Source organism: Paraburkholderia sediminicola (genome assembly GCF_046027355.1).
Lineage (GTDB): Bacteria > Pseudomonadota > Gammaproteobacteria > Burkholderiales > Burkholderiaceae > Paraburkholderia > Paraburkholderia sediminicola_B.
Window position 1 is genome coordinate 57,672 of sequence record NZ_JAQQEK010000007.1, and the last position, 57,303, is coordinate 114,974.

At 63.1% G+C, this 57,303-nt stretch carries 49 protein-coding genes, 1 other RNA gene, 1 pseudogene and 1 riboswitch (1 of these 52 cut by a window edge); of the genes and pseudogenes, 25 read left to right on the forward strand and 26 right to left on the reverse strand.

From position 1 onward, the window contains the following. Positions 1-793, reverse strand: the 5' portion of a protein-coding gene (locus PQR42_RS14070) for an ABC transporter substrate-binding protein (protein WP_408209960.1). It extends 455 nt beyond the left edge of the window; only the first 793 of its 1,248 coding nucleotides appear in the window; its start codon is at positions 791-793; its stop codon lies beyond the left edge, outside the window. Between the two features lie 541 nt (positions 794-1,334). Between PQR42_RS14070 and zwf the strand changes: the two genes are divergently transcribed. From zwf to PQR42_RS14085, 3 genes are all read left to right on the forward strand, one after another. Beyond that, the gene (zwf, locus tag PQR42_RS14075) at positions 1,335-2,798 is read left to right on the forward strand and encodes a glucose-6-phosphate dehydrogenase (RefSeq protein WP_408209957.1); all 1,464 of its coding nucleotides are present in this window, start codon (positions 1,335-1,337) and stop codon (positions 2,796-2,798) included. Between the two features lie 180 nt (positions 2,799-2,978). Continuing rightward, positions 2,979-3,686: a 6-phosphogluconolactonase gene (gene pgl, locus PQR42_RS14080; protein WP_408209954.1), complete on the forward strand. Its 708-nt coding sequence runs from the start codon at positions 2,979-2,981 to the stop codon at positions 3,684-3,686. Then, the gene (locus tag PQR42_RS14085) at positions 3,664-5,580 is read left to right on the forward strand and encodes a bifunctional transcriptional regulator/glucokinase (protein WP_408209951.1); all 1,917 of its coding nucleotides are present in this window, start codon (positions 3,664-3,666) and stop codon (positions 5,578-5,580) included. The genes pgl and PQR42_RS14085 overlap by 23 nt, the downstream gene beginning before the upstream one ends. Before the next feature lie 625 nt (positions 5,581-6,205). On the opposite strand, the gene PQR42_RS14090 is transcribed toward PQR42_RS14085, so the two are convergent. Beyond that, positions 6,206-6,658, reverse strand: coding sequence for a hypothetical protein (locus PQR42_RS14090; RefSeq protein WP_408209949.1), 453 nt, complete (start codon positions 6,656-6,658; stop codon positions 6,206-6,208). Between the two features lie 721 nt (positions 6,659-7,379). Between PQR42_RS14090 and PQR42_RS14095 the strand changes: the two genes are divergently transcribed. Beyond that, positions 7,380-8,306: a bestrophin family protein gene (locus PQR42_RS14095; RefSeq protein WP_408385473.1), complete on the forward strand. Its 927-nt coding sequence runs from the start codon at positions 7,380-7,382 to the stop codon at positions 8,304-8,306. Positions 8,307-8,342: 36 nt separating this feature from the next. Here the strand turns inward: PQR42_RS14095 and PQR42_RS14100 are convergent, their stop codons facing one another. From PQR42_RS14100 to apbC, 5 genes are all read right to left on the reverse strand, one after another. Then, the gene (locus PQR42_RS14100; RefSeq protein WP_408385472.1) at positions 8,343-9,086 is read right to left on the reverse strand and encodes a lysozyme inhibitor LprI family protein; all 744 of its coding nucleotides are present in this window, start codon (positions 9,084-9,086) and stop codon (positions 8,343-8,345) included. A 2-nt stretch (positions 9,087-9,088) separates the two neighbouring features. Further along, on the reverse strand, positions 9,089-11,374 hold the full coding sequence (locus tag PQR42_RS14105; RefSeq protein WP_408209940.1) for an Orn/Lys/Arg family decarboxylase: 2,286 nt from the start codon (positions 11,372-11,374) through the stop codon (positions 9,089-9,091). Positions 11,375-11,461: 87 nt separating this feature from the next. After that, positions 11,462-12,031, reverse strand: a complete 570-nt coding sequence (gene dcd, locus PQR42_RS14110; protein WP_012432068.1) for a dCTP deaminase — start codon at positions 12,029-12,031, stop codon at positions 11,462-11,464. 341 nt (positions 12,032-12,372) lie between these two features. Next, positions 12,373-12,906, reverse strand: coding sequence for a superoxide dismutase family protein (locus PQR42_RS14115; RefSeq protein ID WP_012432067.1), 534 nt, complete (start codon positions 12,904-12,906; stop codon positions 12,373-12,375). 227 nt (positions 12,907-13,133) lie between these two features. Next, positions 13,134-14,222 (reverse strand): iron-sulfur cluster carrier protein ApbC, encoded by a 1,089-nt coding sequence (apbC, locus tag PQR42_RS14120; RefSeq protein ID WP_408209935.1) that lies wholly within the window; start codon positions 14,220-14,222, stop codon positions 13,134-13,136. A 347-nt stretch (positions 14,223-14,569) separates the two neighbouring features. On the opposite strand from apbC, the gene PQR42_RS14125 reads away from it, so the two are divergent. After that, the gene (locus tag PQR42_RS14125) at positions 14,570-15,223 is read left to right on the forward strand and encodes a YiaD family glycine zipper/OmpA-like lipoprotein (protein ID WP_408209932.1); all 654 of its coding nucleotides are present in this window, start codon (positions 14,570-14,572) and stop codon (positions 15,221-15,223) included. Between the two features lie 364 nt (positions 15,224-15,587). Next, the gene (metG, locus tag PQR42_RS14130) at positions 15,588-17,723 is read left to right on the forward strand and encodes a methionine--tRNA ligase (RefSeq protein ID WP_408209929.1); all 2,136 of its coding nucleotides are present in this window, start codon (positions 15,588-15,590) and stop codon (positions 17,721-17,723) included. Between the two features lie 111 nt (positions 17,724-17,834). Here the strand turns inward: metG and PQR42_RS14135 are convergent, their stop codons facing one another. Next, on the reverse strand, positions 17,835-22,331 hold the full coding sequence (locus PQR42_RS14135; protein WP_408385470.1) for a translocation/assembly module TamB domain-containing protein: 4,497 nt from the start codon (positions 22,329-22,331) through the stop codon (positions 17,835-17,837). 28 nt (positions 22,332-22,359) lie between these two features. Further along, a complete protein-coding gene (locus PQR42_RS14140) occupies positions 22,360-24,195 on the reverse strand; it encodes an autotransporter assembly complex protein TamA (protein WP_408385468.1) in 1,836 nt (611 codons plus the stop codon). Between the two features lie 336 nt (positions 24,196-24,531). Between PQR42_RS14140 and PQR42_RS14145 the strand changes: the two genes are divergently transcribed. From PQR42_RS14145 to panD, 4 genes are all read left to right on the forward strand, one after another. Beyond that, positions 24,532-24,717, forward strand: a complete 186-nt coding sequence (locus PQR42_RS14145) for a DUF3460 family protein (RefSeq protein WP_175150426.1) — start codon at positions 24,532-24,534, stop codon at positions 24,715-24,717. A gap of 4 nt (positions 24,718-24,721) precedes the next feature. Then, the gene (locus tag PQR42_RS14150; protein ID WP_408356000.1) at positions 24,722-25,597 is read left to right on the forward strand and encodes a segregation and condensation protein A; all 876 of its coding nucleotides are present in this window, start codon (positions 24,722-24,724) and stop codon (positions 25,595-25,597) included. Positions 25,598-25,798: 201 nt separating this feature from the next. Continuing rightward, complete coding sequence (panC, locus tag PQR42_RS14155) at positions 25,799-26,632, forward strand: pantoate--beta-alanine ligase (RefSeq protein WP_408385465.1); 834 nt, start codon at positions 25,799-25,801, stop codon at positions 26,630-26,632. 50 nt (positions 26,633-26,682) lie between these two features. Continuing rightward, positions 26,683-27,069 (forward strand): aspartate 1-decarboxylase, encoded by a 387-nt coding sequence (panD, locus tag PQR42_RS14160; protein WP_012432059.1) that lies wholly within the window; start codon positions 26,683-26,685, stop codon positions 27,067-27,069. A gap of 205 nt (positions 27,070-27,274) precedes the next feature. Here the strand turns inward: panD and PQR42_RS14165 are convergent, their stop codons facing one another. Next, complete coding sequence (locus tag PQR42_RS14165) at positions 27,275-27,913, reverse strand: nucleotide-binding protein (protein WP_408209912.1); 639 nt, start codon at positions 27,911-27,913, stop codon at positions 27,275-27,277. Positions 27,914-28,123: 210 nt separating this feature from the next. On the opposite strand from PQR42_RS14165, the gene PQR42_RS14170 reads away from it, so the two are divergent. Next, complete coding sequence (locus tag PQR42_RS14170) at positions 28,124-28,543, forward strand: PaaI family thioesterase (RefSeq protein ID WP_408385463.1); 420 nt, start codon at positions 28,124-28,126, stop codon at positions 28,541-28,543. 77 nt (positions 28,544-28,620) lie between these two features. Here the strand turns inward: PQR42_RS14170 and PQR42_RS14175 are convergent, their stop codons facing one another. The 4 genes from PQR42_RS14175 to PQR42_RS14190 form a co-directional block, all read right to left on the reverse strand. Beyond that, entirely contained in the window at positions 28,621-30,123 is a 1,503-nt protein-coding gene (locus PQR42_RS14175; protein WP_408385461.1) for a Fic family protein, read from the reverse strand. Between the two features lie 25 nt (positions 30,124-30,148). Continuing rightward, entirely contained in the window at positions 30,149-30,373 is a 225-nt protein-coding gene (locus PQR42_RS14180) for a hypothetical protein (protein WP_408385459.1), read from the reverse strand. 225 nt (positions 30,374-30,598) lie between these two features. Continuing rightward, entirely contained in the window at positions 30,599-31,015 is a 417-nt protein-coding gene (locus PQR42_RS14185; RefSeq protein WP_408385457.1) for a DoxX family protein, read from the reverse strand. A gap of 144 nt (positions 31,016-31,159) precedes the next feature. Next, the gene (locus PQR42_RS14190; RefSeq protein WP_408385600.1) at positions 31,160-32,620 is read right to left on the reverse strand and encodes a cobyric acid synthase; all 1,461 of its coding nucleotides are present in this window, start codon (positions 32,618-32,620) and stop codon (positions 31,160-31,162) included. Positions 32,621-32,877: 257 nt separating this feature from the next. Between PQR42_RS14190 and cobU the strand changes: the two genes are divergently transcribed. From cobU to PQR42_RS14210, 4 genes are read left to right on the forward strand one after another with little or no spacing between them, the layout of a single operon-like run. Beyond that, complete coding sequence (gene cobU, locus PQR42_RS14195) at positions 32,878-33,432, forward strand: bifunctional adenosylcobinamide kinase/adenosylcobinamide-phosphate guanylyltransferase (protein ID WP_408209898.1); 555 nt, start codon at positions 32,878-32,880, stop codon at positions 33,430-33,432. Further along, positions 33,432-34,367, forward strand: a complete 936-nt coding sequence (gene cbiB, locus PQR42_RS14200) for an adenosylcobinamide-phosphate synthase CbiB (RefSeq protein WP_408385598.1) — start codon at positions 33,432-33,434, stop codon at positions 34,365-34,367. Before cobU ends, cbiB begins: the two co-directional genes overlap by 1 nt. Next, entirely contained in the window at positions 34,360-35,421 is a 1,062-nt protein-coding gene (gene cobD, locus PQR42_RS14205) for a threonine-phosphate decarboxylase CobD (RefSeq protein WP_408385455.1), read from the forward strand. Before cbiB ends, cobD begins: the two co-directional genes overlap by 8 nt. Before the next feature lie 58 nt (positions 35,422-35,479). Next, complete coding sequence (locus PQR42_RS14210; protein ID WP_408385454.1) at positions 35,480-36,391, forward strand: cobalamin-binding protein; 912 nt, start codon at positions 35,480-35,482, stop codon at positions 36,389-36,391. 27 nt (positions 36,392-36,418) lie between these two features. Here PQR42_RS14210 and cobC read toward each other — a convergent pair whose 3' ends face one another. Genes cobC through PQR42_RS14240 form a run of 6 tightly spaced genes read right to left on the reverse strand, consistent with a single transcriptional unit; the run spans position 36,419 to position 42,727 of the window. Next, positions 36,419-37,009 (reverse strand): alpha-ribazole phosphatase, encoded by a 591-nt coding sequence (gene cobC, locus PQR42_RS14215; RefSeq protein WP_408385453.1) that lies wholly within the window; start codon positions 37,007-37,009, stop codon positions 36,419-36,421. Further along, a complete protein-coding gene (locus PQR42_RS14220; RefSeq protein WP_408209887.1) occupies positions 36,994-37,770 on the reverse strand; it encodes an adenosylcobinamide-GDP ribazoletransferase in 777 nt (258 codons plus the stop codon). The genes cobC and PQR42_RS14220 overlap by 16 nt, the downstream gene beginning before the upstream one ends. 42 nt (positions 37,771-37,812) lie before the next feature. Then, positions 37,813-38,874: a nicotinate-nucleotide--dimethylbenzimidazole phosphoribosyltransferase gene (gene cobT, locus PQR42_RS14225; protein ID WP_408385452.1), complete on the reverse strand. Its 1,062-nt coding sequence runs from the start codon at positions 38,872-38,874 to the stop codon at positions 37,813-37,815. Positions 38,875-38,909: 35 nt separating this feature from the next. Beyond that, positions 38,910-39,749, reverse strand: a complete 840-nt coding sequence (locus tag PQR42_RS14230; protein WP_408385451.1) for an ABC transporter ATP-binding protein — start codon at positions 39,747-39,749, stop codon at positions 38,910-38,912. Further along, a complete protein-coding gene (locus tag PQR42_RS14235) occupies positions 39,746-40,798 on the reverse strand; it encodes a FecCD family ABC transporter permease (protein ID WP_408385450.1) in 1,053 nt (350 codons plus the stop codon). The genes PQR42_RS14230 and PQR42_RS14235 overlap by 4 nt, the downstream gene beginning before the upstream one ends. Positions 40,799-40,837: 39 nt before the next feature. After that, positions 40,838-42,727 (reverse strand): TonB-dependent receptor domain-containing protein, encoded by a 1,890-nt coding sequence (locus PQR42_RS14240; protein ID WP_408385448.1) that lies wholly within the window; start codon positions 42,725-42,727, stop codon positions 40,838-40,840. 91 nt (positions 42,728-42,818) lie between these two features. Next, positions 42,819-43,075, reverse strand: a riboswitch (cobalamin riboswitch). Positions 43,076-43,282: 207 nt separating this feature from the next. On the opposite strand from PQR42_RS14240, the gene PQR42_RS14245 reads away from it, so the two are divergent. The 5 genes from PQR42_RS14245 (at position 43,283) to PQR42_RS14265 (ending at position 45,736) form a co-directional block, all read left to right on the forward strand. Further along, positions 43,283-43,639, forward strand: a complete 357-nt coding sequence (locus tag PQR42_RS14245) for an ATPase (protein ID WP_408209874.1) — start codon at positions 43,283-43,285, stop codon at positions 43,637-43,639. Further along, positions 43,636-43,950 (forward strand): cell division protein ZapA, encoded by a 315-nt coding sequence (locus PQR42_RS14250; protein WP_012432043.1) that lies wholly within the window; start codon positions 43,636-43,638, stop codon positions 43,948-43,950. The genes PQR42_RS14245 and PQR42_RS14250 overlap by 4 nt, the downstream gene beginning before the upstream one ends. 133 nt (positions 43,951-44,083) lie before the next feature. Further along, positions 44,084-44,265: non-coding RNA, 6S RNA (ssrS, locus tag PQR42_RS14255), on the forward strand. Positions 44,266-44,372: 107 nt separating this feature from the next. After that, complete coding sequence (locus PQR42_RS14260; RefSeq protein WP_408385447.1) at positions 44,373-44,831, forward strand: EVE domain-containing protein; 459 nt, start codon at positions 44,373-44,375, stop codon at positions 44,829-44,831. 173 nt (positions 44,832-45,004) lie between these two features. After that, positions 45,005-45,736 (forward strand): SIMPL domain-containing protein, encoded by a 732-nt coding sequence (locus PQR42_RS14265; protein WP_408385445.1) that lies wholly within the window; start codon positions 45,005-45,007, stop codon positions 45,734-45,736. Positions 45,737-45,839: 103 nt separating this feature from the next. On the opposite strand, the gene lgt is transcribed toward PQR42_RS14265, so the two are convergent. After that, a complete protein-coding gene (gene lgt, locus PQR42_RS14270) occupies positions 45,840-46,745 on the reverse strand; it encodes a prolipoprotein diacylglyceryl transferase (RefSeq protein ID WP_408385443.1) in 906 nt (301 codons plus the stop codon). Between the two features lie 119 nt (positions 46,746-46,864). Beyond that, positions 46,865-47,851 carry a LysR family transcriptional regulator gene (locus PQR42_RS14275; RefSeq protein ID WP_408385441.1) on the reverse strand — a complete coding sequence of 329 codons (987 nt, stop codon included), beginning with the start codon at positions 47,849-47,851 and terminating at the stop codon, positions 46,865-46,867. A gap of 174 nt (positions 47,852-48,025) precedes the next feature. On the opposite strand from PQR42_RS14275, the gene ilvD reads away from it, so the two are divergent. Both ilvD and PQR42_RS14285 read left to right on the forward strand, forming a co-directional pair. Continuing rightward, positions 48,026-49,699, forward strand: a complete 1,674-nt coding sequence (gene ilvD, locus PQR42_RS14280) for a dihydroxy-acid dehydratase (RefSeq protein ID WP_408209860.1) — start codon at positions 48,026-48,028, stop codon at positions 49,697-49,699. Positions 49,700-49,876: 177 nt separating this feature from the next. Then, entirely contained in the window at positions 49,877-50,215 is a 339-nt protein-coding gene (locus PQR42_RS14285) for a c-type cytochrome (protein ID WP_408385439.1), read from the forward strand. A gap of 78 nt (positions 50,216-50,293) precedes the next feature. Here the strand turns inward: PQR42_RS14285 and PQR42_RS14290 are convergent, their stop codons facing one another. From PQR42_RS14290 to PQR42_RS14300, 3 genes are all read right to left on the reverse strand, one after another. Beyond that, entirely contained in the window at positions 50,294-51,004 is a 711-nt protein-coding gene (locus tag PQR42_RS14290; protein ID WP_408385438.1) for a DUF2486 family protein, read from the reverse strand. A gap of 92 nt (positions 51,005-51,096) precedes the next feature. Then, complete coding sequence (locus PQR42_RS14295; protein WP_408180711.1) at positions 51,097-51,513, reverse strand: DNA polymerase III subunit chi; 417 nt, start codon at positions 51,511-51,513, stop codon at positions 51,097-51,099. 52 nt (positions 51,514-51,565) lie between these two features. Next, positions 51,566-53,107, reverse strand: a complete 1,542-nt coding sequence (locus PQR42_RS14300) for a leucyl aminopeptidase (RefSeq protein WP_408209851.1) — start codon at positions 53,105-53,107, stop codon at positions 51,566-51,568. A gap of 137 nt (positions 53,108-53,244) precedes the next feature. Between PQR42_RS14300 and lptF the strand changes: the two genes are divergently transcribed. The 3 genes from lptF to PQR42_RS14315 are packed head-to-tail and all read left to right on the forward strand — an operon-like array spanning position 53,245 to position 55,877. After that, positions 53,245-54,342 (forward strand): LPS export ABC transporter permease LptF, encoded by a 1,098-nt coding sequence (gene lptF, locus PQR42_RS14305; RefSeq protein WP_408236390.1) that lies wholly within the window; start codon positions 53,245-53,247, stop codon positions 54,340-54,342. Between the two features lie 3 nt (positions 54,343-54,345). Further along, positions 54,346-55,494, forward strand: a complete 1,149-nt coding sequence (lptG, locus tag PQR42_RS14310; protein WP_408385436.1) for an LPS export ABC transporter permease LptG — start codon at positions 54,346-54,348, stop codon at positions 55,492-55,494. An 11-nt stretch (positions 55,495-55,505) separates the two neighbouring features. Then, positions 55,506-55,877, forward strand: a complete 372-nt coding sequence (locus PQR42_RS14315) for a sirohydrochlorin chelatase (RefSeq protein WP_408385434.1) — start codon at positions 55,506-55,508, stop codon at positions 55,875-55,877. Positions 55,878-56,244: 367 nt separating this feature from the next. Here the strand turns inward: PQR42_RS14315 and PQR42_RS14320 are convergent. After that, a pseudogene (locus PQR42_RS14320) lies at positions 56,245-56,695 on the reverse strand (hypothetical protein). Positions 56,696-57,303 lie beyond the last annotated feature (608 nt).

Genomic DNA, 57,303 nt, shown 5'->3' on the forward strand with positions numbered 1-57,303 from the left:
AGTCGCCCATGAACTGCATGCCGGCCTTGCCGTTGATGACCATGGCCGTTGCCAGGTTCCAGTCACGGCCCGTGCGGCCCGCGTCGAAGTAACCCTGGATCTTGCGGACCGTATCGAACACGCCGACCATCTGATCCGACGTCAGCGTCTTCTCGTCGAGATCCACCAGCGCCTTCTTGTAGAAGCCCGCGCCTTGCGACAGCACGACGTCTTCCCACAGCGTCAGGTCTTGCCACGGCTGGCCGCCCATCGCGATCGGCTGGATGCCCGCGGCCTTCATCTTGTCGGCCACCGCGAAGAACTCAGGCCACGTGGTCGGCGCCTTGCCGCCCGCCTTGTCCAGCGCTGCCTTGTTGATGTACAGCCAGTTCACGCGGTGCACCGAGAACGGCGCGGCCACGTAGTGACCGTCTGCGTGCATGATCTTGTCGATTTCCGGCGGCAGGTTCTTCTTCCAGTCGCCAGCGGCCGCGTCGATCGGCACGAGCACGCCTTGCTGCGCCCAGTCCTGGATCAGCGGACCCTTGATCTGCGCGGCGCTCGGCGCGTTGCCCGAGATCACCTGCGTCTTGAGTGCCGTCATGGCAGCCGCGCCGGCGCCACCCGCAACCGCGAAGTCCTTCCACGTGTAACCCTGCTTCGTCATGTCGTCCTTGAGGACGCCGACGGCTTTCGATTCGCCACCCGAAGTCCACCAGTGCAACACTTCGATCGACTCGGCGGCTTGCACAGCCGAGACGCCACACATCAGACCTGCGGCGCACAAAGCGCCCATGATCGCGCGAAATTTCATTGCTTATCTCCTCCAGACACCTGAACAAAAAACAAATGGCCCCTGATGTCGCCAGGGTGCTGTGGTTGGTTCAAACAGGCAAAACACTGGGCGATCGAGCACGGTCGGGCGCATGCGCGAGGCATGTGCCGGCGGACCAATGTCCGGCCGCTGGAAGCTCAAGAGATGAGTGGTTCGGGATGCAACTGACTGTCTCCTCTTTTGATTTTTGCCTGCCCGCGTCGCGCGCGGCAGACTCGAGGTGCCTTGCACGTCAACTTGGGGCAGACCCTGCCGGCCGCTCAACTCCCCGGCTTTCCGTAAAGGCCGCCGGGGCATGCTGGCACGTGCCGACACGCAATGTCCGTTAACATGCAGGGGACGCCTGCCGATTCGGGAAAACGCGCATCTTGACTCACAGCGCACGCTTTTTTCATCGAATTAGCGCTACCTCTTGATTTGGATTGTAGTTAAACTACAATTCAGTGTCAAAAAATATTTTATCGGACTACGGTCGCGCTTTCGCTCACCTCCCGCGGCCCCAGGACATCGACGGAGACTCATGCAAACCGATTCAAGCTTCACCTTCGTTCTCTTCGGCGGAACCGGCGATCTGTCGATGCGCAAGATCCTCCCCGCACTGTTTGAAGCACACCGTGCAGGCGGCATGCTGGCCGACAGCGGCAAGATCGTCGCGGTGGCGCGGCATGCCACGGATCGCGGCGAGTACATTCAGTGGGTGAATGAGCATGTCAAGCCGCACGTGTCGAAGAATGGTGTGGACGAAGCGGCATGGGCGAGCTTTCTGGAGCGCATCGAGTTCGTGAACATCGACCTCGGCAAAGCGGAAGACTTCGTGCACTTGCGCGACGCGATCAAGGACCTGCCCGGCATTCGCGTGTTCTATCTGGCTACGGGCCCGTCGCTGTTCGTGCCGATCTGCCATGCGCTGGCATCGGTCGGGCTGAACGAGAATTCGCGCATCGTGCTGGAAAAGCCGCTCGGCTACGACCTCAAGTCGTCGAACGCAATTAATGATGCAGTCGGCGAAATCTTCGCTGAAGAACAGATCTACCGGATCGACCACTACCTCGGTAAAGAACCGGTGCAGAACCTGCTGGCGCTGCGCTTCGGCAATGCGCTGTTCGAGCCGTTGTGGCGTCGCGAGTGGGTCGAGAGCATTCAGATCACGATCGCCGAAGAACTCGGCGTGGAAGCGCGCGGCGACTTCTACGACAACACCGGCGCGTTGCGCGACATGGTGCAGAACCATTTGCTGCAACTGCTTTCCATCGTCGCAATGGAACCGCCGCACTCCATGGATTCGGATTCGGTGCGTGATGAAAAGCTGCGCGTGCTGCGCGCTTTGAAACCCATCGATCCGCGCGATATCGGCAAGGTCGCCGTACGCGGCCAGTATCATTCGGGCGTGATCCGCGGCACCGCGGTGCCCGCGTACGCAACCGAGTCAGGCGTGAGGCCGGACAGCACGACCGAGACTTTCGTTGCGCTGAAGGTCGAGATCGAAAACTGGCGTTGGGCCGGCGTGCCGTTTTTCCTGCGTACCGGTAAGCGCCTGGCGGATCGCGTCGCCGAGATCGTCGTGAACTTTCGTGCGGTGCCGCATTCGGCGCTCGGCGCTTCCGCATTGCGTGCCGGCGCGAACCGCCTGGTCATCCGTCTGCAGCCGAACGAGACCATTCGCCTTTACTGTCTCGCGAAGCAGCCCGGCGAAGGCATGAACCTCGCCAGCGTCCACCTCGACCTCGCGTTCGACCAGTTCTTCCGCGAAGGACAGATGGAGGCGTATCAGCGTCTCCTGCTCGACGTGATCAACGGCCGCCTTGCGCTGTTTGTGCGGCGCGATGAGCAGGAAGCCGCGTGGCGTTGGGTCGAACCGATCCTGAACGAATGGAAGGCGTCGAACAAGCCGCCCAAGCCGTACGCATCGGGCACGTGGGGACCGGCTGCCTCGAGCGCGATGCTGGCGCAGCACGGCACCTGCTGGCTCGAAGAAGAGAATTGAATCACGGCGGCACGTCGTATTGAATGGAATATGGCGCGTCGCCCGTAAGACCCACCGACGAACTGAACGGAATGGCGCCGGTATCACGAGGGCGCCTGCAAGTCATCCACTTTGCAGGCATCGCGTGAGAGCAGTACGGCACATTCCGCAGATCACACAAAAAAGCAGCACGGAGGAGAAGTGATCGAGCTTCACACTTTCGACGATCAACGCGCCCAATCCGACGCGTTGGCGAAAGCGGTCGGGGACGCGTTACACGCGTCGCTCGCCGCACAGGCCGCCGGTTCCACCACCGACGCGCGCCCCGCAATGCTTGCAGTGTCCGGCGGCAGCAGTCCGCGCCCGTTCCTGCAGACCTTGTCCACGCAAACGTTCGACTGGGCACGCATTGCCGTGACGCTGGTCGACGATCGCTGGGTGCCGGAGACGGACAGCGCGAGCAACTCGCAGCTGGTGCACGCCACGCTGCTGCAGAACGCCGCGAAGGACACCGCCTTCTGGCCGCTCGTGGACACCACGCAAGATCTCAACGCGCATGTCGCCGCGCTGAACGCCGACGCGCGTTTCAGCAACGTGCCCGACGTCGCGATTCTCGGCATGGGTGAAGACGGCCACACCGCGTCGATCTTCGCCGACTCGCCGGAATGGGATCATGCGATCACCACCACCGAGCGCTTCGTTGCCGTGCATCCCGGCAGCGCGCCGCATGCGCGCGTGAGCTGGTCGATGTCCGCGTTGAAGGAAGTGAAGCATCTGTTTTTGCTGATTGCAGGACCGCGCAAGATGGACGTGCTGAATGCCGCGTCCGCTTCGCTACAAAAAAATGCCATCTCGCAGTTGGCAAACGACAAGGGAGTGAGACTCGATGTCTACTGGTGTGCAAACTAAGGCTGTTCCGGGCGCGGGCCAGCACGCCGATGGACCGAGGCTGCTGGCCGACATCGGCGGCACGAATGCGCGCTTCGCGCTGGAGACTAGCCCGGGCGAAATCGGCTCGGTGAAGGTCTATCCGTGCGCGGACTATCCGGGCGTTGCCGAAGTCATCAAGAAGTATCTGAAGGACACCAAGATCGGCCGCGTGAATCACGCGGCGATTGCGATTGCGAACCCGGTCGATGGCGATCAGGTGAGCATGACGAATCACGACTGGAGCTTTTCGATCGAGGCCACGCGGCGCGCGCTTGGTTTCGACACGCTGCTGGTGGTGAACGACTTTACCGCGCTGGCGATGGCGCTGCCTGGCCTGACTGACGCGCAGCGCGTGCAGGTGGGGGGTGGCGCGCGTCGGCCGAATAGCGTGATTGGTTTGCTTGGGCCTGGGACCGGCATGGGTGTGTCCGGCCTGATTCCCGCTGATGATCGCTGGATCGCGCTTGGTAGCGAAGGTGGCCACGCGACTTTTGCGCCGGCAGATGAACGCGAAGATATCGTGCTGCAGTACGCGCGTAAGAAGTGGTCGCATGTGTCGTTTGAGCGCGTGGCGGCGGGGCCTGGTATCGAAGTGATTTATCGCGCGCTTGCGGGTCGCGACAAGAAGCGTGTGGCGGCTAATGTCGATACGGTCGAGATCGTCAAGCGTGCGCTGGAAGGCGAGCCGCTCGCGGCCGAATCCGTCGATGTGTTCTGCGGCATTCTTGGCACCTTCGCCGGCAATATTGCGGTGACGCTTGGGGCGTTGGGCGGGATTTATATCGGCGGTGGTGTCGTGCCGCGGCTTGGCGAGTTCTTCTCGCGGTCGTCGTTTCGTAAGCGCTTCGAGGCTAAAGGCCGGTTCGAGGCTTATCTGCAGAACGTGCCGACGTATGTGATTACCGCTGAATATCCGGCGTTTCTCGGTGTGTCGGCGATTCTTGCCGAGCAGTTGTCGAATCGTGCGGGTGGCAGTTCATCGGCGGTGTTCGAGCGGATTCGCCAGATGCGCGATGCGTTGACGCCAGCCGAACGACGTGTGGCTGATCTCGCGCTGAATCATCCGCGTTCCATTATCAATGATCCGATTGTGGATATCGCGCGCAAGGCGGATGTGAGTCAGCCGACGGTGATCCGGTTTTGTCGATCGTTGGGTTGCCAAGGGTTGTCGGATTTCAAGCTGAAGCTGGCGACGGGGTTGACGGGCACTATTCCTGTTAGCCATAGCCAGGTGCATCTCGGCGATACGGCGACGGACTTCGGCGCGAAAGTGCTGGATAACACCGTGTCGGCGATTTTGCAGTTGCGCGAGCATTTGAACTTCGATCAGGTCGAGCGGGCTATTGATCTGCTGAACGGCGCGCGGCGGATTGAGTTCTATGGGCTCGGGAATTCGAATATCGTCGCGCAGGATGCACATTACAAGTTCTTCCGGTTTGGGATTCCTACTATTGCCTACGGCGATTTGTATATGCAGGCGGCGTCTGCTGCTTTGCTTGGGAAGGGGGATGTGATTGTTGCTGTGTCTAAGTCAGGGCGCGCGCCTGAGTTGCTTCGGGTTCTTGATGTGGCTATGCAGGCTGGTGCTAAGGTGATTGCTATTACTTCGAGTAATACGCCTTTGGCTAAGCGGGCTACTGTCGCTTTGGAAACCGATCACATTGAAATTCGTGAGTCGCAGTTGTCCATGATTTCGCGGATTTTGCATCTGGTTATGATCGATATTCTTGCTGTTGGAGTGGCTATTCGGCGTGCTGTGCCTAGCGCTGATGTCGCGGAGACGGTTGCCAAGGCCAGGCAAGGGGCCGATGATGATGCTAGTGCTGTGCTCGATTGGTTGAGTCATGGGGCGGCTTCTTCGGCGCGGGATTGAGGTTTGAGGTTTTGGTTCGCGCCGCGGGTTGGGTGTTGGATTGTGGTGTTGGCCTTTCCTTGAATTCTTTGTGGTCTATTAGCGTTGCCCCTGTGCGGGGCGGCACCTACTTCTCTTTGCCGCCGCAAAGAGAAGTAGGCAAGAGAAAGCGGCTCACACCGCTAACTCTTAAGCGGATCCCCCGCGCAGCCACGGTAGTGGTGCATCTGGAATCTGTGTTCTTGCTCATTCCGCCTCAGTGACAAAGCACTCATCCTTCCCGCCTCGCGCAACGCGCTCGTCGGAACGGTCTGCTTAAAATCCGTGGGTTTCGCTGTGCGCGGTGGGGGCCGTCGGCTTCGCCTCGGCGAAGTGCCGCTAAAGGCTTCCGGTTCTTTAAGCGTGGTTGCGTCGGGAAAACGTTAGAGCTGACTCGGTACATTCGCGGTCGCCGCGGCACGCGCTTCGCGTCGTGCCGCAGTACGCTCGGGATGTGAAAGGCGCATGCGCCTTTCTTCATGGCCGCGGTGCGATGCCGCGGGTCGCGACTCGCGCCTGACGGCTGACGGCTCACTGCTCACTGCTCACTGCTCACTGCTCACTGCTCACTGCTCACTGCTCACTGCTCACTGCTCACTGCTCACTGTCAGTGTGCAGTCGCTGTGCGACGCGAGATCGTTTTGATTTGCATCTGCTTGTTCAGCGTCCCCCTCGTTGCTCCGATACGTTCACGGCTATTCGCCGCTGTCCGCGTGGCCTTTGCCAGGAGGTCCGCTGCGTGGCGCGCCGTGATGCGGCTCTGTGGAATTCCCTTCGCGTCGAGTGCGATGACCTGGTATAACTCGCGGTCAATCTCGACTTCGCGTTGGTAGTCCTCGACGGTGTCCAACAGCAGTTCCAGCAGTTTCCGCTGGCAGTGCCTTTCTTCTCGTGTCACCGCCGGATTCCTAACTATCGAAGCCACAAACGTGACCAGCTTGTCCAGTTGACTTAGCTGCCGTTCAACCAGTCCGAAAGCGGATAAGGCCAGTTTTTCGTATTGAAGCGCGTCTACGGGTGGGCGCGACGTAGTGTGTGAATTCTTGACGGATTTACTCATGGCGGGATCTCCCTGAAACTTACTTGGATCGCCCGACACGCGCTTGCAAGGTGGTGAGCGGGCACAGTGACAAGGTTGGCGGCCGTTACCAAACCGGCAGGCCCGAAGGCCTCCCCATCAAGGCCCGCCCATAAGACGTGCTGAGATAGACACATGCCCGCCAAAGCAGGCGCGTGTTTGGTAGCAGGCCGCCAAGCCTGGCCGTCGCTGTTTTGACGGCAAATTGAGTTTAAACGTCTTGCTTCGCGAGTGATCACCCGCACGAGCTAAAAGCCGCGCACCAGCCCGATTTCTGAAATTTCCCAAGCACGCCCACGAACGAAGTACTACGACGCCAAAGAAACGCCGAAAAAAAACGAAGCGATTGGTCGAAGAACGACCGCGACGGCGCGCGCAGCGCCGCCGGAAGAATGAGCGCTTTGTCACTGAGGCGGAATGAGCAAGAACACAGATTCCAGATGCACCACTACCGCGACTGTGCGGGGGACCCGCTTAAGAATTAGCGGTGTGAGCCGCTTTCTCTTGCCTACTTCTCTTTGCGGCGGCAAAGAGAAGTAGGTGCCGCCCCGCACAGGGGCAACGCTAATAGACCACAAAGAATTCAAGGAAAGGCCAAAGCCCAAAGCCCACACCCAAACCATCCCCCAAAAACCCAAAAACCCAAAAACCCAAAAAAGCGATAATAGAAACCCCGAAGCGCCGCAGGCAAAAGCAAACCCCGATGATCATCCGCCCCCACGTCCATTGGTTCCGCATGCTGCTAGCCTGGCGAGGCTCCGTCCTCCCGCAGTTGCTACCGCGCCTTGCGCTGATCTTCTGCATTTCGATAGTCGCCGTGGCGGCCCACGACCACCTACTCCCGATCTCGCTAAACCTGAACACGACAGCGCCCTTCTCGCTAATAGGCATCGCGTTAGCGGTATTTCTAGGCTTCAGAAACAACGCCAGCTACGACCGCTGGTGGGAAGCCCGTAAACTCTGGGGTCAACTGCTGAACGAATCGCGCTCACTCATCCGCCAGGCGCTCACCCTACCGACAAAACAGCTGCAAAAAGAAGACCTCAAAGAATTCACAGCAGCACTCAGCGCCCTCCCGCACGCGCTGCGTCATCAGCTCCGTAAGAGCGACCCAAGCGAAGACCTCGCCGAACGCCTGCCGCCAGCCCTCTTCGCCCGCGTCATAGCGTCGCGGTACAAACCGGCCACCTTGATGCTCTACCTCGGCGAATGGGTACAACGACATGCCAAAACAGGCGCGATCGATCCAATGGCAGTCATCGCCTTCGATCGAAATCTGAACGGAATCTCGGATGTAATTGGCGGATGCGAGCGCATCGCTTCAACGCCGCTGCCGTTTGCCTATTCGGTGATGATTCACCGCACGGTGTATTTCTTCTGCGCGTCCCTGCCGTTCGGACTGGTGGACAGCATCGGCATTTTCACGCCCGTTTTCGCGGTCTTCGTGGCGTACACGTTCATGGCGCACGAAGCCATCGCATCGCAAATCGAAGAGCCTTTCGGCATCGACGACAACGACCTCGCGCTCAACATGATGTCAGTATTGATAGAGGACGCCATGCGTGATCTACTCGGCGAACCGGCCGTTCAATTGCCGAGCCCGGAAGCAGAAGGCTACATGCTCGATTGAGCACGCTTCGACTAAAGCGCGTCGGTCACTCAACGCTCAGCTATTGCCAACCGTCTCCGACAAACGCTTGAGCGTCGCCACCCGCGCGCCAATGATATCGATACGGCCACGCTCATCGACCACCGGCGTCGTAGCGTTCAGATACGCAGTCCACGCCTTCTGCGCGCGCGTCAGCGTGGGACGCGTACGCACCGGCATCTTCGACTGCAAACGTCGGTAATAGCGGTTCAGATCGAACATCGCATGTTCGCATTGCGCGTCCGCGCTGCAGGCACGCACCCGGCGCGGCGGATCGCCGCCGGCACTCGCCTTCGCCACCGCGCTGCGCAGAGCGAGCGCACGGTCACGCACCGGCTGCAATTGCATATCGGCTTCGGCGAGCACGTACATCGTGCCGCGCGTCGTGGCGAACACGGCCGCAAGCAACTGCTTCTCGGCATCGCGTGAAGCCTGCCAGCTCGCCTGACTCTTTTCCCACTGCTTGCGCTGCGCGGGCGGCAACTTCTGCTGAAGCTGCTGCCACGCGTTATCGAGCGCGGTCTTCCAGCCGATCCGCGCGTTGTCCATGCACTGCACTTGCCCCGTCGTCGACGACATGTCGCTGCGCGCAAGGCACGTACGCATCGACGCGTCGATCGGATCGGCGGCGGCGACTTCGGCGTGCGCCGGCAACGACGCCGCACCGAGCACCGCACCCGAAGCCAGCGCCAACGCGCCGAACACGCGCCGCGCGCCGCGAACACCGACGCCGGCCGCCAACAGGGACTTCACCATCCGCATCGTCAGCCGCGAACGCAATCGACGAAATATTCGATGCGCCCGTTGATCGTTTCGCCGACAAGTCCATGGATATCCGTATGGAACCCCGGGAAGCGCTCGTTGAACTCGCGCGCGAAACGCAGATAGTTGACGATGGTCTTGTTGAAACGCTCGCCCGGAATCAGCAGCGGAATGCCCGGCGGATACGGCGTCAACAGGATCGACGTGACACGGCCTTCGAGCTCGTCGATAGGCACGCGGTCGATCTCGCGGTGCGCGAGCTTGGCGAACGCGTCCGACGGCTTCATCGCCGGCTCCATGCTCGACAGGTACATCTCGGTCGTCAAACGCGCGATGTCGTTCGCACGGTAAACGCTGTGAATCTGCTCGCACAGATCGCGCAGGCCGACGCGCTCGTACATCGGATGATGCGACACGAACTCGGGCAGCACGCGCCACAGCGGCTGGTTGTTGTCGTAGTCGTCCTTGAACTGCTGGAGTTCGGTGACCATCGAGTTCCAGCGGCCCTTGGTAATGCCGATCGTGAACATGATGAAGAACGAATACAGCCCGGTCTTCTCGACGATGATGCCGTGCTCGGCCAGATACTTCGTGACGATCGCGGCCGGAATGCCCGACTCGCCGAAGCCGCCGTCCATGTCCAGACCCGGCGTGACGATGGTCGCCTTGATCGGGTCGAGCATGTTGAAGCCTTCGGCAAGCGGACCGAAGCCATGCCACGCGTCGTTCGGGCGCAGCATCCAATCTTCGCGCGAACCGATGCCCTCTTCCGCGAACGTCTCCGGCCCCCAGACCTTGAAGAACCAGTCGTCGCCGTATTCGGCGTCGACCTTGCTCATCGCGCGGCGGAAGTCCAGCGCTTCAGCAATCGACTCTTCAACCAGAGCCGTGCCGCCCGGTGCTTCCATCATCGCCGCGGCCACGTCACACGAAGCGATGATCGCGTACTGCGGGCTGGTCGACGTGTGCATCAGATACGCTTCATTGAAGCGATGCTTGTCGAAGCGGCTGTTCTTCGAATCCTGCACGACGATCTGCGAAGCCTGCGAAATACCGGCCAGCAGCTTGTGCGTGGAGTGCGTGGCAAACACCAGCGCGCCGATCCGCGGACGACCCGCGCCGATCGCGTGCATGTCCTGATAGAACTCGTGAAACTCGGCGTGCGGGAGCCACGCTTCGTCGAAGTGCAGCGTGTCGAGCCATTCGCCGAGCATCTCCTTGATCATCTCGACGTTATAGATCACGCCGTCATACGTGCTTTGCGTGATGGTCAGAATGCGCGGCTTGAGATCCGGATTCTTCGCGAGCGCTTCGCGGGCAAACGGATTCGCCAGGATCTTCTTCTTGATGTTTTCCGGTTCGAACTCGCTGCGCGGAATCGGCCCGATGATGCCGAAGTTGTTACGCGTCGGCGTGAGGAACACCGGAATCGCGCCGGTCATGGTGATCGCGTGCAGGATCGACTTGTGGCAGTTGCGGTCCACCAGCACGATATCGCCCGGCGCGACCGTGCCGTGCCAGACGATCTTGTTCGACGTCGACGTGCCGTTGGTCACGAAGAACACGTGGTCCGCGCTAAAGATGCGCGCCGCGTTGCGTTCGGAGGCCGCCACAGGACCTGTGTGATCGAGCAACTGGCCGAGTTCGTCAACGGCATTGCACACGTCCGCGCGCAGCATGTTCTCGCCGAAGAACTGGTGGAACATCTGGCCGAGCGGGCTCTTCAGGAACGCGACGCCGCCCGAGTGTCCCGGACAGTGCCACGAATACGAACCTTCGTCCGCGTACTGCACGAGTTCCTTGAAGAACGGCGGCGCGAGCGAATCCAGATACACCTTGGTCTCGCGGATGATATGGCGCGCGACGAACTCCGGCGTGTCCTCGAACATGTGGATGAAGCCGTGCAGTTCGCGCAGGATGTCGTTCGGCAAGTGGCGCGAGGTGCGCGTCTCGCCGTACAGGAAGATCGGAATGTCCGCGTTGCGGCGGCGCACTTCGGTCACGAACGCGCGCAGCGCGACGATCGCGGCCGCGAGTTCCGGCGTCTCGCCTTCCACCACCACGTTATCGACGTACGGCAGCAGCTCGTCGTCGTCGATCGAGAGGATGAAGCACGAGGCGCGGCTCGACTGCTGCGCGAACGAGGTCAGATCGCCGTAGCTCGTCAACCCGAGCACTTCCGCGCCTTCTTTCTCGATGGCTTCGGCCAAAGCCCGGATGCCGGAACCCGAGATATTCTCGGAGCGGAAATCTTCGTCGATGATGACGACGGGAAAACGAAACTTCATGGGCGATTCTCCAAAAAGAACGACCGCTGCATTCTGTAAATTGCAGCGGTCACCCGGTATAACTGGTGGGTCAGTGCGCTGCCGACGTCACGTCTTGGGCAACGTGACGCCGTGCTGACCTTGATATTTGCCGCCGCGATCCGCGTACGACGTTTCACAAATCTCGTCGCTTTCGAAAAACAGCACTTGAGCGACGCCTTCGTTCGCGTAGATTTTCGCAGGCAAAGGTGTCGTATTCGAGAATTCGAGCGTGACGTGCCCTTCCCATTCCGGCTCGAACGGCGTCACGTTGACAATGATCCCGCAGCGCGCATACGTGGACTTGCCCAGACACACGGTCAGGACGCTGCGCGGAATGCGGAAATACTCGACCGTGCGAGCGAGCGCGAACGAATTCGGCGGGATGATGCAGACATCGCCCTTGAAATCGACAAACGACTTCTCGTCGAAGTTCTTCGGATCGACGATGGTCGAGTTGATGTTCGTGAAGATCTTGAATTCGTCGGCGCAGCGGATGTCGTAGCCGTAGCTCGACGTGCCGTAGCTGACAATCTTCCGGCCGTCTTCGGAGACGCGAACCTGGTCGGGCGCGAACGGCTCGATCATGTTGTGCGACGCGGCCATGCGCCGGATCCACTTGTCGGATTTGATAGTCATAGGTGAACGCTGCTCGACGTGAATGACAGAGGTATGACGGATAACGACCCGGTTAGTGCCGGGTCACTTTTGGCTTACTGCGCGCCTGCTTTGCGCTGACTTCGAAAACGGAGCCAGGCGGCGTGCCGTTCAGGCGCCTTACGACCTTTGGCCGAGTGCCCCGCCTACACGGCAGAACGGGCGCTCCGGCGTGGCAGCCGAACGAAAGGCGCTTATTTTACGCGATCGTGAGAATGGTGCCGCGATTAGGGCCAGGAGCGGCCCGGTGCCTGTCCCGAAGCTGCTTTAGATGAATGCCGGCCGCGCGCGCCCGGACCTCAAACACGGAGCCCGCTCGCCGCTCATTGGCGAATCAATCCGCAGGCGAGCGCGGGGCCCGCGCCATGTTGCGGATACGCGTACGGATCGGTCGCATCGTGATGCAGCAGAACCGCACGCTGCAACACCGAGCGGATGCCGTCGAGCGAGACGTCCGGCGCGACGATGAAGCCCGTGGCCACGCCGTTCGCGTCCGCGTGAATATTGCCGAGGTCGCCCTCGACCCGCGCGCCGGATTTCAGACGCTCGGCGGCCGGCGAGAACACCTGGCCGGCGCTGGAACCGTCGGCGGCGTTGCAGTCGCCGCGCTCGTGTACTTGCAACGCGTGGTCGCTATTGGGCGGCATGCCCGCCAGATTGTAGGTGACCTGCACGCCGTCCGAGCGCTCGATGAACGTGACGAGGCCGCGCGCCTGATTGCCCACGGTGGGCAGCAACTGCGCGTCCGCGCGTTTTTCCTGTGGTCTCAGGAACGCGCTACAGCCGCATAACAGCACACTGCTGGCAGTCAGGACGATGAACGCATGCACCGCCTGCCCGTCGATTCGTTTTCCCATGCGATCCTCTTGCCGGCCTGGTGGCCGCCCCTGCGGCCGCCGAGCCGAACTTGTGAAGTCGACATGATACCGCGAGACCAGGCGAAAACAGACGCTTTGACCCCTTGTCCGAACGGCTACTCAAGAGGGCCCGCCGAACCTGTCGCTGCGCGCCGCGCGCCCCGAGGGAGCAATCTTCCAAGGCGAGTCCCTGCGAAGCGAAAAACCTGCGGCGGCCCGGCGCTTTCTCAGGTGTTCTGGACCACGATATTGGGAAACTTCGACGTCATGTCGCGAGCGCGCTCGGCGATATGGATCGCCACCTTGCGCGCGATCGACCGGTAGATCTCCGCAATACGTCCCTGCGGGTCGGCCACCACGGTCGGTTTGCCCGAGTCGGCCTGCTCGCGGATTGCGATGTCGAGCGGCAGGCTGCCGAGCACGTCGACGCCGTATTCCTTGCCCATGCGCTCGCCGCCGCCCGCGCCGAAGATATGCTCTTCGTGGCCACAATTCGAGCAGATATGCATACCCATGTTCTCGACGATGCCGAGAATCGGAATGCCGACCTTCTCGAACATCTTGAGGCCCTTCTTGGCGTCGAGCAGCGCGATGTCCTGCGGCGTGGTGACGATCACGGCGCCCGTCACCGGCACGCGCTGCGAGAGAGTGAGCTGAATGTCGCCGGTGCCCGGCGGCATGTCGACGATCAGGTAGTCGAGATCGCGCCAGTTGGTCTGCCGCAGCAGTTGTTCCAACGCGGAAGTGGCCATCGGCCCGCGCCACACCATCGGGTTGTCCTGCTCGATCAGGAAGCCGATCGAATTGGCCTGCAGGCCGTGGCCGGTCATCGGGTTCATCGACTTCTCGTCGGGCGATTCGGGGCGGCCCACGATGCCCAGCATCATCGGCAGCGACGGGCCGTAGATGTCCGCGTCGAGAATGCCGACCGACGCGCCTTCGCTCGCCAGCGCCAGCGCGAGATTCACGGCGGTCGTGCTCTTGCCGACGCCGCCCTTGCCCGACGCCACCGCGACGATGTTCTTGACGTTCGGCAACAGTTTCACGCCACGCTGCACGGTATGCGCCGCGATCTGCTGCGACAGCTGAACACGCGCGTCGGCCACACCCGGCACGGCGCGCAGTGCATCGGAAAACTGCGCGCGGATAGCGTCGAATTGGCGCATGGCCGGATAGCCGAGTACCACGTCGATGCTGACCGCGTCACCCTGCACGGCGACGTTCTTGATGTTCTTGGCGGCTGCGTACGGCCGGCCGGTGTTGGGGTCAGCGACGGCTGCGAGGGCAGCGTCGACCAATGCCCGATCGATACTCATTGACTCTCCGTGGGGAACACCTGCGGCGCAGCGGAATCGAAATCTCGGCCACGCGCCGGAATTTGAAAGAAATTGTTAGACAGCATTGCGAAAACCAAGCGTGCCGGGCACCCTTCGGGCAGGCGGAACGCCATGGGGCCGCATCGCTGCGTGCTCAGTCATTATTGTAGTGGCTGGCGCCAAGCCTTGCCGGAAGACCCTTCTTTACTGTCGGACCGAGGCTGAACAGGGCGTAGGACTTTTCATATTGGCGAGCCGACGGCTTTACTGCCGTCATCTTCGCCGTATAAATTTGCTGTTGGTCGCGCCGTGTTTGCCTGACTCGCTTCACTCAAGAGGAATCAAAAATGAATGCAAAAATTATGACTCGCCTGGCTGTCTTTGCCGTTGCCGGTTCGCTGCTGGCGGGCTGCGCCACCCAACAGGGCACCGACACGGCTGTCGGTACGGGCGTGGGCGCCGGCACCGGCGCGGCGATCGGCGCAATCTTCGGCGGCGGTAAGGGCGCGGCGATCGGCGCGGGCGTCGGCGCGGCGGTGGGCGGCGTCACCGGCTACAACTGGCAAGCCATTCACAACAAGCTGTCGGGCGCCACCAAGGGCACCGGCACGCAGATCACCGAACAGCCGGACGGCTCGCTCAAGCTGAATATTCCGAGCTCGGTCACGTTCGACACCAACAGCTACGCAGTCAAGCCGTCGTTCGCCCCGGTGCTGGACCAACTGGCGCAGACCCTGCAGCAGAATCCGGAACTGATCGCTCAGGTGGTTGGCCACACGGATAGCACGGGCCAGCCGGCGTACAACCAGACGCTGTCGGTCAACCGCGCGGAAAGCGTGACGGGCTACCTGGGCCAGCGCGGCGTCGCGCCGCAGCGCCTGTCGGCACAAGGCCTGGGCCAAACCCAGCCGATCGCCGACAACAACACCGAAGCCGGTCGTGCAGCGAACCGCCGCGTGGAAATCTATCTGCGCGCTACGGCTCAGCACACCACGCAATAAGGACGAGACTGCGGGAGATTGAGAAAGCCGGTCGCCGAGGCTGCATCACCGGTGATCGTTATGCTTTAGAAAGCCGTGGAAGGCGGAAAAAAGGAATCTCGCACGAGAACGAAAAAAATTTCGAACTCTGCGGAAAATCCGCTGTCTGTCTTTACGGTACGTGGCTGGCGATGCCGCCGCGTCACCATTCTCCTCTTGTCGTTGTTGCTCCGGGGTTAATAGCCCCGGTTTTTTTTGGGCGCTCGGTTTTCACACCGTCCGGCCCGCACCGACTCACGCCGCGCCCCCAGGCGGCCCGCCCCGCGCCGGGCGCCTGCCCTGCTAGAATCAACCTTTCGTCCCACCGCAGGCTCCCACCATCCTTATGTCAGCACCCGCAACCGATCTCTCCGCAGGCGCGCCGTCAGGCCGTCGCCAGATTCTTGTCACGTCGGCCCTTCCCTATGCGAATGGGCAAATCCATATTGGCCATCTGGTCGAATATATCCAGACGGACATCTGGGTCCGGACGTTGCGAATGCACGGGCACGAGGTCTACTACGTGGGCGCCGACGACACGCACGGCACGCCCGTCATGTTGCGCGCGGAGAAAGAAGGTCTCACGCCGAAGCAGTTGATCGATCGCGTCTGGCTGGAACATAAGCGCGACTTCGACAGCTTCGGAATTTCGTTCGACAATTACTACTCGACCGACTCCGAAGAGAACCGCGTTCTCAGCGAAAACGTCTATCTGGCGCTCAAGGAAGCGGGTCTGATCGACGCGCGCGATATCGAACAGGCGTATGACCCGGTCAAGGAAATGTTCCTGCCGGATCGCTTCATCAAGGGCGAATGCCCGAAATGCGGCGCGAAGGACCAGTACGGCGACAGTTGCGAAGTATGCGGCTCGACTTATCTGCCCACCGAGTTGATCAATCCGTACTCGGTCGTCTCGGGCGCCACGCCGATTCGCAAGACGTCGACACACTATTTCTTCCGCCTCTCCGATCCGCGTTGCGAGAATTTCCTGCGCGCGTGGGTGGGCGGTCTGGCGCAGCCGGAAGCCACCAACAAGATGCGCGAATGGCTCGGCGACGCCGGCGAAGCCAAGCTCGCCGACTGGGACATCTCGCGCGACGCGCCGTATTTCGGCTTCGAGATTCCGGGCGCGCCGGGCAAGTATTTCTACGTGTGGCTGGACGCGCCGGTCGGCTATTACGCGAGCTTCAAGAACCTCGCCGAAAAACGCGGCCTCGACTTCGACGCGTGGATTCGCAAGGGCTCGACGGCCGAGCAGTATCACTTCATCGGCAAGGACATTCTGTATTTCCACACGCTGTTCTGGCCGGCCATGCTCGAGTTTTCGGGCCACCGCACGCCGACCAACGTGTTCGCGCACGGCTTCCTGACCGTGGACGGCGCGAAGATGTCGAAGTCGCGCGGCACCTTCATCACCGCGCAGAGCGTGATCGACACGGGTCTGAATCCGGAATGGCTGCGCTACTACTTCGCGGCCAAGCTGAACAGCACGATGGAAGACCTCGACCTGAACCTCGACGACTTCCAGGCGCGCGTGAACAGCGATCTGGTTGGCAAGTATGTGAACATCGCGAGCCGCGCCGCCGGCTTCCTGATCAAGCGCTTCGACGGCCGCGTGCAGGACAGCGCGATGCAGCATCCGCTGCTCGCCTCGCTGCGCGCCGCCGTGCCGCAAATCGCCGCGAACTACGAAGCCCGCGAGTACAACCGCGCGCTGCGTCAGACCATGGATCTGGCCGACGCGGTGAACGCGTACGTCGACACCGCCAAGCCGTGGGATCAGGCCAAAGACCCGGCCAACGGCGTCGCGCTGCATGAAACCTGCAGCGTGAGCATCGAAGCGTTCCGCCTGCTGTCGCTGGCGCTCAAGCCGGTGCTGCCGAAGCTCGCCGAAGCGGTCGAAGGCTTCCTCGGCATCGAACCGCTGGTGTGGGCCGACGCCAACGTGCCGCTCAGCTCCACGCGCCCGATCAACGCGTACAAGCATCTGATGACGCGCGTCGATCCGAAGCAGATCGAAGCGCTGGTTGCAGCCAATCGCGACTCGCTGCAGGCCACGCCGGACGCAGCCGCGTCGGCCGACGCCAAGGGCAAGTCGAAGGCAGCGAAAGCAGCCGCCGCCGACAAGGACGAAACGCCCGGCGTCATCTCGATCGACGATTTCGCGAAGATCGATTTGCGCATTGCGAAGATCGTCGACTGCAAGGCGGTGGAGGGTTCGGACAAGCTGCTGCAACTCACGCTCGACGTCGGCGAAGAGAAAACCCGCAATGTGTTTTCGGGCATCAAGTCGGCGTATCAGCCGGAGCAACTGGTCGGCAAGCTGACGGTAATGGTCGCGAACCTCGCGCCGCGCAAGATGAAGTTCGGCCTGTCCGAAGGCATGGTGCTGGCCGCCTCCGCCACCGACGAGAAAGCGGAACCGGGCCTGTACATCGTGGAGCCGCACAGCGGCGCGAAGCCGGGCATGCGCGTGAAGTAAAGCGCGCGGCGTCTCACGCTGCAAGCACGCATGAAAAAACGGCACGTCCTGAAAAGGCGTGCCGTTTTTTTGACGGTCGGCGCGAAGACTCAAGCGCCGCCGATCAGCCTATCACCACCGAATCCGATCGAAGCGCCGCGTGTAGAGCAGATCGACGCCGTCGAACGTGCCGCCATAAGCCGCGACCGACCAGTACCGCGTCAGGTTGACCGTCGCCTTGATCGCGTTGCTCGCCGACTGCAGCCCCTGTTCGTAGCCGATCACGAGCCATTCGTTGATTGCCTTCGACACCATCACCACCTGCGGATCGGTCAAGCCGACTTCGCTTCGTCCGATCGAAAACTCGTCGAGCCCGAACGTCTGCGCGATCCGCTTGCCGCTCGCGCTGCCGAGCAGCGCGAGCGCCGTCGTCATGGTGCTTTGCTGGCCGAGGTTATTACCCTGATCCGTGCCGTGGCCGAACAGCAGCCACGAGAGCTTTTCGTTATCCGGCACGTTCGGCTCCGACACCAGCTTCGCCGTCGGGTACTGAACTGTGCCCGTGACCTGCACGCCTGCCTCGACCTGCTGATTGCGCCGCATGGCCAGGATATTGATGCCGGGATTGGCCACCGGCCCGTTGAACGTGAAGAAGCCGTTCTCGATGTTGAGCTTGCGGCCGAACGCCGTGTAGGTCGAACCCGGCGTGACGCGCACGTTCCCCACCGCGCGCAGCGGCAGATTCGGCGCGCTCATCGCGGTGATCGTGCCGGTCAGGCCCAGGTCGGCGCCCTGGCCGCGGAAGCGGAAGTTGTTGCCAAGGCTGATGTCGATATTGGCGCGCGGCGCGAACGGACCGATCGGCTTGTTGGTGCCGGGCACGGGCCGCGGCCGCTCGCCCGCCACCGAACCGTCCGGGCGCACCACCACGACGTCGTCGCCGAGCTTCGGCGCGGACTGCTCCGGCATGTCGAACAGCGCGTGATCGACCACGAATTTGCCGTTGATCGCCATGCCGCCCTGCGCCCCCGCATTCGCGACGCTCGCGCTGCCCGACAGCGACAAATTACGATCCGGCGCCGCGAACAATTCGAGCTTGTCCGCGACGATGCTCGCCGTCAGATCCGGCTCCGCGCCGTCCAGACGCACGCGGCCGGTGGCGCGCAAGGTGCCGCTCGCGCCGCGAAATTCGACCTGCTGGAAGTCCACCAGATTGTGCGAAAGCGCGATGCGCACCACGCCGTCCTTCAACTGCACGCCCTGATCGACCATCGTCGCGGAGAGACCGTCGCCGAGCAGCGAGCCGGTGAGGTTCGGCTTGGCGACGGTGCCGCCGAGCTCGAGCTTCAGCGCGAGGTGGCCGTCGAGCAGATAGCTCGGACCGAACAGGCCGCCGGTCGTTTTCAGCGACGGCACATTGGCGTTGACATTGCCGTTGAGCGCGCCGTCTTCGTTGACGGTCAGAAAACCGTCGCGCATCGCCAGCGTGGTGTGCGCGTCGGCGTCGATCACGCCGATGCGGCTCGCCTGCGCGTGCAAGGTGGCGTTGAGCCGGTTGCCGCCGCTGAATTCGGCGCGCGCGGCGATATTCGTAATGCCCAGAGAAGCGAGGCCCCGGCCGATTTCAACCGTGACGTCGCCGCTGCGGCGTTGCAACTGGATGTGGCCGGTCGCCGTGCTGCCGAGCGCGAAGTCCCAGTCGCCGTCGAACACCAGATCGGTTTTGACGTGCGGCGGCTCGCCCGTGATCTCATGCCGCAGGTCCTGCAGACGCGCGACTGAGATGCCGGTCAGGCTGCCTGCCGACTGAACCTTGCCGTGATCGAAAGCGAAGGTTTTCAGGCTCAGCACCGCGCCTTCGAGCGTGAGCCGGGTCGCGCCGAGCGTCAGGCGGTCCGGGCCGGCGCTGACGGCGAGCGGCGACTCGAGATTCAACGCCGGCGTGCCACGATTCTGCAACCGCGTGACGGTGCCGTCCCAGCGCGTGCCGTCGCGCGCTTCGGTCAGCTTGCCGTTGGCGGCGAGCGTGAGTTCGAGCGGACGGTCTTGCAGCTTGCCGGTGGCCGCGGCCTCCAGCGTGTGACTGGCGCGCGTGCCGGACAGACGCGCCGTGAGCGTGTTCAGATCGACGCCGCCCGCGCTCAGATCGCGCGCGTCGGTGGTAAAGACGAGCGCGCCGTTCGCGCCATCGCGCAGTTCGGCGTGCCCTTCCGCATGGCCGATGCGGTTGCTGCTGAATACCACGCTGTCGGCCTTGTAGTTCAGCACGACGTTCGGATGCGCGAACGAGCCGGTGACGTCGCCATCGGCCGCGATGAGTCCGGCGAGACCGAAGCCGAGGCGCTCCAGTTCAGGCGCGTCGACGCGAAACTTCAGCCGGTCGCCACGTGCGCCGAAGCTGCCTTGCAGATCCACCTGGTTGCCCGCGACCGAGAGGTTCGCGCGGCTCGGCAGAATCCGCGAACCCGCCAGTTGGATCGTGCCGCCGCCGGTCAACGGCAGGCCGTCGTAGACGCTCGGCCCGAGCTTGAATTCGGCCTTGGTCGTGAAAACCGGGCCGAGCATGCCGGCCGCGGTAAGCGTGCCGTTCACGCGCGCTTCGATCTTGCGTGCAGGCGGGGCGCCGCGTTTCTTCGGCGACGGGGTTTTGCGCTCGACTACTTCGGCTTTGACAGCGGCCTTGGCGGTGTTTTTCACGGCGGCGGCGGCTTTTTCGGCGGGCGCGGCAGACTTTGCGCCGGCCGTGCTGCCCACTTGCGCAGCGGCAGCCTCTGCGGTTTTGCTGTTTTTGGCGCGGCTTGCCGACGGTGCCGGTCCAGTCACCGGTGTGCGCGACGGCATCTGTGAAGTCAGCGTCAACGGATCGAAATCGGTCAGCTGCGCTTTCAGGTTGTAGGTGGAATTCGCGTCGTGCTTGAGCGCGCCGGACAGATCGATGCGGCCTTTGCCCGATGTGATGCGCACGTCGTTGAAGCTCATCCGCGCGGGATCGAATGTGATCTTGCCCTGGGCGCGCAGCGCCGCTTTCGGGTCGGCGAGATCCAGTGTGAGGCTCTGCACGTCGTCGTTCAGACGCACGCCGATGGGGCCGGAAAGCTGCGTGGGCCGTACCGTCGCTTGCAGCGCGTTCAGGTCGAGGTTGGCGACTTTCAGATCGAACTGCCCGCGCTTGCCGGATAGCGTGCCGCCGCCGGTGAGCGTGGCGCTCTTCACGAGCCGCACGTTCAGGTTCGAGATGCGCTGCGCCTGGGCGTCGAGCCGCACGTCGGCGTTGGCGTCGATCAGCGGCAGCAGGTTCTGGTCGATCGCGCCGGGTTTGGCGTTGACGATCGAGACGTGGCCGGTGACCGCGAAACCTGTGGCGGGTTTGGCGGTGGCGTCGCGGTTGGCGTCGCCTTTGCCGGTTGTCGCTATGGGCGGTTGCGTTGCGCTGGCGGCGTTGCCTGCGCCCGCGAGGGCGCTTTGGCTGGCAGCGCGGCCGGGACTGACCGCGCTGGAAGCGCTGCGGCCGTCGGCGGTATGGGTGGCGTTCGCGGTACTCGCGGCCTTTACCACCGCCTTCGCCCCACTTGCCGCACCGGCCCCGCGCGCAGCGCCAGTCGAACTAGCGGCACTCGCCGCGGTTGCACCGCTCGCCCCCAACACGACCTCCCCCGCCGCACCCTGCGCCACCGGCTGCAACTCCGCCCGCACGGCCAGATCGGCCAGCGGCGCGCCGGGCGCAAAAGCCTGCGGGTTGATGTGATCGAAGGTCAGCGTGGCGCGCTGTAGCGGCACGTCGCCGAACGGCGTAGCCTCGACCCGCGCATGACCGGCGAGCTTCATGCCGCTAGCATCGAGTTCCGCGACGAGATTCTCCAACGAGCCGCTCAGATGGCCACCCACCTGCACCGCCTCGTCGTTCACCTTGCCCGAATAGCCGATGTCCCCACTCAACGGAAACGGCCGCACACCGTCGAGTTTGGCGGCCGCCGTCACCGCACCGAACGGCGTGTCCAGCCGCTCGATCGCGGCCTCGTGATGGCGCCCGTCGCTGCGTCCGTGAAAGACGAAACGCGAAAACTCCGTCGTCGACGCGCCCTGACGCAGCAGCAGCTTGTCGACCTGGACGTCGCGGATGTCGAGCTGCATCGGCAAGCGCAAGTCTTGTGGCAACTTCACCGGCCCGCTGCTGCTCGACGACGAAGAACCAATACGCGCGTCCACCGTGCCGATATGCAGATAGTCGATGGTGAACCGCCAAGGTTCGCGCGCGAGCGCCCAGCGGCCCGCCACGCGGTCGATCTGGATATCCGTGCCGCTGCCGTCGAGGCTGCGCCACCGCACTTGTCGCAATTGCAGCCCATTGGCGAGAGCGCCGCGCTCCAGCGTGCCGCTCAGCTTGCCGCCCAGCAGCTTCACCGCCGCCTGCCACGCATAGGCGGTGCCGCGCTCGGTCGTCAACGCGCCGTACAACAAACCCACCGCCAACACGAGCAACAGCACCAGCACGGCCACCGTCCACGCGAACGTTTTCAGCAGCAACCGGCCGAGCCGGCGCCTTGGCGGCGGCTGCTGTCCGGGTGGCGGCTCCGGCGGTTGTGCACCGGGCGGCTGCGCGGGAGGTTGGGCGGAAACGTCCGTGGTCATGCGTGGATCATGTGGAAGCAGGTTTTCATCAGAAGGCGATGCCCAGCGTCAGATACGGCCGCACACTCTTGTTGCGAATGCCGTAGGCGACATCGACGTTGACCGGGCCGACCGGGCTGCGCCAGCGCGCCCCGACGCCGACGCCGGGATAAAAGACTTTTTCGCCCCACGTGTCGGTGGCGGTGCCGACGTCGAAGAACGCGGCCGCGCCCCAGTCGTGACTGAACCAGTGCTGGTACTCGGCCGAGCCCGTGACGAGATACTTGGTGGGCAGCACCGAACCGTCGACGTTGTTACCGATGCTCTGATAGCCATAGCCGCGCACCGAATTCGAGCCGCCCGCGCGAAACAGCAGCGAGGCCGGAATGCCGCTCGAAGGGCCGCTCGTGAACACGCCGCCGAGTTCGGCGCGAATCAGCACGAGGTCTTCCTTGCCGATCGGCAGATACTGCTGGCCGCGCGCATAGCCGCGAATGAAGGTCTGGTCGGTCAGCGCGCCTTTGACCGCGAAGCCCGCCTCGACGTGAATCAGGTTGCCCTTGCGCGGGAACAGCGGGTCGTCGGTATTGCGCCGGGTCCACGACCAGGACGGCACCAGCGCGCGGCTCGTGGTCGGCGCCGCCGCGTTCTGATCGAGCCGGTCCTGGTAGTACAGGAGCGCGTAGTTGTAGTCGATGAATTGCGAGGTTCGGGCCCGTTGCACACCGCCGCGGATACTGTAAATACGCGTGTCGGATACGTCGGTCGTGGTGTAGGACGCCAGCACGCTATTGGTCCACGCACGCGGCCCCGGCGGCATGGCGAGCTGAATTTGGCCGTATTGCTGGATCTGGTCGACGCGCCCCTGGATGGTGAACGGCCACGCTTTGCCGAACGTGTCGAGATACGAATAGGAACCCTGGACCAGCGGGCCGTTGTCCGTCGAGTAGCCGACCCCGCCTCGAATGCTGTTGTACGGATATTCCGACACCTTCACGTGCACCGGCGTGTCGACCGGCTTGGCCGGGTCGCTGTCCACGTCGATCGCGACGCTCGCGTAGTACGGCGTGTTTTGCAACTGCCGCTGCAATTCGGTGATGCGCTGCACGTCGTAGATGTCACCCTCGGAGATCGGGTTCACGTTCTCAACGATCTTTTCCGGATAGCGCCGCGTGCCCGATACGTCGAGCTTGCCCATGGTGAAGGTCGGCCCGCTCTCGTACGTGACCGACAGTTTCGCCTCGTGCGTGCGCGGATCGACTCGCGCCTCGGAGTGGTAAATCTTCGCGCCCAGATAGCGGCGCGCCTGCAGCGCCTTGAGCGACGCGTTTTTCGCGTCGTCCCACTCGCCCTGCGAGAACGGCTCACCTTCGTGCAGCGAAAACGCGAAGCGCGCGGCGTTTTCCTGGGCCGGGTCCTCGGTCAGCACCGGCCCGCGAAACGACAGCGAAATCGACGAGATGACGGTCTGCGGACCAGGATCGACGCTCACCGTGACGCGCTTCGCATTGTCGACGGTGCGCACGTCGGTGCGCACGACCGGGCTGAAATAGCCCTGCGTGGAGGCCAGATCGCGGACCTGCTGGGGGGTGGCGGTAATCAGAAACTCGAACTGGTCGTCGCTGATGTCGGGGCGCTTGGCGAACCGCGCGATGTCCAGATGCTCTTCGAGCAGCTTGCGCAGCGAGCGCGGCGTGGCTTCGATCTCGACCTTGTAGCTGGCCGCCGCTTTTGCGGCGTGGGCGTTGCCGGTTGCCAGCGTCAGCATGAGGAGGCCGAATGCCAGCCACGTGCGCAGCCAGTGCCCCATGGGCGTGCGATGCCCACGCCCGGAACTGGCCTTGCCGCGCCGCAGCCGCGGCTTGTCGATCGCACACCCCGCCAAACAGGACCTCCGGCCGTGGTTGATGAATTTTGTCGCTCAGGCGCGCCGCGGCGGCCGAAGCACGCTATTTGACCACATCGGCGGGGCGCCGCGAGATCTCTAAAATCGCGTCCGCGGCATACCAGCCGGGGACGCGCCCGCCTTTGACGCACGCTGCGCCGCGCGGGTTCCAGCTATTTTCACGCGCCGCCCGCCCGGCCTGGCCGCCGTTTTTCGACCGCGCGCCGCGCATGCGGTAAAATTATGGAATAGCAGCGGCACCGCGCGAGGCAACACGCGACAACACGCGAGCGAGCGCCGGGCAGCCGCCAATTCCCACACCACGGACGTCGAGCCATGTATCAATCGGACATCACCCAGTTCCTGAACCAGCTCAAGCAACAGAAACCCAATCTGGAAGCCGAACAACGCCGCGGCCGCGCGCTGCTGTGGGACAAACAGCCGATCGATCTGGAAGAACGCGCCGAACAGAGAGCTTCGCGCGTAGAACAGACGCCTTACTCGTACTATCAAAACTTCTAAGCGCGTGAGTCACGCCGACGAGGCCCACGGCGCGCCGCCGGCCCCCGCCGACGCCGCGCTCGCCGCGCCCGCCACCGATTCGACCCCGGACGTCGTCGACGGCATTGCTTTTGCACGCCTGTACGGCGAGCCGCTCTTCAAGCTGCCGACGGATCTGTACATCCCGCCGGACGCGCTCGAGGTGTTTCTCGAAACGTTCGAAGGACCGCTGGATCTGTTGCTGTACCTGATCCGCAAGCAGAACTTCAACGTGCTCGACATCCCGATGGCGGACGTCACGGTGCAATACCTCGGCTACGTCGACCAGTTGCGCCAGACCAACCTCGAACTCGCGTCCGAGTATCTGCTCATGGCCGCGATGCTGATCGAGATCAAGTCGCGCATGCTGCTGCCGGTCAAGAAAGCCGATAGCGGCGAAGAAGCCGAGGATCCGCGCGCGGAACTCGTGCGGCGCCTGCTCGAATACGAGCAGATGAAGCTCGCCGCGCAGCGCATCGACCAATTGCCGCAACTCGGGCGCGATTTCCTGCGCGCCGAGGTCTACATCGAGCAAAGCATCACGCCGCGTTTTCCGGACGTGAACAGCGAAGATCTGCGCGCCGCGTGGGCCGACGTGATCAAGCGCGCCAAGCTGGTCCAGCATCACAAGATTTCGCGCGAAGAGCTGTCGGTGCGCGAGCATATGAGCTCGATCCTGCGGCAGTTGCAGAACGCGCGCTTCATCGAGTTCTCCGACCTGTTCGACACCAGCAAGGGCGTGCCGGTGGTGGTGGTGAATTTCATCGCCGTGCTCGAGCTGTGCCGCGAAACGCTCGTCGAGATCACGCAGGCGGAACCCTTCGCGCCGATCTATGTGCGCCTCGCCTATCTGCCCGCCTGAAGCCCTCGAACGGGGCGGAATCCCGCGAAGCGCAATTCCGCTCGACGGGAGAAGCGGCCTCTTTTCGGTGCGGCAGACGCGCAAATCCACTACAATCCGGCGCTCCGAACCTGTCATTACCAGTGAGGCGGCGGGCCGTGGAACCCCAAGGGTTTTGCGTCCACCCGGTCTTGCGCCGCGCGAGGAAATCCCTGTCCGATCATGAAAGTCATCAGCTCGATCCATGAATTGCGCGACCAGTTGCGCGGCCAGAATCGCACTGCCTTTGTGCCGACCATGGGCAACCTGCACGAGGGCCATCTGTCGCTGATGCGTCTCGCTCGCCAGCACGGCGATCCGGTCGTGGCGAGCATCTTCGTCAACCGGCTGCAGTTCGGTCCGAACGAGGATTTCGACAAATATCCGCGCACGATGGAAGCGGACATCGAAAAGCTCCAGAAGGAAAACGTCTACGTGCTGTTCGCGCCGACGGAAAAGGATCTGTATCCGGAGCCGCAGGAATACCGCGTGCATCCGCCGCACGATCTGGGCGATATCCTCGAAGGCGAATTCCGGCCAGGCTTCTTCCAGGGCGTGTGCACGGTGGTCATGAAGCTGATGTCGTGCGTGCAGCCGCGCGTCGCCGTGTTCGGCAAGAAGGACTACCAGCAGTTGATGATCGTGCGCCGCATGTGCCACCAGTTCGCGCTACCCACCGACATCATCGCTGCCGAAACCGTGCGTGACACCGACGGTCTCGCGCTCAGCTCGCGCAATCGCTATCTGCAGTCCGCCGAGCGGGCCGAAGCGCCGAAGCTGGCCGCTGAACTGAATCGCGTGCGCGATGCGGTGCTTTCCGGCGAGCGCGACTTCGCGAAAGTCGAACAGGCGGCGATGGCGGCCTTGGCCGCGCGCGGCTGGCAGCCGGATTACATCGCGGTGCGCAAGCGCTCGGATCTGCTGCCGCCGGGTCCGCAAGACGCGAACGCGGAACTGGTCGTGCTGGCCGCCGCCAAGCTCGGCGCCACTCGTCTTATCGACAACCTCGAAATCTGAAGCCGTCTTAGACAGCGTAGACACGCACAAGAAATCACACAGGATTGGTCATGCAACGCAACATGCTGAAGTCGAAGATCCACCGCGTCGCGGTCACGCACTGCGAGCTGCACTACGAAGGCTCGTGCGCGATCGACGAAGATTTGCTGGAAGCGGCGAACATCGTCGAAAACGAGCGGATCGACATCTGGAACATCAACAACGGCGAGCGTTTCTCGACCTACGCGATCAAGGGCGAACGCGGCAGCGGCATGATTTCGCTGAACGGTTCGGCCGCGCGGCGCGCGCAGTTGGGCGATCTGGTGATCATCGCGGCGTTCGCGGTGGTGGACGAGGCGGAACTCAAGGCCGGCTGGAAGCCGGACCTGGTATTCGTGGACGACAACAACAAGATCAAGGGCAGCCGCGATCACGTGCCGACGCAGAACTGGACCTGAACGCCCGGTAGTTCATTTGAGCGTTCTCTACGCTCGCCGCGCAGGGTTCCCGTTGGCGGACCACGGAGCGGGGGGCGTCAGACGCAGATATGGACCGGAACACCTCGTAGTCCACCTAGGCGCGCGCCTCGCGCGAAGCCCCTAGGATTGACAACGTGAGCTGCATCATTATGCAGCCGGCGGCCACGCAGCCCGCCCTGCCGCTTCAACCCTTCTTGCTGGCGCCGTTCGTCCATTCGATGATCGGCTGCCACTGCTCCAGATCCTTCTCCACACGGCTTTTCGCGACGTCCCACAGGGTCAGGCCGTGGGCCGCCAGTTGCACGTAATTCTGCGTGTCGCGCAAGAAGCCCAGCACCGGCAGCTTCAAACCCTCGACAAAGCGATGCAGTTGCTCCGCCGAGCGCGTGCGCGCATCGACGCGCATGCCGACCACGCCGATTTCGATCGCGCCTTTCCTGACCGCCTTCTCCTTGGCGAGCCGCTCGAGGAATTCCTGGGTGGCGAGAATATCGAACATGGACGGCTGGAGCGGCACGATCACCTTGTCGGCCAGATCCAGCGCGATGCTCAGACGATTGCCGTGCAGCCCGGCCGGCGTGTCGATGACCGCGTGTTCCAACCCTTTGGGCGGTTTGGCGGGCGCGTCCTGATTGACTTCCCAGTTTTCGATGGCCGGCAGCGTGTCGGGCCGCAGCGACAGCCACGCGTGCGCGGACTGCTGCTTGTCCAGGTCCGCCAGTGCGACCCATTCGCCGGCCGCGGCGAAATAGCCGGCCAGATTGGTCGACAGCGTGCTTTTACCCACGCCGCCCTTCGGATTCGCCACCACGATCACCGTCATGAATTCTCCCGGAAAGAAGGCTGGACGCCGCCAGCCGGTTTGCCGCGTATTTGCTCTGACATGCGCAAGTGTGCCCGCATTCGTGCCGGGTTCAGGTCCACCTGTCGATCCAGCCGTTGATAATATCGACAAATGCACTTTGGCCGAAGCCCCCAAACGGGTAATTGGCCGCCGTGCCCCGCCGATTTTTCCATCGAGGACCCGAATCTCATGAGCAAACTCCGCCCGGAATGCACCATCGAACACCTCCACGAACGCCAGCAAGGCTCGCTGCCCGCCTTACTGGGCGTGCATGTGCTGTCGCTGGAAGAAGGCGTCCTGACCGCGGAATTGATCGTGCGCAAGGAATTGCTCGCGCCGAACGGCTTTTTGCATGCCGCCACCGTGATCGGTCTCGCCGATACGGCCTGTGGCTACGCGTGCCTTGCGCATCTGCCGGAGACGGCGCGCAATTTCACGACCATCGAGCTAAAAAGCAACTTTCTCAGCACGGCGACGGAAGGGACGATTCGCGCGGTCGCGAAGGGCGTGCACCTCGGGCGCAACACGCAAGTGTGGGACGCCACGGTCACCGATCCGAATGGGAAGACGATGGCGCTGTTTCGTTGTACGCAGATGGTGTTGTATTGATTCGGCGGCGCGCACTCCGCCCCCCGCCCTGAGCGATCGCAGAGGTGGCTGTCGTCAATTGCGCGGACTTCGCGGCCTCACTCGGCGAGGATCCGGCCGCCGTCGATATTGAGCAACTGATACTGCGTCGGAGATTCTTCCATCGCGTTGGTCTTCTTCAGGTTCTCGATGACGCCGTCCAGGTCGCGATAATCAAACTGTGCGCACCAGCGCGCCATTTTGGCCAGACTCCGCACATAGTCGGCTGGTTCATTGTCGCGCGTGAGCTTGCGCAGGCAGTCGACGAACTGCGGATGAAACAGCGTCGGAACGATGATGCGATGCAGACCCGTACGCGACAGTTCCGCATTCATGACAAGACGGGACACGCGACCGTTTCCGTCTTCGAACGGATGAATCTCCGCAACCAGGAACAAGTAAAAAACCGCGCGAGGCATCCCTTCAGGGACTGTCATGGCAAGTCGCGAGCCCTCTTCAAAGGTGCCACGGACGTGGCTGGGACTAACGAATTGAGTCGTACCCGCGTAATTGACACGCGTCTTGATGCTACCGGGACTAGCCTCCGGGCGCGCGTGCAACATCCTTGCGTGCCAATCCTGCAGCATAGGGAGAAACTCTTCGCCAGCAATGGGTGGGCTATGCCGGTACGGCGCCTCCACGGCCAGTTGGAACACACCGAGGATATCGTGCGAGTCCTTGGGGCGAGTCGGCATTACCCGCTGGTGCATGACAATGTCGCGCGCGTCTTCAATTGCAAACTTCGTTCCCTCGACATAGTTCGAGAAGTACGATTCAATAAAGGCACGGTTGTGTCGCGGTACGCCAGCCGGTACGACCTCCTCGATGCGCGGAAGCGCAGCGCCTCGCAGGTAATTTGCAAGGAGGCCGAATCGCTCCATGCGGTCACGGTCCACAGATTTGCCCTGTGATATAAGCATGCCGTCGTGAGTTTTCAGTTCGCCCTTTTCATGGGTTCCGAGCAATTCCCCGATCAGACTTCGCAGTATTTCGAGTTGGGCTTGCATGCCCAGACGCTCAGCCAGCGAGGCGGCTTTATCGCGTAAATCATTGAGAAACTGCTCGCCGGAAGCATTCAGATGCTTGATGAGCCATGCTTCTACCTCCTCCTGTCCAACTCGCCGGGGTGCTTTGCGGCCGAGATTCTCGAGAAGCATGCGAGCTTGACTTGCCCAGTACAACCCGCTTTGACCAAGTGGCATGTCGCCGGGTAGCGGACCCGGCCCTTTGACAACCTGAAACGCAAGACCTGGCAACTCCAACCTTTTTCGGACAAGCGTCGGGTGCGAAACAGTCCACACCGACTCCTGCGTCTGTCCTCGCATCGCACTTATATGGGACACCACGCCTCCGGGGATGAGAGTTCCACCTATGTCCATCCATCGGCTTCGCACACGCCGCTGAACTTCGTCCGAACCTCCCTCAGCGTTCACGTAGACACCCTTGAATATGCGGGAGAACACGCCGGTAGCAGCAAGGCGCTCAACTTTGCGCCGCTCTGCTGCGGAGAGACCGGACGTGACGATGACGTCGTCCGACGGAGATTGCACGGTGCCGTTCATGAGGAGAGGTGGTTGTCGCGTAGCCTCACATTTTAGGCCGACAATTGTCGATTTTGTCGCGCAGCGTCTCCGAATAGGTCATTTTTGTCGCGTAGCAGCGAAAGATTGCCGCTTTAACTGCGAGGCGCTGCAAAGCTGCACACAAATCCGTAGTCCTTTTAGAAGTAGAAAAGGTGCCCGCTCGAGAAATGTCGTTTTCCAGCGAAGCAAAGCCGCCCCAGTTGACGTCTTTGTCGTGCAGCGTCGCCACAACTACCAACTTTGTCGCGCAGCGTCGCCACAATCACACGTTTTGTCGCGCAGCAGCGAAAGAACGGCCGGTACGAACGATCACGAGGGCTGCCAGTAAAAGCAAAATCCCCCGAAACAAATCGTTTCCGGGGGATTCTGAAGACGCTGCTTCGGTTCTCCGGCAGCCTTGTGAAACGAGGGCGAGCCTGTCGCGCACATGCCCTTTATGTCGGCGGCAAAACTATCAAGCAGCCACCGCCCGCGGCGCCTTCGCCCCACTCAACGCCAACGCCCCGGCACCGAGCAGCGATTGCACCACCAACGTCACCGCCCAGAACGCCGGATATTCCCAGCCGCCGTTCGGCGACGCGAAACCCCAGCCGTTATGCAGATGCTGCGACATCGCGCCGAGCATGAACGGCAGCAGCACCAGCGCGACCCAGCGAACCTGCACGCCGAGCAGCAGCGCAATACCACCGAACAATTCGACAAACGCCGTCACATAGCCGAGCCAACCCGGCAAGCCGAGCGACACGAAGAACTGCGCCGTGCCGGGCAGCGTGAAGACGAAAATCTTTTGCAGACTGTGAGCGAGATACAGCACGCCCAACGCGACGCGAAGGAGTAAAGCGGCCAGATCGGCGGAACGGTTCGAGTTCATGACGAGATCCTTGTCGAGAGAGACGGCCCCGAAACGGCCGTCGATGTCGGAACTCTATTCGAACCATATGGAATGAAAAACCGCCCTACAGGCTTTGATTACTTCCCAAAAGGATTTAATCACCGCCGCGCGCTCAACGCGAGGTCACCCAATCGCCGCAACCAGTTTCTGCAGATCGAGATGCTCCGCAAGCGTATCCGCGAGACGTTCCAACGACGCCTCGCGCAACGCCGGATAGTCGATTTCCTCGGCATCGGTCAAACCCGCCCACGCGAGCAACGCGGCGCACGCGGCCGACGTGTCGAACAGACCGTGCACGTACGTCGCGAGAATCTGGCCGTCGGCGGAAATCGCACCGTCGGGACGCGCCGCCTGCGCGTCGCCCAAGCGCAGCGCGGGCGCGTCGAGTGCCGGGCCGCGCGTCTCGCCCATATGAATCTCGTAGCCGGCCACTTCGGGCGAACCGGGCAGCGCGAGGCGTCCGGTCACATTCTTCAGCGTCTTGTCGCGCGTGAGCACCGTCGAGTAATCAAGCCAGCCGAGCCCCGCCGATGTCCCCGGCGCGCCCTCCACCCCATGCGGATCGGCCACTTCGCGCCCGAGCATCTGCATGCCGCCGCAAATGCCGATCACGCGGCCGCCATAACGCAAATGCTTTTGCAGCACCGCGTCCCAACCTTGCGCGCGTAAAAACGCGAGATCGCCGGGCACATTCTTCGAGCCCGGCAGAATGATCAGATCAGCCGGCGGCGGTGGTGTGCCGCTTCGCACGTAATGAAAATCGACCTGCGGATGCGCGCGCAACGCGTCGAAATCCGTGTGATTGCTGATGTGCGGCAGCACCGGCACGACCACCCGCAGCATGCGCGCCGCGCCGCCGCTGTGCGCCGCGCGCAACTCAGGCGGCAGCATGTCTTCAGCGTCGAGCGTCAGGCCGTGCAGATAGGGAACGACGCCGAGCACCGGCTTGCCGGTCTTCGCTTCGAGCCAGTCCAAACCGGGCTTCAGCAAACTGACATCGCCACGAAAACGGTTGATGATGAAACCGCGCACCCGCGCCTGCTCGCTCGCCGACAGGCACGCGAGCGTGCCGGTGAGATGAGCGAACACGCCGCCGCGGTCGATATCGGCCACCAGCACGACCGGGCAATCGACAGCCTCCGCGAAACCCATGTTGGCGATGTCGCGATCACGCAGATTGATCTCGGCCGGACTCCCCGCGCCTTCGACGAAAATCGTCTCGTACGCCGCCTGCAGACGCGCATACGACTGCAGCACCGCGTCGAACGCGACGGGTTTGTAGTCGTGATACGCACGCGCGTCGAGATTCATGCGCGCCTTGCCGTGGATGATCACCTGCGCGCCGCGATCGCTGGTCGGCTTGAGCAGCACCGGGTTCAGATCGGTGTGCGCGGCAATGCCCGCGGCGACAGCCTGCAAGGCCTGAGCGCGGCCGATCTCGCCGCCGTCCACCGTCACCGCGCTGTTGAGCGCCATGTTCTGCGGCTTGAACGGCGCGACCCGCACCCCGGCGCGGCGCGCGAGCCGGCATAGGCCGGCGACCAGCGTGCTCTTGCCGGCATCGGACGTGGTGCCCTGAATCATCAGCGTGCCGCGCGGTACGGGTACGGCGTCAGGCGGGGTCGAAATAGTGGTCACGGAATCTCGGGCTCTGCAGCGAACAGGTAATCAATCAGGCAATGGATCGGGCAGTCCATGTCGGTCAGTCGGTCACGCAAATCGGACAATCGATGAAGCAAGCGGCAACGCAGCCTTCATTCAACAGCGCAGCGCGTGGACCGCCTCGAACGCGGCATTATCCCATCGCGCCGACCCGCGCTGCACGCCGGTACAATCACGCGATGACTCCCCGCGACCTCACCTTCGTTCTCGGCGGCGCCCGCTCGGGCAAGAGCGTGCACGCCGAACAGCTTGCCAGCGACAGCGCCCTGCCCGTCACCTACATCGCCACCGCGCGCGTAACGGACGACGCCGAATTCCGCGCGCGCATCGTCCACCATCGCGAGCGGCGTCCGGCGCATTGGCAGTTGTTCGAAGCGGGCGTCGATCTCGCCGGCGCCGTGACGCAAAGCGACGCGCCCGGCCACTGCATCCTGATCGATTGCCTGACGTTGTGGCTCGCCACTCTGCTCTGTCCGCCCGAAGGCGACGCTCCGCCGCTCGATCAATATCACGCACACATTGCCGCGCTCGAAGCGGCGCTCGTCAACGCCAAAGGCAAGATCATCGTCGTCAGCAACGAAATCGGTCTGGGCGTGGTGCCGCTCGGCGCGGCCACGCGTCTTTACGTCGATGAACTCGGGCGGCTCAACCAGCGCATTGCCGCGTTGAGTACCCAGGCCACGATGATGGTCGCCGGTTTGCCGCTCGCGCTGAAAACCGCGAGCCACGCGTGATGCTCTCGCTCCCGCTTCTTGTGACGCTGACCGCCGCGGGCGTCGTCGTCGACCGTTGGTTCGGCGAGCCGCGCGCGGCTCATCCGCTGGTGGGCTTCGGCAAATGGGCGATGCGTCTGGAAAAGCGCTACAACACCGGCCGGCGCTTACGGCTCAAAGGTCTGCTGGCATGGTCGCTGGCGGTGATGCCGCCAGTGCTGATCGCGTGGTGTCTGGTCGCCGTGCTGCCGTTTTTCGCGGCCTGCGTGGTGCACGTCCTGTTGCTGTGGTTCGCGCTCGGCGCGCGCAGTCTGCACGATCACATCGCGCCGATCGCCCAGGCGTTGGCCCGGCGTGATCTCCCGCAAGCGCGCATGCTGACCGCGCGCATCGTCTCACGCGAAACCGCGGATGCCGACGAAGGCGCGTTGTCGCGCGCCGCCGTCGAATCGGCGCTCGAAAACGGCAATGACGCGATCTTCGGCGCGCTGTTCTGGTTCGCCATCGCGGGCGGTCCGGGCGCGCTCGCGTTTCGTCTCGCCAACACGCTCGATGCGATGTGGGGTTATCGCACGCCGCGCTATTTGCGCTACGGCTGGGCCGCCGCGCGAATCGACGACGTGCTCAACTGGATTCCCGCGCGTCTGACCGCCGCCAGCTATGCGCTGCTCGGCGACACGCGCACCGCGTGGCGCTGCTGGCGGGAGCAGGCGCCGCGCTGGGACAGCCCGAATGCCGGGCCGGTGATGGCCTCCGGCGCAGGCAGTCTGAATGTATTGATCGGCGGGCCGGCGGTGTATCACGGCGCGCTGGAGCATAGGCCGACACTCGGCTTCGGGCATTCCGCGAAAGCCAGCCACGTGACCGCCGCGTTGATGCTGGTCGAGCGCACGGTCATTCTGTGGCTCGCGGTGCTGATCGTGCTGGCGTTGTTGAGCGTGCCCTTTCATGGTTGATTCAGTGAGCAGCCGCGTGGATGAAACCCACACGCCGATAGATGCAGTCGTGCACGGCGGCAATCTGCACGAAGCGGCCAGGCGCTACGACATTCCATACGCACAATGGCTCGATTTGTCGACGGGTATCAATCCGCACGGCTATCCGGTCCCGCCGATTCCCGCCGATGCCTGGCGCCGCCTGCCCGACGACGGCGACGATTTCGCCGCCTGCGCCGCGCGCTATTACGGCGCGCCTGATGCGGCGCATGTGCTGCCCGTCGCAGGCAGCCAGGCGGCGATTCGCGCGCTGCCCGCGCTGCTGCCGCGCGCATGCGTCGGCATCGCGCCGCTGACGTATAGCGAATACGCGCCTGCGTTTAAACGCAGCGGCCATGAAGTGATGCCGCTCGATGTCGGGTGGGAAACATTGCCCGAAGCGCTCATGCATGTGGTCGTCGTGAATCCGAACAATCCGACCGCCACGCATCTGAGCGCCACAACGTTATTGCACTGGCACGCGCAGTTGAGCGCGCGCGGCGGCACGCTGCTGGTCGATGAAGCCTTCGCCGAGACGATGTCGTCGGCGTCGCTCGCGGCGAGCACGCATCGCGAAGGCTTGATCGTGTTGCGCTCGCCGGGGAAATTCTTCGGCCTCGCCGGAGTGCGCGCGGGGTTCGTACTCGGCGCGCCTGCTTTGCTCCAAAGTTTGCGCGTCGCGCTCGGCGCGTGGACGGTCAGTGGTCCGGCCCGTCACGCCGTCAAAGCCGCCTTCGCCGATGAAGCCTGGCAACGGCATATGCGCACTCGGCTCGATGCCGAAAGCGCGCGACTGGTCGACCTGTTGCATGCGCAAGGCTTCAATACACGCAGCACGCCGCTCTTCGCATGGACCGACGACTCACGCGCCGCCGCTCTGCATGAAGCGCTTGCACGACGCGGCGTGTGGACGCGGCTGTTCACTTCGTCGGGCAGCGTTCGATTCGGCTTGCCTGCGAGCGAGGCCGAATGGACACGCTTCGCAGAGAGCATGCATGAAGCCGTACGAGAGACCGATGCTACGCGAGCGGGCTGATTCAAAGAGAACGAAGCCCTCACTCCCACAATAACTACGCGCCACGCAGCCTCGCTCGATGAACCGACTCGCCCGCTTCGCCATCGCCACCGCGCTCTTCATCGGCGCGCTGCACGCGCATGCCGCAATCACCGTCACCGATGACACCGGCGCAACCGTCACCCTGTCCGCTCCGGCGCAACGCGTCATCAGCCTCGCGCCGCACGTCACCGAATTGCTGTATGCCGCGGGCGGCGGCGCGAAAGTGGTCGGCGCCGTGTCATACAGCGACTATCCGCCCGAGGCGAAACAGTTGCCGCGCGTCGGCGATAACAAGGCGCTCGATCTTGAACGCATCGTCGCGCTCAAGCCCGATCTGATCGTGGTGTGGCGGCATGGCAATGCGCAGCGTCAACTCGATCGCCTGCGCGAGATGCATATTCCGTTGTTCTTTAGCGAACCGCATCATCTCGACGACGTCGCCGTGTCGTTGATGAAGCTCGGCCAACTTCTCGGCACATCCTCGGCAGCCGATGCAGCGGCGGCCGCCTACCGTCAGGACATCGCGAAGTTGCGCATGCGATATGCAAGCCGGCCGCCCGTCAGCGTGTTCTATCAGGTGTGGGATCAACCGTTGATGACGCTCAACGGCGAGCACATGGTCAGTGACGTGATCGCGCTATGCGGCGGCCGCAACGTGTTCGCCAAGCTCGAACCGCTGGTGCCGACCGTCTCGACCGAAGCGGTGCTCGCGGCGAATCCGGAAGCGATCGTCACCGCAGCACCGGGCGCGACACAACCAGACACCACCTTGCCGCAACTCGGCACATGGCGCGCATGGCCGAGCCTGACAGCGGTGGCAAACAACAATCTTTTTGCTATCGACGGCGATCTGATCAACCGCCCTGCGCCACGCATTGCGCGAGGCGCGAAGCAAATGTGCGAGGACCTCGAAGCGGCGCGCTCACGCAGGAAGCCTGGCGAGCAGTAAGCCGCGCAAGATCAGCCGCGCCGTAACTCACGCATTCCACCGCACCAACGACCACTGCTGCGTTTCATCGTTTCTGCGCAACCAGACGATCCCGCTCATATCGAGCGACCATCGCAGACAGCGTTCCAGCGGCACGTCCAGCACGATCGACGCAATCGCCCGCATCACGCCCGCATGCGTGACCACATAGGCCGGCGACAACTCACGCGTCAGCGCAAATGCATCGAGCCACGCACGCACCCGCGCGACGAACTGCGCGACGCTTTCGCCGCCATGCGCACGCGCGTGTTCGAAGTTGGCCGCCCAGTCGTCGAGCAATTCGCGATCGATGGCGTCCCAGCGTTGCGCTTCCCAATCGCCGAAGTTCATTTCCATCAGACGGTCGTCGTGACTGATCACAGAGCCGAAGTCGTTGGCCAACTCGGCAGCGAGCGCCGAGCAGCGCTTCAACGGACTCGACATCAGCACGCGTGGCGCCGGCACCTGCAAAGTCGCGAGCTTCAAGGCGAGTGTCGTCGACGACACCTCGGCATCTTCGGCAAGCGCCACGTCGCTGTGGCCGTAACACACGCCCGCATCGAGCGCGACCGCGGGATGACGAATCAGGACGATATCCATGCGAGCCCCACCAGGTAGATGCTCAATTCAAAAACTTGCTGCGCGAAGCCGAGGCAGTCGCCTGTATAACCGCCGATGCGTCTGACGAAATATCGGCCCATTGCCACGCGAAGTGCGAGCAGAACCACGACCGCCGAGCCCGCGAAGCGCCAGTCCGGCGCGGCGAGCCCGTTCGGCCACAGCAGCCACGGCAAACCGAATATCGCGGCGCAGATGAACGCACCGGCGCTCAGGCGCTGCGCGACCGGTTTGGCCTTCCCTTCGGCACGCACATAGTCGAGCGTGGCCAGGTAGCTGATCGCACAGGTACGGCTCGCCGCGTGGGCGGCAATCATCAGACTTGCGGCACGCATCGGCGGCAATGCAACGAGCGTCTGCCACTTCAATGCAAGTGCCATGACGAGCGCGATGGCGCCGAAAGCGCCGATGCGCGAGTCATGCATGATTCGCAATACATCTTCGCGCGTATAGGCGCCACCGAACGCATCGATGCAATCAGCGAGACCGTCCTCGTGAAACGCGCCGGTCACGAGCAGCGATACGGCCATCGACAACAGCACCGCCACGCCCGCGGGAAATACGCGCAGCGCGGCGAGATAGACGAGCGCGCTCAATCCGCCGATCAATACGCCGACGAGCGGAAAATAACGCGCCGCCGCGTTCAGATAATGCGGCTCGTAGCCGACCCATCGCGGCACGGGCACGCGCGTGAAATAGCCGAGTGCCGTGAAGAAATAGCGCAGTTCCGCGAGCGGATTCATGAGTGTGCCGGGCAAGCGTTTCTGTCTAAAGGATCAAGCGGATCACGCATCGCGATTCGCGACGCCGGCCGATTCGAAGCTCGCCATGTCGTTGATGAACGCCGTTGCCGCGCGCAACAGCGGCACCGCGAGCGCCGCGCCAGTGCCTTCGCCAAGACGCATGTCGAGCGACAGCAACGGCAGCGCGCCGAAATGATCGAGCATGCGAAGATGCCCCGCTTCGTTCGACGCATGCGCGAACACGCAGTACTCACGCATGCTCGGCGCAAAGGCGTCGGCAATCAGCAAGGCCGAGGTCGCGATGAAGCCGTCGACCAGAATCGTCATGCGTGCGTCGGCGGCCGCGAGATAGGCGCCCGCCATCATCGCGATCTCGAAGCCGCCGAAGGTGGCCAGCACGTCGAGCGGATCGGTGGACACAGGGTGACGCGCGAGCGCCGACGCCAGCACGTTGCGCTTCCGCGCGAGTCCCGCGTTGTCGAGACCCGTGCCGCGGCCGACGCATTCGTCGATCGGCACGCCGCACAAACGGCTCATCAGACACGCGGCCGCCGAGGTGTTCGCAATCCCCATCTCGCCGAAGCCGATGACATTGGTGCCGAGCGCCGCATGATGCCGCACGCGCGCCGCGCCCGCCTGCATCGCGACGAGCGCCTGGTCGCGGCTCATGGCCGGTTCGCGCGCGAAGTTGCGCGTGCCGGCCGCGACCGGAATGTCGACGAGACCTGCGGTGGATGGCAACGGCGTCGCGATGCCCGCGTTGACGACTTCGAGCTCGATGCCCGAGACGCGGCTCAATGCGTTGATCGCCGCGCCGCCCGCGAGGAAGTTGGCGACCATCTGTGCGGTCACCGCTTGCGGATAAGGGCTCACGCCCTCTTCGGCGACGCCGTGGTCGCCGGCGAAGACGATCATCGCCGGGCGCGTCACGGTGGGATGCGTCGTGCGCTGAATCAGGCCCATCTGACGCGCGAGCGTTTCGAGCCGGCCGAGACTGCCGGGCGGCTTCGTCTTGGTATCGATGATGTGCTGCAGCTCGTCACGCAGCGTTTGATCGAGCGGTTCGACTTCGGGCAGTCCGGGCAAGCGTGGCAATGAAGTCATGAGCGTGTCTGAAAGAGAATGTTGGAATGAAGCGATCAGCTTGCCGGCCTGTCATGGCCGGCGGGCGATTCGTGACGCGCGCGCGGCGCGGGAATCAGCGCCTCGTGTTCGCCGTCGCGAATCAGAATCAATGGGTAGCCGAATGCACGGCTCGCCAGCGTGGGCGTCAACACGTCGTGCACTGGTCCGGCATACGCGCCGCCCGCGCCGTCGAGCAGCAGCGCATGCGTGGCGAAACGGCGCGCGAGGTTCAGGTCGTGGCACGAAAACATCACTGTACGCCCAGGCTCGCGTGTCCACGCGGCCAACGCCTCGAGGCAGTCGATCTGATGATGCAGATCGAGATGCGACAACGGTTCGTCGAGCAGCAGCAACGGCGCGTCCTGGCACAGCACCGCCGCCAGCGCCACGCGTTGCCGCTCGCCGCCCGAGAGCGACAGCACATCGCGCGCGGCGAATGCGGCGAGTCCCAACAGATCCAACGCCGCGTGCGCCGCTTCGCGATCGGCCTCGCGCTCCCAGCCCCAGCCGGTGAGATGCGGAAAGCGGTTGAGCATGACGATATCGAGCACGCTCGCGCTGAATGCGTCGGGCGCGCTTTGCGGCATCAGCGCGCGGCGTTGCGCGAGCGGCAGCGGCGGCCAGTCGGCGAGGCGCACGCCATCGAGTTCGACATGTCCCGCCGACGGTTGCAACAACCCGGCGAGCGTGGAGAGCAGCGTCGTCTTGCCCGCGCCGTTCGGGCCGGCCACGCACCAGATCTCGCCTGCGTAGAAGGTATGCGTGAAGGCGTCGAGCAAAGTGCGCGCGCCCACACGCAAGGTCAAACGTTGCGCGCTGAGGACGGATTCGGAAGCGGAGTGGGCTTGCATCATCGGCGCCTGCGCAAGAGCATCCACAGAAACAACGGCACGCCGATCATCGACGTGATCACGCCGACTGGCAACTGCGCCGGCGCGATCACGGTGCGCGCGATCAGGTCCGCGCCCATCACCGCGACGCCGCCGCCAAGCGCCGCGGCCGGCAGCAGCATGCGCTGATCGTTGCCGAACGCGAGCCGCAGCATGTGCGGCACGACCAGCCCGACAAAGCCGATGGTGCCCGCCGTCGTCACCGCCGCGGCCGCCGCCAGCGAAGCCGCCAGATACACCCGCAGGCGCAGCGGCATCACCGCGATGCCCAACGCTTGCGCGGCGGCGTCGCCACGCAGCAGCACATTCAGACGCGGCGCGGCGGGCACGATCGCAACCAGCACGATGACGAGGGCGGCGAGCGCCGTCCACGGCATCGCGCCGCCGTTGAGGTCGCCGGTCAGCCAGAACAGCATGCCGCGCAAGCGGTTATCGGGCGCGAGGTTGAGCAGCAAAGTAATGAGCGCGCCCCAGCCCGCCGCGATCACCGCGCCGGTCAGCAGCAAACGTGGCGACGTGTCCTGCGGCTCGCCGCGCCACAACTCGCGGCGCGCGAGGCCGAGCACCAGCAGGATCGACACGAATGCCCCGGCGAATGCGCTCGCGTCGACGATCCACCATGCGCAACCGGCGATCATCGCGACCAGCGCGAAGGTCGCCGCACCGCCCGATACGCCCAGCACGTAGGGCTCGGCCAGCGGATTGCGCAACAGCACTTGCAGCAACGCACCAGCCAACGCGAGCAACGCGCCGCAGGCGAAACCGGCGACCGCGCGCGGCAGACGCAGCGTGCGGACGATCTCGGCGGCTAAGTCAGAAGAACCGACAGACGACGCATGCGACGGCATCAGCGCTGCCAGCACGCGCATCGGCGCAAGCGATACGCTCCCCAGCGCGAGCGACGCCATCAGCACCGCCAGCGCGATCACGGCGAGCGCGAGCCAGATCGCGGCCGCGCGCTTCGCGCTCATCACGCGCAGTGTCGCGGGCGTCGAACTCGAGTGTCGGCTCATGTGTCGGCTCATCCGCGCGTTCTCAACGAGGCGACCCGCTCACTGCTGCTGCCAACCAACCGTGAGATACGCACCGCGCCGCGGCGAGTTATACGAGTAGGCCGTTTCATAGTCCTTGTCCAACAGATTCTGGATTTGCGCGGCCACGTACCATGCCTTCGTGATGTTGCAGCGCGCCGACAGATTCACCACGCCATAGCCGCCCAGCTTGCCGCTGCTGTCATTGCTCGCGCCGCTCACGATCCACTCGCCGCCCACACGCCACCCGGCGATGCTGCGGTTCACCGTCAGCGCGCCGAAGCGCCGTGCACGCCGCACGAGGTCCGCATCGTTATCGAGGTCGACGGGATTCTGCAGCGTCACCGACGCGCGCACGTCCGTCTTGCCGACATGGCCGCTCCACGATCCTTCGAGCCCCTGCACCTTCGCATGACCGACGTTCTCGGCCAGATAGATGCCGGGCGTCACCTGCTCATAGTTAATCAGATTCGAGTAGCGCGTCTGGAATGCAGTCAGGCGCATCACGCCAAGCGCATTCGATGCGTACTGCAGCGCGGCTTCGATCGAATGGCTGCGCTCCGGCTGGATCGACGGATTGCCGCTGAACGGATAGTACAGATCGTCGAAGCTGGGCGCGCGAAACGAATCCGAATAGCTTGCGGTCATCTTCCAATGGCCGGTGATGTCGAAGCCGTAGCCGAGATAGTAACTGTTCGCACCGCCGAAATCGGAATACTGGTCGCGCCGCACGTTGGCTTGAATCTGGTTGCGCCCGAAGCGCCCCGTATAGCCGACGAAACCCGAATCCACATGCCGGTCCGGCGCCGCGAAGGTATCCGAATCGAGGCTTTGATCGAGATGCTCATAGCCGACCTGCAACTTCTGCTGCGCGGCCAGCGTGAAATCGTTCTGCCATGTGTACTGGCGATTGTCGGTATCGAAGCGGCCGTTGTACACGCCGTTGGTGTTCGACACGCTGCGGTCGTCGCCCTCGGCGACGATGAAGTGTGTCGTCCACCAGTCGGTCAGCTTGCCGTTCGCGAACACCGAGACCTGGCGCACCTTGCTATACAGGTTGTTCAGATCGGTCGGCACGCCGTACGCATTGTCGTAGCTGTTGTTGCCGTTCGACTGGAAGTAGCTGGCGCCGGCGTCCCATTTGTCGTTGAACTTGTGGCGCAGCGAAGCCGAGATGCTCTCGTTCAGATAGCCGTTCGCATTCGGATTGGCGTTGGGCGCCTCGCGTGGATTGAGCGACGAGAAGCCGTCGTCCTTCGAACGCGCGAGCGAAATGCTGAAGGTCGTGTTGCCGTCTTTATCCAATGCGCCGTTCACGCCCGCCTGCTGCGTCTGCGTGTGATAGCTGCCGTAGCCCAGCGAAAAATTGAAACGCGGCGGATGGTCGCTGCCTTCTTTCGTGAACACCTGCACCACGCCGCCGATCGCGCCCGAACCGTATAACGCCGACACGTTGCCGTTCACCACCTCGACGTGATCGATCTGGTCGAGCGGAATCTGCGCGAGTTGCGGCGCACCCAGGCTCACCGAATCGACGCGCACGCCGTCGATCAGCAGCAGCGATTGCGTCGACGACGCGCCGCGCAAATAGAGGCTCGTCGTCGAACCGGGGCCACCTGTACGCGAGATTTGCGCGCCTGGAGCGAGTTGCAGAAGGCCGGGCAAATCGGTCGCGGTGGTGTCGGCGATATCCTGCTGATCGAACAGCGACGTCTGCGGGATCGTGTCGGCGAGTGCTTGCGGCCCGCGCTCCGCGGTCACCACCACGGGCGACAGCACCGCCGAAGACGACACCGCGGCCGATGAATCCGCCGACGGGGACGAAGAAGATGAAGGAGCAGCTTGCGCATGCACGACGATCGGCAGGCCCGCGAAAGCGAGCAACGCCGCGCGGGCGATGGGGGACAGCATGGGATGAAAGTCCTGTGGATAGCGTGCGCGGCCCGCTTCCCCGCAGGCCGATGCGTAACGAGGCGCCCGCGTATTTAACATTCTCGCGCGTGACGTGCCTCTCCCTCTGGCCGGTATCCGGGCTAGCGACACATCGATTCCGCCTTCCCACGCGTGACGCGCAGTGGCACACTCGCGAGTTGAACTTCCAACACGCGATCAGGATCGACTTGCATGACGAATGCGGTCGCTTACCGTTGCGGGGGCAGCGCAGGTTGGCGCGTTCAGGCGAACGGCGCGCCCTGCTTCCCGTTTAACTGCGCGCGCCGTTGAAAAGCGCACGCGGGCACCAGAGTGCGGCAAGTTTAGGAGCGGCCTCGGGGTCCGTCAAGAATGCGGGGACCGTGGGCCATCTGTTCTGTTAAGTGCAGGCTATTGTCCGACGCATGAGTACTTTTTCATCATAAGGTCGATAAAAGCCTGCACAAAGCGATGTTGTTACGTCTCGAAACGAGACAATTGTCGGAACCTGCGACATTCCGCGCTAAAATGCGATGTCTTTAGAGGACGCAGCACATGCTCACCGAACTCGAAACACTTTCACAGAATATCGGCAAGCTGATTGCGATCAGCCAGCGCCACAATGAAGCACGACTCGCGCTCGAAGAGCAGCTCGCCCAATCGCGCGCCGATGCCGAAGCCACGCGCACGGAACTTGCAATGCTGCGCGAGGAACGTAACGCGCTGCAGGCGGAACGCGACGCGCTGTCCGCGAAGATCGACGACGCACAGGTGCGCCTGAATGCGATTCTCGAGAAGCTGCCGCGTGCCCGCGCGAACAGCGAGCCGGACAACCAGCTCGATCTGCTCGAGCCCGCTCAGCACGAAGTCGAAGCCGAGAGCGACGTGACCCGCCACGGAGAAAATGCATGACCACCAAGCAGATCGAAGTATCGATTCTCGGCGTGCCCTATCGCCTCGCCTGCTCGCCGGAAACGGAAGCGGCGCTGCTCGAAGCGGTCGCACGCGTCGACGCCGAAATGTCGAAGATCCGCAATAACAGCAACGTACGCGGCACGGATCGCATTGCTGTCATGGCTGCGCTGTCGCTGGCATCGGAACTGCTTAGGCTGCAATCGAGCGTGAGGCACGGAGAAGCATTTCCCGCTGAAGAAATCCGGCGTACAATGCATCAAATGAACGAACAACTAGGTACTGTGATTGAGCAGTACAGCATGCAGTAAGTCTCGTGTGTTATCGTGCTGCCGGTCCTGAGATCGGCGGCGGATTCAAACGGAGTGCGTGAGCACAAGGCGTGCAAGATCCAGCAAACGTTTGAGTTCAATCGGTAGTTCGTTTTTTAGCTTCATCGGTTTAGCTTCCCTGCCTGGTTCGCCAAGGTCATATATTCCTTGAACCAATGCCATGTGCACGGTTGCGGAAATTTGTAGCACGGGTGTGCGCGTCACTCTGTCTGATGTACCCGAAGTGTTGCTAACTGCGACCAATTCTGAACCCCCGGTTCAGGATGCCGGCCTAGCGGCTAAGGCGGGGACCTTATTTAGAACGGCATCGGACTTCGGTTCGGTGCCGTTTTTCTTTGGGCGCTGTTTTTTGTACGCCGATTTCTTCCGCATCTTCAACCTCTTAACGTTCAATTCGATTCATGCGCTACTGGCTAATGAAGTCCGAACCGGACGAAGCAAGCATCGATCATCTCGCCCACGCACCGCACCACGCGTTGCCGTGGACCGGCGTGCGCAACTATCAGGCGCGCAATTTCATGCGCGACATGATGCAGGTCGGCGACGGTGTGCTGTTCTATCACTCGAGCTGTCCCGAGCCCGGCATCGCGGGCATTGCGGAGGTATCGTCCACCGCGTATCCCGATCCCACCCAGTTCGACAAGAAGAGTCCCTACTACGACGCGAAGTCGTCGCAGGAAACGCCGCGCTGGGTGCTCGTCGACGTGGTGTTCAAGAAGAAGATCCCACTGATTCCGCTCGCCGCGCTGCGCGAGCACGACGAACTCAAGGACATGCGTGTGCTCGCCAAAGGCAATCGCCTGTCCATCACGCCGGTGACCGAGGCCGAATGGCGCTTCATCACCAAGCGGCTCGCTTGACGTTGAGTCGTTGAAGATGCGCGACGCGTAGTCATGCACGCGCAAACGTTAAAGCAACGTCAAACAAGGGAACCAAGCTCAGGTTACAACCGCCTAACGGACTCGCAAACGTCGTGCCATTGCGCGACGTTCGCTCCAATCGTGCACAACCTGTTCAAGCAAGGAGTCCAACAATGACGAAAAACACCGCACGTGCACTCGCTTTCGCTCTCGTCTGCGCCGCGCCTGCCGCGCTTGCGCTCACACCGGCCATGGCACGCGCGCAAAGTGTCGGGCAGTATCAGCCGGCCGGCGTGCTGTCGCTGAACGCGCAGGCCAGCGCGGAAGTGCCGCAAGACGTCGTCGATATCACGCTGTTCTACGAGCAGGAAGCGAGCGATCCGTCGGCGCTCACGGCAACACTGAACCAGCGCGCCGATTCGGCGTTGCAGAAAGCCAAGGGTGTGAGCGGCGTAACGGCGCGCACGGGCTCGTTCTCGATCTATCCGTCCACCGATCGTGACGGGCGCATTTCCGCATGGCGCGGCCGCACGGAGATCGTGCTCGAGTCGCACGATTTCGCCGCGGCGTCGAAGCTCGCGGGTCAAATGGCATCGATCATGCAGGTCGGCAACGTGCAGTTCTCGCTCTCGCCCGAAGCGCAGCGCGCGGCCGAACAGAAGCTCACCGGCGAAGCGATCAAGTCGTTCCGCGAGCAGGCCGCTTCGTCCGCGCAGGCGTTTGGCTACAGCGGTTATTCGATTCGCGAGGTCAACGTCGGCCACAACGGCGTGATGCCGCGGCCGATGATGATGATGAGCGCGCGCGCCATGGGCGCTGACGCGAAGGCTTCGGCGCCGGTGCCGATCGAAGGCGGCACGTCGACGGTGACGGTGAATGTGTCGGGCTCGGTGCAGATGAAGTAACGCGTTTTACTGGCAGCGGTAGCAGTGCTTTGATGCAGTAAAAGAAAAAGCCACGGCACGTCCGTGGCTTTTTTCATTGGCTACGACAAACCGTAGCTAAAGATCAATTCGCGCTGACCGCCTGCGCCGGTTCACGGCGCGCGCGGCGATAAGACCACACCAGGATGCCGATACCGACGAGGATCATCGGCAGCGACAGCCATTGGCCCATGGAAAGCCCCATGGCGAGCAGACCGAGGAAGTCGTCTGGTTCACGCGCGAATTCGACCGTGAAACGCGCGAGGCCGTAGCCGATCAGAAACACGGCGGAAATCGCGCCCATCGGCTTCGGTTTGCGCGAGAAGAAGAACAGCACGAAGAACAGCGCGACGCCTTCCAGCGCGATTTCATACAGCTCCGACGGATGGCGCGGCAGCATGTGATATTGCGCGAACACTTCGTTCAAATGCCATTGCGCGGCCAGTTGCGGATGCGCGGTGAGCCACGCGGCGTCGTCGGGCGCGGCGCCCGGAAACAGCATGGCCCAAGGCGCCGACGGATCGGTTACGCGGCCCCACAACTCGCCGTTGATGAAGTTGCCGAGACGCCCCGCCGCGAGGCCGGTGGGCACCATCGGCGCGACGAAATCGGTGACCTGCAGCCACGAGCGTTTGCGCTGATACGCGAACAACACCATGGCGAGCGTCACACCGAGGAAGCCGCCGTGAAACGACATGCCGCCTTCCCACACCTTGAAGATGTCAAGCGGATGCGCGAAATAAAAGCTCGCCTTGTAGAACAGCACATAGCCGAGCCGGCCGCCGAGGATCGTGCCCAGCACGCCGTAAAACAGCATGTCGTCGATATCCTTGGCGGTCCAGCCTTGCGCGGCGACGTACGGCAAACGCAGCCGCAGCCGGCCGACGACGATCGCCGCGATGAACGCGACGAGGTACATCAGTCCATACCAGCGTACTGCGAGCGGCCCCAGATGAATGGCAACGGGGTCGAAATTGGGGTGAATGAGCATCGTGTTGTTATGGGCAGTTCAGGTTCAGAAGCAGGTTTTATCTGGGTGGGCGGCGCTGCCCGCACCTTGCGGTGCATGCTTTGGACGGTCCGGCCGGCAATGCGTTCGCGAGGACGCGTCTAAATGCGCGGCGCGGCGGATTGTTGCACCTCGACGGTCGCCGCATGCGCCCGCACGATGTCGATGAAGCCCGCCAGCACCGGGCTGACCTCAGCCGAGCGCCAGACGAGGCCCGTCTCGATCGCGGGCACCGACTCGGAAAGCGGCCGGTACACGACGCCGGTGCGGCGCAGATTACGTAACGATTGCGGCACCAGTGCGACACCCATGCCGGCCGAGACGAGGCTCACGATCGTTTGCATCTGGATCGCTTCCTGGCCGACTCGGGGCGCGAGGCCCGCCACGCCGTAGCAATCCATAATGATGTCATAAAAGCCTGGCGCCAGACGTCTTGGGAAGACCACGAGCGGCGCGTCGGCCACGTCGCGCAGGCTGACCGGCGTGTCCAGCCATTCGGCGCGCGGGTCGGCATCGTCACCAGTGGCGCTCGCCACGCGCGCTGCCATGTCCGTCGACATGGCGATCACCAGCGGCTCGCGCGCGATCGGCAGCCACGAGAGCTGGGTGGCGTGGCGCGAGGGCAGCGGCGCGATCACGAGACCGGCGTCGATGCGCCCGGCCACCAGTTCGTCCACCTGCACGTCGCTGGTGGCTTCGGTCAATTCCAGCCGCACGCGCGGATGGCGCGCGCCGAAATCGCGCAGCAGCAGCGGCAGCAGGCCATAGTCCGCGGTGGAAACGAAAGCCAGCGACAACACGCCCGCCTCGCCCCGCGCGAGGCTCTGCGCGAGCGGCCGCAGGCCCTCGGCGCTCGCGAGCAGGCGCTGCACCTCGGGCAGCAGATCGGCGCCCACCGACGTGAGTTCGACGGAACGCTTGGTGCGCGCGAACAATTCGACGCCGAGCGTCTCCTCGAGCGCGCGGATGGCTTGCGACAACGGCGGCTGCGTCATTGAAAGGCGCACGGCCGCGCGCCCGAAGTGCTTTTCTTCGGCGACGGTGACGAAATAGCGCAACTGACGCAGATCGGGAATGGCAGGCAGCATGATTGATACATTTTACGACCTAATGAAGCCCGAATAATATATTGAACGCGCGCATTGCAAAACTGCATCCTTGCGCGACACGCCGGACTACACTGGACGGATGCCGCCGGCAGCCCACGCCGGCGAGGCAAGAACCCGCAGCGCGGATCAAAACAAAACAGATTGGAGCTCCCCATGGCATACAACCGTCGTTCGAAGAACATCACGCAGGGCGTGGCGCGTTCGCCGAATCGCTCGATGTACTACGCGCTCGGCTACAAGAAGGCCGACTTCGACAAGCCGATGATCGGCATCGCCAACGGCCACTCGACCATCACGCCGTGCAACGCCGGCTTGCAGCGTCTGGCCGACGCCGCCGTCGCCGCGATCAAGGGCGCCGACGCGAATCCGCAGATCTTCGGTACGCCGACGATCTCGGACGGCATGTCGATGGGCACGGAAGGCATGAAGTACTCGCTCGTGTCGCGCGAAGTGATCTCCGACTGCATCGAGACCTGCGTGCAAGGCCAATGGATGGACGGCGTGGTCGTGATCGGCGGCTGCGACAAGAACATGCCGGGCGGCATGATCGGCATGTTGCGCACCAACGTGCCGAGCATCTACGTGTACGGCGGCACGATCCGTCCGGGCAACTGGAAGGGCACCGACCTGACCATCGTGTCGTCGTTCGAAGCCGTGGGTGAGTTCACGGCGGGCCGGATGTCGCAGGAAGATTTCGAAGGGGTCGAGCAGAACGCTTGCCCGTCCACGGGTTCGTGCGGCGGCATGTACACCGCCAACACCATGAGCTCGTCGTTCGAAGCACTGGGCATGTCGCTGCTGTATTCGTCGACGATGGCCAATCCGGATCAGGAAAAGGTCGACTCGTCGGCCGAATCGGCCCGCGTGCTGGTCGAAGCGGTCAAGAAGGATCTCAAGCCGCGCGACATCGTCACGAAGAAGGCGATCGAAAACGCCGTGGCCGTGATCATGGCCACCGGCGGCTCGACCAATGCCGTGCTGCACTTCCTGGCGATCGCGCACGCGGCCGAAGTGGAATGGAGCATCGAGGACTTCGAGCGCATGCGCAAGAAGGTGCCGGTGATCTGCAACCTGAAGCCGTCGGGCCAGTTCGTGGCGACCGATCTGCACAAGGCGGGCGGCATTCCGCAAGTCATGAAGATCCTGCTCGACGCAGGCCTGCTGCACGGCGATTGCATCACGATCACCGGCAGGACCATCGCCGAGGAGTTGAAGGACGTGCCGAGCAAGCCGCGCGCCGATCAGCAGGTGATTTTCCCGATCGACAAGGCGCTCTACAAGGAAGGCCACCTCGCGATCCTGAAAGGCAATCTGGCCGTCGACGGCGCCGTCGCCAAGATCACCGGCCTGAAGAACCCCGTCATCACCGGCCCGGCCCGCGTGTTCGACGACGAGCAAAGCGCGCTGGAAGCGATTCTGGCCGACAAGATCGTGGCCGGCGACGTGGTGGTGCTCCGTTACCTCGGCCCGAAGGGCGGTCCCGGCATGCCGGAGATGCTCGCGCCGACCTCGGCGATCATCGGCAAGGGTCTCGGCGAAAGCGTCGGCCTGATCACCGACGGGCGCTTCTCGGGCGGCACGTGGGGCATGGTGGTCGGCCACGTCGCGCCGGAAGCCTTCGTGGGCGGCACGATCGCGTTCGTGCAGGAAGGCGACTCGATCACGATCGACGCGCATAAACTGCTGCTGCAACTGAACATCGACGATGCCGAACTGGAGCGCCGCCGTGCCGCATGGCAACAGCCGAAGCCGCGTTACACGCGTGGCGTGCTGGCGAAGTACTTCGCATTGGCGCTGCCGGCCAACAAAGGCGCGATAACGGGCTAAGCGACGGCTACGGCTACCGCCGGCTGGGGAACGCACGTGGTCCGAGATCTCGACGACGGCCCTGCGAGCACGTGTAAAGCTACGTAAAAGCGAAAGGGGCGCACGGAAAACCGTGCGCCCCTTTCCTTTTATAATGCTGGCACCACGAGTCGGGCACCCGCACCGACGGAGACCAGAATGAAATCAAAGTCGCACAAAGCGCTCGCAGCGGCCGTCGTGCTGGGCGCCGCGTTGAGTGCCGGCAGTCCGGCGGCGCATGCCGAGGCCGCTGGCCTCGCGCTCGCCCAGCAGCAGAACTGCATGAGTTGCCACTCGGTCACGCGTTCCTTCATGGGACCGGCGCTGCATGATGTCGCGGCGAAATATGCCGGCCGCGAAGACGCCGCCACCTATCTGCAGCACAAGATTCTGGATGGCAGCACGGGCGTGTGGGGTCCGGTGCCGATGCCCGCCAATACGCAACTCACGCCGGATCAGGCGGCTACACTGGCGAGTTGGGTGTTGACGCTCAAATAAGCGGTTCAGACAAGGAGCGCCTCGCGAAAGGCGCTGCACGCAGGCGGCGCTCAACGCGCCCGCGCTTCACTCACACGATCACGCGCTGCCCGAGGCGCGCCGCGCGATCTCCTCCACCACCGCTTCCCGCACCCAGCTTGTCATCTCATTCTCCAGCGTCAGCGCCACTTCGCGCGTGATCTGGTCGATGAGCCAGCCCGTGTGCGCGTGCAGGGTCTCGCGGCAGCGTTCCTCGATTACGCTGCGCCCGTCGCCCGCCAGGAAACCGGCGACGCGTCTGCGCAGACGTTCGGCGATGACGTCGACATCCAGATCCAGCGGCGCCTCGACGGCGCCTTCGCGCGCGATATCCGGCGGTACGGTCGAGCCTGCCTCGAGCGGCGTGATTGGCTCGGCCCGATCGAACACACCCGCCGACGGCGCGTGCGCGTCGTCATGCGCGTGCCGCGGTTCCGCAGTGTGGTGCGCCCGCGGACGCTTCTTCGGATGATGATGATGGTCAGCCGGCTGCGGCGCATGTGCGGCGTCTTGCGGCGTACGCGGCGGTTGCGGTGCGAGGGTCGGTTCCTGCGCATGCAACGGCTCCGCCGCGAGCACCGGCTCCGCCGACCTCACCTGCTCCGGCGTCAGCACCGGCTGCGGCGCGAGCACGGGCTCCACCTTGAAACTGGGTTCGCGCGGGCCGTCGAGTTCGGCCGCATCGCTCGACGCTTGCCGCGGCTGCACAGGATGACCCTGCACGAGAACCTCGTGCAGAATCGGGATCGAATCGTCGTTGGGATCGGACACGTGCGCTCTCCGTGTTTGAGTCGAAGCTGAAGCAGCCCGCGTGCACGCCCGATGCCTGAGATCAGACACCGGCGACGCGGACCGAATGGGACCTAGCTGCCTTGCTTGTAGTTGTTCAAAGCATAGCCGCGATCGCGATAGAAGCGATAGCGTTCGCGGCCCGCAGCGAGTTCCTCGTGTGCGTTACCAACCACTTCCAGCAATCTCTCGAAGCGCGCGAATTGCGCCGGCACCGTGGCGCCCAGATTGAGCAGAACCTGATGATGCGGCACATCGTCGAGGCTGGAAGCCAGCACGATCGGCGTTTGCGCGGCGAGCGGCGTACCCGCCATGCAGTGCGGCACGAAGTCGAGCGGCGAAAAGGTCCACAACTGTTCGTCGAAGGCCTTCAGGCGCGCGGGCTCGGCCAGCACGATGGTCGGCTGGCCCGCCTGATACGCCTTGCGAATCAGGCGGCACGCATACAGCAGCGAATCGCCGACGTTCGAGTGAAAGTCGATTCTCGTCATCGGCGGCTCCGCTTTGCTTCTACAACTTGGCCTGCGGCCTTACTGCATTGCGTCATTGTGCGGCGCGACCGTCCGCGGCCCGACCGTCAGCGGCCCTGTCGATCAGGAACTGCGCGAGCAACGGCACCGGACGGCCGGTGGCGCCCTTCGCCGCACCGCTCTTCCATGCCGTGCCCGCGATGTCCAGGTGCGCCCACGGATACGCTTCGGTGAAGCGCGACAGGAAGCACGCCGCCGTCACGCTGCCCGCCGGACGGCCGCCAATGTTGGCCATGTCGGCGAAGTTCGACTTGAGCTGGTCCTGATACTCGTCGTCGAGCGGCAGGCGCCAGGCCGGGTCGGACGCTTCACGCGACGCGTCGAGCAGCTCGCCCGCCAGCGCGTCGTCTTTCGAGAACAGGCCGCTGTTGTGGTGGCCAAGCGCGATGATGCAGGCGCCCGTGAGCGTGGCGATATCGATCACCGCAGCCGGCTTGAAGCGCTCCGCGTAGGTGAGCGCGTCGCACAGGATCAGGCGGCCTTCGGCGTCCGTATTCAGCACTTCGATCGTCAGGCCCTTCATGCTGGTGACGATGTCGCCCGGCTTGGTGGCCGTGGCCGAAGGCATGTTCTCGACCGCCGGAATGATGCCGACCACGTTGATTTTCAAGCCCATTTCGGCGACGGCGCGCAACGTGCCCAGCACCGAACCGGCGCCGCACATGTCGTACTTCATTTCGTCCATGCCCTCGCCCGGCTTGAGCGAAATGCCGCCCGTGTCGAACGTCACGCCCTTGCCGACCAGCACCACCGGCGCGGCTTTCGCGGCGCCGCCCTGATACTGCAGCACGATGAACTGCGCCGGTTCGACCGAGCCGGCCGTGACCGACAGGAACGAGCCCATCTTGAGCGCTTCGCACTGCTTTTCGCCCAGCACTTCGACCTTCAGCTTCCAGTCTTTGGCGAGCTTCTTCGCGGTGTTGGCGAGGTAGGTCGGCGTGCAGACATTGCTCGGCAGATTGCCGAGGTCGCGCGTCAGGTCCATGCCGTTGGCAAGCGCGGCGCCCTGCTTCGCGGCCAGCTTGGCGGCCTTCTCGTCGCCGGTGTTGACGCTGAAGACGATGCGCTTCAACGCGCGCGCCGAATTGTCCGGCTTGCTCTTCATCTGCGTGAACTTGTAGGTCAGTTCGCGCAGCGCGAGGATCGCGGCGCGCACGCCCCAATCGGCCGTGCGTTCGAGGATCGGCAGTTGCGCCAGCGTGAAGGTGACCTGGACGATCTTGGTGCCCAGCAGCGCGCGCCAGGCGGCCCGCACGGCTTCGCCGTAGGCTTTCTGGTTGAAAGCGTCCTGCTTGCCGAGGCCGACCAGCAGCACGCGGGAGGCGCCGATGCCCGACACTTCGTGCAGGAACAGCGTGGTGCCGGCCTTGCCGTCCATGTCGCCGGCCTTGATGATGCGGTTCAGCAGGCCGCGGGTGGCCTCGTCGATCTCGAGAGCCGCGCCCGAGAGGGTTTGCGACTCGAACACGCCGATTACGATGCAATCGGATTTCCCAGTCAGGAAACCGTTTGACGAGCCTTTGGTCCAATCACAGGCTTTTATGCTAAAGTCCATCGCGCTTGTCCTCGGATAAAATCTGGGCTTAGGATGAAAGCCGCAATTATCCGCTATTTTTCCCGCGGCGGCTGCACCGGAGGTGTGACGGGAAGCAACCCGTGCGCCACTGAGAGCGCCCCCTCTCATCATCAATAATGATCTTCGAACGCTCCCTCCAGCGCGAACTCGCGTATACGGCTGGTGCCGTGTTCATGGTTCTCCTCACGCTCGTGCTGACGACGATGATGATCCGCATCGTCGGCTTCGCAGCCTCGGGCGAGATCGACCCGCGCGACGTGCTGGTCCTGATCGGCCTGACCGTGATCGGCTACCTGGCGATCATGCTCGTCGCGACCCTGTTCGTGTCGATCCTGTTCGTCCTGACCCGTTGGTACAAAGACTCCGAGATGGTCGTGTGGCTCTCGTCGGGTGTCAGTCTGACGCAATTCATCAAGCCGATCGGCATTTTTGCCACGCCGATCATCATCCTCATCATGTTCTTCGTGTTCGTCGGCTGGCCGTGGTCGAACCAGCAGAGCAAGCTGATCCGCGCGCGCTTCCAGCAGCGCGACGAAGTCTCGCTGCTCGCGCCGGGTCAATTCCGCGAATCGGCCACCAGTCATCGCGTGTTCTTCATCGAGAAGATGTCGCCCGACCAGGCGCGTGTGGAAAACGTGTTCGTGACCAGCACGGAGAACGGCAAGGTCAACGTGGTCGTGTCGAAGACCGGCCATACCGAGACGCGTAAGAACGGCGATCGCTTCGTCGTGCTGGAAAACGGCCGCCGTTACGACGGCCAGCCGGGCCAGCCCGATTTCCGCATCATGGAGTTCGAACGCTACGGCGTGAAGATCCAGAGCCAGCCGGTCGTCAATACGCCCAGTACGACCGGCACGCCCACGCTCACGCTGCTACGCAATCCGAGCAACGACAATCTCGCCGAATTCGCCTGGCGCGCGGGTCTGCCGCTCATCGCAATCAACTTGATGCTGTTGGCCATTCCGCTCGCGCACCAGAATCCGCGGCGCAGCCGCACCATCAATCTCGTGATGGCGGTGCTCATCTATCTGACGTATTCGAATCTGTTGAACGTGGTGCAGTCGTGGATCGAGCAGGGCAAGATGTCGTTCCCGGTCGGGCTGGTGGGCCTGCACGTGATCGTCGCGGCGATCGTCGCGTTTATTTTCTGGCTGCGCGTGCGCAACCGGCCGCTCTTCACGCGGGCGATGTTCAGCCGTTCGCAGGGAGCCTGACCGATGCGCATCTATGAAAGGTACTTCGCGCGTCAGATCTATCTCACGTTTATCTTCATTCTGTTTGCGTTTTCGGGTCTGTTCTTTTTCTTCGACCTGATCAATGAACTGAATTCAGTCGGGCACGGCAACTACAAGTTTCAGTACGCTGTACTGCGGGTCGCGTTGCAAACGCCGTCGCGCTTCTACGAAATCATTCCGGTCGCGGCGTTGATCAGCGCGATCTATGTGTTCGCGCAGATGGCGGCGAATTCCGAGTACACGATTTTCCGCGTGTCCGGGCTTGCTACGAATCAGGCGCTGCGCTCGCTGTTGAAGATCGGGATTCCGCTGGTTTTGCTGACTTATCTGATCGGCGAAGTGGTTGGGCCGTACACGGATCAATTGTCGGAGCGCGTGCGGCTCGAGGCGCTCGGGTCTTCGGTGTCGAGTAACTTCGAGTCCGGTGTGTGGGTGAAAGATACGCTCACGGCACGCGCGGATGGCGAGCAGGTGACGCGCTTCGTCAACGTCGGCGAATTGAAGCCGGATGCGACGATCAGCAATGTGCGCATCTATGAATTTGATTCGAAGTTCCGGCTTTCGAATGTGCGGACCGCGAAGAGTGGGAAGTATCAGCCGCCGGGGCATTGGCAGTTGACTGGTGTGACCGACACGCAATTGATCGATGTGCCCCCTCCTCCGGGTACGCCCGCCGATGCGTTGAATCCGGTGTATCGGGCGAAGGAAGTGACCGTACCGGAGTACTCGCTGCGCTCGGAATTGACGCCGCAGATTCTGTCGGTGCTGCTGGTGTCGCCGGATCGGATGTCGATGTTCAATCTGTTCCGGTATATCCAGCATTTGACCGAGAATCATCAGGATACGCAGCGGTATGAAATTGCGTTTTGGCGCAAGTTGCTGTATCCGTTTGCTGTGTTTGTGATGCTGGTGCTGTCGTTGCCGTTTGCGTATTTGCATACGCGGGCTGGTGTGGTGGGGATGAAGGTTTTCGGCGGGATCATGCTGGGGATGAGTTTTCAGCTGTTCAACACGCTGTTCTCGCATATCGGGACGTTGAATACCTGGCCCGCGCCTTTGACTGCGGCAACACCCGGGCTGGTGTATCTCGTGCTCGGGCTGGTCGGGTTGAAGTGGGTTGATCGTCACTAGGAGACGGTGCCATGGCTGTGCATGGGATTGTGCTGTTTGGGCATGGCGCCAGGGACGTGCGATGGCGGGAGCCCTTTGAACGGTTGGCTATCAAGTTACGGGGAGCTTCTCCGGGTTCTGGGCCTGTCGCGTTGGCGTTTCTTGAGTTGATGGAGCCGGATTTGCCCACGGCTGTGGGTGAGCTTGTTGCTCAAGGCTGTGATGTGGTCACCGTTGTGCCGGTGTTTTTTGGGCAAGGGGGGCATGTCAGGAAAGACCTGCCTCTGGTGATCGAGCAATGCCAGGCTTTGCATCCTTCTGTTCTCGTTAAATGCGCTGTTGCTGTGGGTGAGGATGAGGCGGTTTTGGATGCTGTTGCCCAGTATTGCCTTCGGCAGGTTTGATTGCTTTCAGGTTGTGCTCGTGTGGCGTTGGCCTTTCCTTGCGTTCACGGTGGTCTATTAGCGTTGCCCCTGTGCGGGGCGGCACTTACTTCTCTTTGCCGCCGCAAAGAGAAGTAAGCAAGAGAAAACGGCTCAAACCGCTAATTCTTAAGTGGGTCCCCCGCGCAGTCGCGGTAGTGGTACATCTGGAATCTTCGCTCTCGCACATTCCACGCCAGTGACAAGGCGCTCATTCTTCCCGCCTCGCGCTACGCGCTCGTCGGAGCGGTCTGCTTAAAGCCAGTGGGCTTTTCTATTCGCGTGGGGGCCGTCGGCTTCGCCTCGGCTAGAGCGCTGAAGCCTACCGGGTTCCGAGCACGAACCACCGTCAGTGTGCAGTTATAGTGCGGCACGCGACCGTTTTGAACCGCACCTGCCCGTCCTGCATCACCCTCGTTGCGCCCATACGGCGCCTATTTGACGCCATCTTTGTGGCCTTCGCCAGAAGGTCTGCCGCGTGGCGCGCAGTAATCCGGCTTTGAGGAATTCCCTTCGCGTCGAGTGCGATAACCTGATATAGCTCGCGGTCAATCTCGAGTTCGCGCTGGTAATCCTCGCCGGTTTCCACCAGCAGTTCCAGCAATTTCCGCTGGCGATGTCGCTCCTCCCGCATCACGGCTGGATTCCTAACGATCGAGGCCGCAAGTGTCACCAGCTTGTCCAGTTGGCTTAGCTGCCGCTCAAGCAGCCCGAAAGCGGAACAGGGCGAGTTTTTCGTATTGAAGTGCGTCAACGGGTGGGCGCGACGTGGTGCGAGAATTCCTGGCGGATTTACTCATGGCGCGATCTCCCTAGAACTTACCTAGATCGCCCGACACGCGCTTTCGCGGTGGTGAGCGGGCACGGTGATACCGTTGGCAGACTGGCACCACAGCAAACCAGCAGACCCGGGGGTCTCCCTATCACGGGCCGCCCATAGCAAGAGGACGCGCAGAAACAGACGCACGCCCCGCCGGAGCGGGAGTACGTGCGTGGTGAGCAGGCTGCCAAGCCTGGCCGTCGCTGATTGGACGGCGAATTGAGTTTAAAACGTATTGTTTCGCGAGTGATCACCCGCGCGAGCTAAAAGGCGCGCGCCGCCAACATTTCCGAAACGTCCCAAGCGTCCGCTCGCATACAGGACTACAGCGCCGAGGAAATATCAGCAAAAAAATGGAACGATTGTTTGCTGAAGGACGGCGACAGCTGCGAGCAGCGCTCGCCGGAAGGATGAAGGCCTCGTCACCAAGGCGGAATGCGGGGTCGGTCTAATAGCGCTGCCCCTGTGCGGCAGCACGTCCCTTTCGTTGCCCCCAATGCGCCCGTTCGCCGCGTGTGATCGATTCCGTACGCCATGCCCCGCTACCACCAGGCTGCCCGACGTCACGCCTACGATGGTCCTCATAGT

What these genes read in the sequence shown, in the direction of transcription:
- apbC (WP_408209935.1), bottom strand. Translation starts at nt 14,222, where the DNA reads ATGAGTATCGATCGGGCATTGGTCGACGCTGCCCTCGCAGCCGTCGCT.
- PQR42_RS14085 (WP_408209951.1), top strand. Translation starts at nt 3,664, where the DNA reads ATGTCTACTGGTGTGCAAACTAAGGCTGTTCCGGGCGCGGGCCAGCAC.
- PQR42_RS14100 (WP_408385472.1), bottom strand. Translation starts at nt 9,086, where the DNA reads ATGCGGATGGTGAAGTCCCTGTTGGCGGCCGGCGTCGGTGTTCGCGGC.
- PQR42_RS14315 (WP_408385434.1), top strand. Translation starts at nt 55,506, where the DNA reads ATGGCTGTGCATGGGATTGTGCTGTTTGGGCATGGCGCCAGGGACGTG.
- panC (WP_408385465.1), top strand. Translation starts at nt 25,799, where the DNA reads ATGAAAGTCATCAGCTCGATCCATGAATTGCGCGACCAGTTGCGCGGC.
- PQR42_RS14175 (WP_408385461.1), bottom strand. Translation starts at nt 30,123, where the DNA reads ATGAACGGCACCGTGCAATCTCCGTCGGACGACGTCATCGTCACGTCC.
- panD (WP_012432059.1), top strand. Translation starts at nt 26,683, where the DNA reads ATGCAACGCAACATGCTGAAGTCGAAGATCCACCGCGTCGCGGTCACG.
- PQR42_RS14210 (WP_408385454.1), top strand. Translation starts at nt 35,480, where the DNA reads ATGAACCGACTCGCCCGCTTCGCCATCGCCACCGCGCTCTTCATCGGC.
- cobC (WP_408385453.1), bottom strand. Translation starts at nt 37,009, where the DNA reads ATGGATATCGTCCTGATTCGTCATCCCGCGGTCGCGCTCGATGCGGGC.
- PQR42_RS14235 (WP_408385450.1), bottom strand. Translation starts at nt 40,798, where the DNA reads ATGAGCCGACACTCGAGTTCGACGCCCGCGACACTGCGCGTGATGAGC.
- PQR42_RS14230 (WP_408385451.1), bottom strand. Translation starts at nt 39,749, where the DNA reads ATGATGCAAGCCCACTCCGCTTCCGAATCCGTCCTCAGCGCGCAACGT.
- PQR42_RS14265 (WP_408385445.1), top strand. Translation starts at nt 45,005, where the DNA reads ATGACGAAAAACACCGCACGTGCACTCGCTTTCGCTCTCGTCTGCGCC.
- zwf (WP_408209957.1), top strand. Translation starts at nt 1,335, where the DNA reads ATGCAAACCGATTCAAGCTTCACCTTCGTTCTCTTCGGCGGAACCGGC.
- metG (WP_408209929.1), top strand. Translation starts at nt 15,588, where the DNA reads ATGTCAGCACCCGCAACCGATCTCTCCGCAGGCGCGCCGTCAGGCCGT.
- dcd (WP_012432068.1), bottom strand. Translation starts at nt 12,031, where the DNA reads ATGACTATCAAATCCGACAAGTGGATCCGGCGCATGGCCGCGTCGCAC.
- PQR42_RS14165 (WP_408209912.1), bottom strand. Translation starts at nt 27,913, where the DNA reads ATGACGGTGATCGTGGTGGCGAATCCGAAGGGCGGCGTGGGTAAAAGC.
- cobD (WP_408385455.1), top strand. Translation starts at nt 34,360, where the DNA reads ATGGTTGATTCAGTGAGCAGCCGCGTGGATGAAACCCACACGCCGATA.
- lptG (WP_408385436.1), top strand. Translation starts at nt 54,346, where the DNA reads ATGCGCATCTATGAAAGGTACTTCGCGCGTCAGATCTATCTCACGTTT.
- PQR42_RS14275 (WP_408385441.1), bottom strand. Translation starts at nt 47,851, where the DNA reads ATGCTGCCTGCCATTCCCGATCTGCGTCAGTTGCGCTATTTCGTCACC.
- PQR42_RS14295 (WP_408180711.1), bottom strand. Translation starts at nt 51,513, where the DNA reads ATGACGAGAATCGACTTTCACTCGAACGTCGGCGATTCGCTGCTGTAT.
- cobT (WP_408385452.1), bottom strand. Translation starts at nt 38,874, where the DNA reads ATGACTTCATTGCCACGCTTGCCCGGACTGCCCGAAGTCGAACCGCTC.
- cbiB (WP_408385598.1), top strand. Translation starts at nt 33,432, where the DNA reads ATGCTCTCGCTCCCGCTTCTTGTGACGCTGACCGCCGCGGGCGTCGTC.
- PQR42_RS14240 (WP_408385448.1), bottom strand. Translation starts at nt 42,727, where the DNA reads ATGCTGTCCCCCATCGCCCGCGCGGCGTTGCTCGCTTTCGCGGGCCTG.
- PQR42_RS14220 (WP_408209887.1), bottom strand. Translation starts at nt 37,770, where the DNA reads ATGAATCCGCTCGCGGAACTGCGCTATTTCTTCACGGCACTCGGCTAT.
- PQR42_RS14300 (WP_408209851.1), bottom strand. Translation starts at nt 53,107, where the DNA reads ATGGACTTTAGCATAAAAGCCTGTGATTGGACCAAAGGCTCGTCAAAC.
- PQR42_RS14190 (WP_408385600.1), bottom strand. Translation starts at nt 32,620, where the DNA reads ATGATTCAGGGCACCACGTCCGATGCCGGCAAGAGCACGCTGGTCGCC.
- PQR42_RS14090 (WP_408209949.1), bottom strand. Translation starts at nt 6,658, where the DNA reads ATGAGTAAATCCGTCAAGAATTCACACACTACGTCGCGCCCACCCGTA.
- PQR42_RS14170 (WP_408385463.1), top strand. Translation starts at nt 28,124, where the DNA reads ATGAGCAAACTCCGCCCGGAATGCACCATCGAACACCTCCACGAACGC.
- PQR42_RS14285 (WP_408385439.1), top strand. Translation starts at nt 49,877, where the DNA reads ATGAAATCAAAGTCGCACAAAGCGCTCGCAGCGGCCGTCGTGCTGGGC.
- PQR42_RS14105 (WP_408209940.1), bottom strand. Translation starts at nt 11,374, where the DNA reads ATGAAGTTTCGTTTTCCCGTCGTCATCATCGACGAAGATTTCCGCTCC.
- PQR42_RS14115 (WP_012432067.1), bottom strand. Translation starts at nt 12,906, where the DNA reads ATGGGAAAACGAATCGACGGGCAGGCGGTGCATGCGTTCATCGTCCTG.
- PQR42_RS14095 (WP_408385473.1), top strand. Translation starts at nt 7,380, where the DNA reads ATGATCATCCGCCCCCACGTCCATTGGTTCCGCATGCTGCTAGCCTGG.
- ilvD (WP_408209860.1), top strand. Translation starts at nt 48,026, where the DNA reads ATGGCATACAACCGTCGTTCGAAGAACATCACGCAGGGCGTGGCGCGT.
- PQR42_RS14260 (WP_408385447.1), top strand. Translation starts at nt 44,373, where the DNA reads ATGCGCTACTGGCTAATGAAGTCCGAACCGGACGAAGCAAGCATCGAT.
- lgt (WP_408385443.1), bottom strand. Translation starts at nt 46,745, where the DNA reads ATGCTCATTCACCCCAATTTCGACCCCGTTGCCATTCATCTGGGGCCG.
- lptF (WP_408236390.1), top strand. Translation starts at nt 53,245, where the DNA reads ATGATCTTCGAACGCTCCCTCCAGCGCGAACTCGCGTATACGGCTGGT.
- PQR42_RS14145 (WP_175150426.1), top strand. Translation starts at nt 24,532, where the DNA reads ATGTATCAATCGGACATCACCCAGTTCCTGAACCAGCTCAAGCAACAG.
- PQR42_RS14135 (WP_408385470.1), bottom strand. Translation starts at nt 22,331, where the DNA reads ATGACCACGGACGTTTCCGCCCAACCTCCCGCGCAGCCGCCCGGTGCA.
- PQR42_RS14250 (WP_012432043.1), top strand. Translation starts at nt 43,636, where the DNA reads ATGACCACCAAGCAGATCGAAGTATCGATTCTCGGCGTGCCCTATCGC.
- cobU (WP_408209898.1), top strand. Translation starts at nt 32,878, where the DNA reads ATGACTCCCCGCGACCTCACCTTCGTTCTCGGCGGCGCCCGCTCGGGC.
- PQR42_RS14125 (WP_408209932.1), top strand. Translation starts at nt 14,570, where the DNA reads ATGAATGCAAAAATTATGACTCGCCTGGCTGTCTTTGCCGTTGCCGGT.
- PQR42_RS14245 (WP_408209874.1), top strand. Translation starts at nt 43,283, where the DNA reads ATGCTCACCGAACTCGAAACACTTTCACAGAATATCGGCAAGCTGATT.
- PQR42_RS14185 (WP_408385457.1), bottom strand. Translation starts at nt 31,015, where the DNA reads ATGAACTCGAACCGTTCCGCCGATCTGGCCGCTTTACTCCTTCGCGTC.